Origin of the sequence: Pelagibacterium limicola (assembly GCF_015694405.1) — a bacterium.
GTDB classification, from domain to species: Bacteria; Pseudomonadota; Alphaproteobacteria; order Rhizobiales; family Devosiaceae; genus Pelagibacterium; species Pelagibacterium limicola.
The window spans coordinates 566,942-616,880 of the sequence record NZ_JADQDB010000001.1 but is presented as its reverse complement, the minus strand read 5'-3'; the positions used below and the strand labels follow the sequence as shown (position 1 = coordinate 616,880).

The 49,939-nt window shown below is 59.0% G+C and carries 44 protein-coding genes and 3 pseudogenes (1 of these 47 only partly in view); 26 read left to right on the top strand and 21 right to left on the bottom strand.

Going from position 1 to position 49,939, the window contains the following annotated elements; all coding sequences use genetic code 11:
- Positions 1-88, top strand: a pseudogene (locus tag I2G20_RS02970) (IS481 family transposase); the annotation flags it as partial.
- A gap of 144 nt (positions 89-232) precedes the next feature.
- Here the strand turns inward: I2G20_RS02970 and I2G20_RS02965 are convergent.
- The 9 genes from I2G20_RS02965 to I2G20_RS02925 all read right to left on the bottom strand — a co-directional run bounded on the left by I2G20_RS02965 (position 233) and on the right by I2G20_RS02925 (position 9,152).
- A complete protein-coding gene (locus tag I2G20_RS02965) occupies positions 233-1,375 on the bottom strand; it encodes an amidohydrolase family protein (RefSeq protein WP_246472771.1) in 1,143 nt (380 codons plus the stop codon).
- 515 nt (positions 1,376-1,890) lie between these two features.
- On the bottom strand, positions 1,891-3,231 hold the full coding sequence (locus tag I2G20_RS02960; RefSeq protein ID WP_196258170.1) for a sensor histidine kinase: 1,341 nt from the start codon (positions 3,229-3,231) through the stop codon (positions 1,891-1,893).
- Positions 3,228-3,896: a response regulator gene (locus I2G20_RS02955; protein ID WP_196258213.1), complete on the bottom strand. Its 669-nt coding sequence runs from the start codon at positions 3,894-3,896 to the stop codon at positions 3,228-3,230. Before I2G20_RS02955 ends, I2G20_RS02960 begins: the two co-directional genes overlap by 4 nt.
- Before the next feature lie 661 nt (positions 3,897-4,557).
- Positions 4,558-5,559, bottom strand: coding sequence for an NAD-dependent epimerase/dehydratase family protein (locus I2G20_RS02950; protein ID WP_196258169.1), 1,002 nt, complete (start codon positions 5,557-5,559; stop codon positions 4,558-4,560).
- On the bottom strand, positions 5,552-6,124 hold the full coding sequence (locus tag I2G20_RS02945; protein ID WP_196258168.1) for a TetR family transcriptional regulator: 573 nt from the start codon (positions 6,122-6,124) through the stop codon (positions 5,552-5,554). Before I2G20_RS02945 ends, I2G20_RS02950 begins: the two co-directional genes overlap by 8 nt.
- A gap of 218 nt (positions 6,125-6,342) precedes the next feature.
- Positions 6,343-6,690, bottom strand: coding sequence for an ethanolamine utilization protein (locus tag I2G20_RS02940; RefSeq protein WP_196258167.1), 348 nt, complete (start codon positions 6,688-6,690; stop codon positions 6,343-6,345).
- 511 nt (positions 6,691-7,201) lie between these two features.
- Positions 7,202-7,963, bottom strand: a complete 762-nt coding sequence (locus I2G20_RS02935) for a class I SAM-dependent methyltransferase (RefSeq protein ID WP_196258166.1) — start codon at positions 7,961-7,963, stop codon at positions 7,202-7,204.
- Positions 7,960-8,739: an ATP-binding cassette domain-containing protein gene (locus I2G20_RS02930; protein ID WP_196258165.1), complete on the bottom strand. Its 780-nt coding sequence runs from the start codon at positions 8,737-8,739 to the stop codon at positions 7,960-7,962. The genes I2G20_RS02935 and I2G20_RS02930 overlap by 4 nt, the downstream gene beginning before the upstream one ends.
- Positions 8,736-9,152, bottom strand: a complete 417-nt coding sequence (locus tag I2G20_RS02925; protein ID WP_196258164.1) for an ABC transporter substrate-binding protein — start codon at positions 9,150-9,152, stop codon at positions 8,736-8,738. Before I2G20_RS02925 ends, I2G20_RS02930 begins: the two co-directional genes overlap by 4 nt.
- A 111-nt stretch (positions 9,153-9,263) precedes the next feature.
- Here I2G20_RS02925 and I2G20_RS02920 point away from each other — a divergent pair, with 111 nt between their 5' ends.
- The 7 genes and pseudogenes from I2G20_RS02920 (at position 9,264) to I2G20_RS02885 (ending at position 15,552) form a co-directional block, all read left to right on the top strand.
- A complete protein-coding gene (locus I2G20_RS02920; RefSeq protein ID WP_196258217.1) occupies positions 9,264-9,659 on the top strand; it encodes a hypothetical protein in 396 nt (131 codons plus the stop codon).
- A pseudogene (locus I2G20_RS02915) lies at positions 9,655-9,853 on the top strand (integrase core domain-containing protein); the annotation flags it as partial. The gene I2G20_RS02920 and the pseudogene I2G20_RS02915, both read left to right, overlap by 5 nt.
- Positions 9,854-10,535: 682 nt before the next feature.
- Positions 10,536-11,414, top strand: coding sequence for a hypothetical protein (locus I2G20_RS02905; protein WP_246472769.1), 879 nt, complete (start codon positions 10,536-10,538; stop codon positions 11,412-11,414).
- Positions 11,411-12,283 carry a HesA/MoeB/ThiF family protein gene (locus tag I2G20_RS02900; protein ID WP_196258163.1) on the top strand — a complete coding sequence of 291 codons (873 nt, stop codon included), beginning with the start codon at positions 11,411-11,413 and terminating at the stop codon, positions 12,281-12,283. Before I2G20_RS02905 ends, I2G20_RS02900 begins: the two co-directional genes overlap by 4 nt.
- Positions 12,284-12,288: 5 nt before the next feature.
- A complete protein-coding gene (locus tag I2G20_RS02895; protein WP_196258162.1) occupies positions 12,289-13,485 on the top strand; it encodes a hypothetical protein in 1,197 nt (398 codons plus the stop codon).
- A complete protein-coding gene (locus I2G20_RS02890) occupies positions 13,472-14,584 on the top strand; it encodes a GNAT family N-acetyltransferase (RefSeq protein ID WP_207747505.1) in 1,113 nt (370 codons plus the stop codon). The genes I2G20_RS02895 and I2G20_RS02890 overlap by 14 nt, the downstream gene beginning before the upstream one ends.
- Entirely contained in the window at positions 14,581-15,552 is a 972-nt protein-coding gene (locus I2G20_RS02885) for a nitroreductase family protein (protein WP_196258160.1), read from the top strand. The genes I2G20_RS02890 and I2G20_RS02885 overlap by 4 nt, the downstream gene beginning before the upstream one ends.
- Here I2G20_RS02885 and I2G20_RS02880 read toward each other — a convergent pair.
- The 5 genes from I2G20_RS02880 to I2G20_RS02860 all read right to left on the bottom strand — a co-directional run bounded on the left by I2G20_RS02880 (position 15,539) and on the right by I2G20_RS02860 (position 22,457).
- Entirely contained in the window at positions 15,539-17,227 is a 1,689-nt protein-coding gene (locus I2G20_RS02880; RefSeq protein WP_196258159.1) for a c-type cytochrome, read from the bottom strand. The genes I2G20_RS02885 and I2G20_RS02880 overlap by 14 nt on opposite strands.
- A 66-nt stretch (positions 17,228-17,293) precedes the next feature.
- Complete coding sequence (locus I2G20_RS02875; protein WP_196258158.1) at positions 17,294-17,809, bottom strand: hypothetical protein; 516 nt, start codon at positions 17,807-17,809, stop codon at positions 17,294-17,296.
- A 12-nt stretch (positions 17,810-17,821) separates the two neighbouring features.
- Positions 17,822-18,655: a hypothetical protein gene (locus I2G20_RS02870; RefSeq protein ID WP_196258157.1), complete on the bottom strand. Its 834-nt coding sequence runs from the start codon at positions 18,653-18,655 to the stop codon at positions 17,822-17,824.
- 703 nt (positions 18,656-19,358) lie between these two features.
- A complete protein-coding gene (locus I2G20_RS02865) occupies positions 19,359-20,114 on the bottom strand; it encodes a hypothetical protein (protein ID WP_196258156.1) in 756 nt (251 codons plus the stop codon).
- Positions 20,115-20,654: 540 nt separating this feature from the next.
- Positions 20,655-22,457: a sulfatase family protein gene (locus I2G20_RS02860; protein ID WP_196258155.1), complete on the bottom strand. Its 1,803-nt coding sequence runs from the start codon at positions 22,455-22,457 to the stop codon at positions 20,655-20,657.
- Between the two features lie 274 nt (positions 22,458-22,731).
- Between I2G20_RS02860 and I2G20_RS02855 the strand changes: the two genes are divergently transcribed.
- Positions 22,732-24,237, top strand: coding sequence for an ABC transporter substrate-binding protein (locus tag I2G20_RS02855; RefSeq protein WP_196258154.1), 1,506 nt, complete (start codon positions 22,732-22,734; stop codon positions 24,235-24,237).
- Between the two features lie 80 nt (positions 24,238-24,317).
- Positions 24,318-25,241, top strand: a complete 924-nt coding sequence (locus tag I2G20_RS02850) for an alpha/beta hydrolase (protein WP_196258153.1) — start codon at positions 24,318-24,320, stop codon at positions 25,239-25,241.
- Here I2G20_RS02850 and I2G20_RS02845 read toward each other — a convergent pair.
- On the bottom strand, positions 25,233-26,159 hold the full coding sequence (locus I2G20_RS02845) for a LysR family transcriptional regulator (RefSeq protein WP_196258152.1): 927 nt from the start codon (positions 26,157-26,159) through the stop codon (positions 25,233-25,235). The genes I2G20_RS02850 and I2G20_RS02845 overlap by 9 nt on opposite strands.
- Positions 26,160-26,366: 207 nt before the next feature.
- Here I2G20_RS02845 and I2G20_RS02840 point away from each other — a divergent pair, with 207 nt between their 5' ends.
- The 13 genes and pseudogenes from I2G20_RS02840 (at position 26,367) to I2G20_RS02780 (ending at position 41,357) form a co-directional block, all read left to right on the top strand.
- On the top strand, positions 26,367-27,308 hold the full coding sequence (locus I2G20_RS02840; RefSeq protein ID WP_196258151.1) for an ABC transporter permease: 942 nt from the start codon (positions 26,367-26,369) through the stop codon (positions 27,306-27,308).
- Positions 27,305-29,071: a dipeptide/oligopeptide/nickel ABC transporter permease/ATP-binding protein gene (locus I2G20_RS02835; RefSeq protein ID WP_196258150.1), complete on the top strand. Its 1,767-nt coding sequence runs from the start codon at positions 27,305-27,307 to the stop codon at positions 29,069-29,071. Before I2G20_RS02840 ends, I2G20_RS02835 begins: the two co-directional genes overlap by 4 nt.
- On the top strand, positions 29,068-29,883 hold the full coding sequence (locus tag I2G20_RS02830) for an ATP-binding cassette domain-containing protein (protein ID WP_196258149.1): 816 nt from the start codon (positions 29,068-29,070) through the stop codon (positions 29,881-29,883). Before I2G20_RS02835 ends, I2G20_RS02830 begins: the two co-directional genes overlap by 4 nt.
- 3 nt (positions 29,884-29,886) lie before the next feature.
- The gene (locus I2G20_RS02825; RefSeq protein ID WP_196258148.1) at positions 29,887-31,446 is read left to right on the top strand and encodes a sulfatase; all 1,560 of its coding nucleotides are present in this window, start codon (positions 29,887-29,889) and stop codon (positions 31,444-31,446) included.
- 18 nt (positions 31,447-31,464) lie between these two features.
- Positions 31,465-33,012 carry a sulfatase family protein gene (locus I2G20_RS02820; protein ID WP_196258147.1) on the top strand — a complete coding sequence of 516 codons (1,548 nt, stop codon included), beginning with the start codon at positions 31,465-31,467 and terminating at the stop codon, positions 33,010-33,012.
- A gap of 29 nt (positions 33,013-33,041) precedes the next feature.
- The gene (locus I2G20_RS02815) at positions 33,042-34,010 is read left to right on the top strand and encodes a formylglycine-generating enzyme family protein (protein ID WP_246472767.1); all 969 of its coding nucleotides are present in this window, start codon (positions 33,042-33,044) and stop codon (positions 34,008-34,010) included.
- Positions 34,011-34,020: 10 nt separating this feature from the next.
- Complete coding sequence (locus I2G20_RS02810; protein WP_196258146.1) at positions 34,021-35,688, top strand: glycoside hydrolase family 3 protein; 1,668 nt, start codon at positions 34,021-34,023, stop codon at positions 35,686-35,688.
- A gap of 113 nt (positions 35,689-35,801) precedes the next feature.
- Entirely contained in the window at positions 35,802-36,737 is a 936-nt protein-coding gene (locus I2G20_RS02805) for a sulfite exporter TauE/SafE family protein (protein ID WP_196258145.1), read from the top strand.
- The gene (locus I2G20_RS02800; RefSeq protein ID WP_246472766.1) at positions 36,737-37,495 is read left to right on the top strand and encodes a TIGR02186 family protein; all 759 of its coding nucleotides are present in this window, start codon (positions 36,737-36,739) and stop codon (positions 37,493-37,495) included. Before I2G20_RS02805 ends, I2G20_RS02800 begins: the two co-directional genes overlap by 1 nt.
- A gap of 98 nt (positions 37,496-37,593) precedes the next feature.
- Positions 37,594-37,701: pseudogene (locus tag I2G20_RS02795) on the top strand (IS481 family transposase); the annotation flags it as partial.
- A gap of 668 nt (positions 37,702-38,369) precedes the next feature.
- On the top strand, positions 38,370-39,335 hold the full coding sequence (locus I2G20_RS02790; protein WP_196258144.1) for a Bug family tripartite tricarboxylate transporter substrate binding protein: 966 nt from the start codon (positions 38,370-38,372) through the stop codon (positions 39,333-39,335).
- 171 nt (positions 39,336-39,506) lie between these two features.
- Complete coding sequence (locus tag I2G20_RS02785) at positions 39,507-40,889, top strand: MmgE/PrpD family protein (RefSeq protein ID WP_196258143.1); 1,383 nt, start codon at positions 39,507-39,509, stop codon at positions 40,887-40,889.
- Positions 40,890-41,357 carry a MaoC family dehydratase gene (locus I2G20_RS02780; protein WP_196258142.1) on the top strand — a complete coding sequence of 156 codons (468 nt, stop codon included), beginning with the start codon at positions 40,890-40,892 and terminating at the stop codon, positions 41,355-41,357. It begins immediately after the preceding gene.
- On the opposite strand, the gene I2G20_RS02775 is transcribed toward I2G20_RS02780, so the two are convergent.
- The 5 genes from I2G20_RS02775 to I2G20_RS02755 form a co-directional block, all read right to left on the bottom strand.
- Positions 41,352-42,893 (bottom strand): class I adenylate-forming enzyme family protein, encoded by a 1,542-nt coding sequence (locus I2G20_RS02775; RefSeq protein ID WP_196258141.1) that lies wholly within the window; start codon positions 42,891-42,893, stop codon positions 41,352-41,354. The genes I2G20_RS02780 and I2G20_RS02775 overlap by 6 nt on opposite strands.
- Complete coding sequence (locus I2G20_RS02770; protein WP_196258140.1) at positions 42,890-43,375, bottom strand: MaoC family dehydratase; 486 nt, start codon at positions 43,373-43,375, stop codon at positions 42,890-42,892. Before I2G20_RS02770 ends, I2G20_RS02775 begins: the two co-directional genes overlap by 4 nt.
- Positions 43,368-44,867 (bottom strand): tripartite tricarboxylate transporter permease, encoded by a 1,500-nt coding sequence (locus I2G20_RS02765; RefSeq protein ID WP_196258139.1) that lies wholly within the window; start codon positions 44,865-44,867, stop codon positions 43,368-43,370. The genes I2G20_RS02770 and I2G20_RS02765 overlap by 8 nt, the downstream gene beginning before the upstream one ends.
- A 4-nt stretch (positions 44,868-44,871) precedes the next feature.
- Positions 44,872-45,324 carry a tripartite tricarboxylate transporter TctB family protein gene (locus tag I2G20_RS02760; protein ID WP_196258138.1) on the bottom strand — a complete coding sequence of 151 codons (453 nt, stop codon included), beginning with the start codon at positions 45,322-45,324 and terminating at the stop codon, positions 44,872-44,874.
- Positions 45,325-45,471: 147 nt separating this feature from the next.
- Positions 45,472-46,284, bottom strand: coding sequence for a helix-turn-helix domain-containing protein (locus tag I2G20_RS02755; protein WP_196258137.1), 813 nt, complete (start codon positions 46,282-46,284; stop codon positions 45,472-45,474).
- 111 nt (positions 46,285-46,395) lie between these two features.
- Between I2G20_RS02755 and I2G20_RS02750 the strand changes: the two genes are divergently transcribed.
- From I2G20_RS02750 to I2G20_RS02740, 3 genes are read left to right on the top strand one after another with little or no spacing between them, the layout of a single operon-like run.
- On the top strand, positions 46,396-47,340 hold the full coding sequence (locus tag I2G20_RS02750) for a DUF6282 family protein (protein WP_196258136.1): 945 nt from the start codon (positions 46,396-46,398) through the stop codon (positions 47,338-47,340).
- Positions 47,337-48,326 (top strand): fumarylacetoacetate hydrolase family protein, encoded by a 990-nt coding sequence (locus I2G20_RS02745; RefSeq protein ID WP_196258135.1) that lies wholly within the window; start codon positions 47,337-47,339, stop codon positions 48,324-48,326. The genes I2G20_RS02750 and I2G20_RS02745 overlap by 4 nt, the downstream gene beginning before the upstream one ends.
- 16 nt (positions 48,327-48,342) lie before the next feature.
- A complete protein-coding gene (locus I2G20_RS02740) occupies positions 48,343-49,317 on the top strand; it encodes an NAD(P)H-quinone oxidoreductase (protein WP_343070295.1) in 975 nt (324 codons plus the stop codon).
- A gap of 182 nt (positions 49,318-49,499) precedes the next feature.
- Here I2G20_RS02740 and I2G20_RS02735 read toward each other — a convergent pair whose 3' ends face one another.
- Positions 49,500-49,939: the 3' portion of an MFS transporter gene (locus tag I2G20_RS02735; RefSeq protein ID WP_196258133.1), read on the bottom strand. The gene runs 1,600 nt beyond the window's last position; only the last 440 of its 2,040 coding nucleotides appear in the window; its start codon lies off the right edge, out of view; its stop codon occupies positions 49,500-49,502.

The window sequence follows — 49,939 nt, the reverse complement described above, 5'->3', positions numbered from 1 at the left end:
TGAATGGGAACGCTTCTACAACTTCGCAAGGCCTCACGGCGCGTTCAACGGAAAAACCCCTTACGAGGTGCTGCGCGAAAAACTATAATCTCAAAAGAAGATGTCCCGAAAGCACCTGCAGCTTACATGCCAAACAGCTGCCGAGTTGCCTTCCCTGAGATTTTGCGATGCGGGTCGCAAAGAACATTGAAATCTGCGACCGGCCATCTGCGGCGCCGCGCGAGCAGATGCGTCAGACCTTTATGCCGAACAGGCGTTCCGCATTCCGGAACGCGATCTTTTCCTTGTCTTCGCGAGGTAGATCGACCGCCCGGAACCATTCGGTCTGCTGCTTCATGTCTGCAAAGGGATAGTCGGTGGCGAACATCACGCGATCCACGCTGATGTACCGCAGAAGCAGGTGAAGCAGTTCGTCCTGTGGGAAAGCGCTGGTGGTGTACCAGAAATTGTCGCTGAAGTACTGCATTATCGGCTTCTGCAAGGAACGCCCGGTCACCATGGTGAATTCTTCTTCGAAGCGCTTGTAGAAGAAGGGAAGCCCCTCGCCCATATGGCCGATGATGACCTGCAATCCTGGAAACCTGTCGAACGCTCCAGTCAGGATCATGCGGAGGCTTTGGGTGAGTACCTCCTGGTGCCACCCGTACCCTGATCCACTGAAAAGGTAGTCTTGAAACTCGGTATCCTCTCCATTGTGCGAGGTCCGATAGTAAATATCGAGCACTTCCTTGGGGGGATAGCCCGGATGAAGATATATAGGAGCGTTGAGCGCCTCAGCGCGTTCAAGGAGCGGTTCGAAGTCTGGGTGATCCAAGAATTTCGTGCCTATGAATCCATTGGTCATGGCTCCCACGAAGCCATCTTCGCGAACGGCGCGTTCCAGTTCGTCCGCTGATGCTTCAGGATCCTGCAGAGGCAGGGTCGCAAAGGCCTGGTAACGCCCGGGGTAGGTGGCGATCGGACCGGTTGCGATCATCTTGTTGAGACGATAGGCCAAGTCGATCCCTTGCTCCCTAGGAAGGTCCTGAACGCCTGGCGTATGTGCCGAGAGAATGGCGACGTTCAATCCTGCATCATCCATCGCAGCGAGGCGGCCAGGGCCTAAGTCGGCGAGACCGATTTCCTCGAGGAACTGCTTGTGCTCATCGTTGATCGCGTTCAACTTCATCAATTCCTCGGTGGAGTAGGTTTCCTCAGCGCCGATGAACTTTAGATTCTGGTCTCGCAAAGCGATGGCTGAAGGGTCAGCTGCGGCTGCGCGGGTGACAATGGCAGGCGCGGCGAACCCTGCGCCAACACCAAGTGCGGCCGCGCCACTCAGAAAGCTGCGGCGTCCCATCGCCTGGCGCTGTTGGGGTTTTTCGGTCGGTTCCATTTCAGTTCATACTCCGATGTTGCGTTGTGAAGTTGGGGCAGCTTTCGCTTCGCAAAGACTTCAATTCGGTCCACGGATGTCTTTGCCAGGGCACCACCGTTCTGCTGTTGATGCTGAAACGAACGTTGTCTGCAGCACCGACCTTTGAGCCCCAAGATTGCGGGAACGTTGTGCGTCGGCGGTGATCAGTGAGGAAATGGAGGGTCAACGGGAGCCTCACACCGCCGTTGTGCTAATCACGCAGAGACGTCCCCGGGGTTTTCGATTGAGATTTGGCGCTGACGAATTTTTGTGGGGTTATGATGGAAAGCACGGTTTGAGCTTTCGACAAGTCGCCAGCGGTCGGCGACTTGAGCCGCAATGGGCAAGGCCCTCGCGATCGTTTCGTCGGGGCCGCCGCCATGATCTTTAGTGATGATCGATATCGAGGGCTGGTCGACGAGGCCAGTTCTGGAAGTTTCTAGTGCTCGATCCAAAGGGACGAGCCGACGACGCTCCAGATCGTAAGAAACGCCCTATTCAGCGAGCAGAGGTAAGCAGACCTCAAAAAGGGCACCTCCACCAGAAGCGTCGCCCACTGTGACGCGCCCATTGTGTCGCTCTACAATATCGCGGACGAGCGCAAGCCCCAGCCCGACGCCCTGGTCGAGCGGGGTTACCCTCCCGAAGGGTTCAAATATCAGGTCGCGATACTCCTCCGGAATGCCCGGACCTGTATCGGCGACCCTCAACGTGGCGTCCGAGCTGACTGTGACGCTGATTGTCGAGCTTTCGCCCGCATGAACGACAGCGTTCTGGATGAGGTTCAGCAGAGCCCGAGATAGCGAGGGCGGATCGCAGAGGACCGGAACGTTCTCGGTCTCGGCGTGGAAGACAATCGTGCTGCCCGCCGCAATGACCACGGGCGCCATGTCAGCAGCAACCTCTGTCGCGAGATCGACGAGGTTTATGCTTTGAAACTGCGGAACTTCGGCCTCGAGGCGCTCGAGATCGAGCAACTGATTGGCGAGATTGCCGAGGCGCGCAACATCCAGCATAAGTTTCCCCTGTTGCTCGTTGCCCTGCATCAGCTCCAACCGTGCTTGCAGGATGGCAATAGGGGTACGCAACTCATGGGCGGCGCCGGCAATAAACCGATGGCGGCGTTCGATCCCGTCGTCGAGGCGCTGCAGGGCTGCATTCACCGCGCGAACCAGCGAATGGAGCTCGCCGGGCACCCGCTCCATCGACAGCCTGATCCCACGCCGCTGAAAATCGATCTTGTCGGCATCGAGTGCGACCTGATCGATGCCGCGCAGTTCCCCACGCACGATCCGCGGAATGATGAGAAACGAGACAAGGGTCAGGAGAACGAGAAGGCCGACGAATACCGGGTTGCCGAACGCGGAACGTATGCCGATCTCTGGACCATTCCCAACGACGATCCAGATTCGCCCCATCTCCCCGTCGTGGCGCCTTAGGAGTGCGACCCCATCCTCATTCGGACCCAGGCCAGAAATATTGGCCGAGCGTACGGTCTTGAGCGCCTCAACGATTGTCAGTAGCCGATCTGGGATTTCGCCAAACTGCACTGAATGGCCATTTGAATCGAGCGCGTAGAACCACAAATTGGGATAGTGGGTCGCGTCCTCTGCGAGGTCGCCCCCCATGACGAGTTGCCATGTGTCGTCCTCCCCCACCACGATGGCGTTGGCAATGTCATCGATAATATCGGTGTCGTAACGCAGGTCCTCGGTGAGAAAATTGTAGATTGGAACTGCGGCAATGGCAGTGAAGGCAATAAGCACCAGGGCCTGCATGATCACGACCCGCCAGGTGAGGCGAACGCGCAGGGAAATGGATCCCCAAAGGCTCATGGCGCCGCTTTCAAGAGATATCCGAGCCCACGTATCCCGTGAATCTCAACGCCCGCTGAGGCTAGCTTCTGCCGAAGCCTCGAGATGTGAGAATCAAGTGTGTTGGAGGCGATCTCGTCGTCATAGCCATACACTGCCTCCTCAATTGCGGAGCGAGGAACAGTCCGCCCGGCGCGCCGCACCAGAATTTCGAGTGCCAGCAATTCCCGCCGCGGAAGATCAAGGGGCACGCTGTCAATGTAGGCCTGCCGCTCAGTCAAGTTGAAAGACAACCTTGCAACATTGACCAGGCTGGCTTCCAGCTGAGCGGGCCGCCGCATGACAGCGCGAAGCCTTGCCAGGAGTTCAGCTACGGAAAATGGCTTAGCGAGATAGTCATCCGCCCCGTTATCAAGGCCAGCGATTCTCTGATCTGGGGAACCGAGAGCGGAGAGGACGACTACCGGTATGCCGGAGCGCTCCTTGCGCAGTAGTGGAATGAGCGCGAGCCCATCGCCATCGGGCAATCTGCGATCCAGCAGCACTGCGTCGTGAATGCCGCTTAGACAGGCTTCCTTCGCAAGTTCGAGGGTCCGTACGTGATCGACCAATATGTCCTGTCTGCCGAGCGCGACGGTCATCAGGTCTGCCATCTCCCGTTCGTCTTCGACCAACAAAATCCGCACGCAAAGCCCCTTCAGTTTTGCGACATCTCTATCAAGCAAACATTGCCGCAGGGTGGCAAGAAATTCAGACCGGGGCCTTTCACGAGAGGGGGTGGTACAGCTTCCTTGCGCCGACCGCCCGGCGAGTAAAGCTCCAACTCTCCATGCGTGGAACCGCTCGGCAATTCTAATGAAACCGGGAAACATGCTGCCACGCTTTCCTTCGGAGCTTCCGTAACGCTTCACGGCGCGCCGTCGATCGTTTTGCAACAGGAAGAAGGGACGTCTTCGCCGGTGTCGTCAGTGGCCTCGGCCTAGTCTATCCCGGGGTCGGACCAGAGATCGCGATGCTGCATGAGGAAGGCCGCCTAATGGTATAGACCATCTCCGACGAAACGGCGATCAGCACCTTCTTCCGTATTACAAAATCGGAAGGGATCCTCCCAGCGCTCGAAAGTTCCCATGCACTCGCCTCCGCGATCAAGCTGGCCGAGCGCCGCCCTTCCCCGGAAAGCGTCTTGGTGAACCTGTCCGGCCGGGGCGACAAGGACGTCGATTTCGAACTGAAGGAATTTCGGAACCCTACGATCTCGAAAGCTAGTCTGTCGCCGTCCATCCGGGATTCAATCCCGCCTCGGAGACGATAGTGGTCTTTCAGTAAGGCACTCCGAAACGTTTCCATTCAAGCCCAGGCCGGAACGTTGCCTCGGGGCGTCCCATCCCTTAGCTCATCCAGCCCTTCCTCCCAGCCAACAATCGGCAAATAGCCGATTTCCTGTTTGGCCTTGGAGATATCGAGCGTGATCTCAACAGCACTCGTCGCATATTCCTGAAAGCTCAGAGGTCCGTGCAGACGGCCTCCGGACAGACGATAAAGACGATCGCCAACTCGCGCCAGCAGGCGCAGAACGGGGCGCGGCACTGATTTGTCAGGGGGCGATATTCCCTGTGTCGCGAGCAGACCTGTCACAGTATCCCTAAATGACCGTGCCGGACCGTCGCAGATATGATAGATTTCACCGGCCCGCCCATTGGTGAGGGCCAGATCGACCGCATGGCACAGATTGCCTACATGCGTTGTGGAAGAAAGGTAATCTCCGCCGGAGATCCAGGCGAATTGCCCGCTTCGCACCATGTCCACGAGGGTGGGCAGGGCTGTGGTGTCATCGCGTCCCCATAGCATACGGGGTCGAAGGACGATCACGTCCATAGCGTCACTGTTCCCTTTCAGCGCGACTTTCTCCGCTTCGGCCTTGCCGGTGGAATAGGCTCCCGCATGACGTACTGGGACAGGATGGCTCTCGTGAACGTCACGCAGGGGATGGCCGTCCTGAAGCACCGAGTCCGAACTGATGTGCACCAGGCGTTGGATGCCCGCAATTGAGGCGGCGGCGATCACGGTTTCTGTACCACGGACGTTGTCTTCATAAGCGACGCGTCCAGGCCCGTGGTCGAGGTTGGCGGCCGCGTGAACCAGTTCTGTCGCCCCGACCAAGAGCGGTGAGAGGCTATCGCGCAGCATGTCACCTCGAACCGCGGTGGCTCCCAATTCTGTGACTATCGCCGCGCTTCGGTCGCTGCGCGCGAGCCCTGTCACGCGATGACCGGCATTCGTGAAATGGCGAATGAGGTTTCGCCCCACATAGCCGCTCGCGCCGGTGACAAAGATATGCCGTTCAGTCACTCGAATTCTCCCCGATGAGTGTGCCTGTTCGGGCAAACGTTGTTATATCGTTGAGGATTTCAGCGCGTTCGGTCTCGTTCCAGGCGACCAATTCCATGTGCTGCTGGAACTTGAATCCTTCCAGAGCAAGCCACGCCAGCCGTGTCGTGCGGGCATCGGCTGCGGCCTCAATCAGCCCTTCGCGCAATTTCTGCTGGTTTGCTCGAAATTCATTACGAAGCGCTTCATCCTGCATCAGTGCAGAGATCAGCCCAAGAACCGCGGCGTTGCCTCCATTGGCCCACGGCGTTCGCTTGGCAGCTTCGATCCTGCCGAGCAGCGGAGCATCCGCCTGCCCGGCAAACCCCGCTTCGCAACTCTCATTGAACGCGTTGTCAGCGTTGATCGTCCGTGCGACGAGGGCAGCCAGAAGATTCCGTTTGCTGGTATGCTCGTAAAGCACGGTCGCCTTGGAGACCCCGGCCTCTTTCGCAACAGCGCCAAGACTCAAGACTCCGTCGCGGGCAATCACTCGCTCCACGGCATCAAGAATATCTTCCTGATCATGCATTCGGGGTCGGGGCACGCAATCCTCCCTGTTTATTTCCGATCGGTTGGAAATAAACAGGGCATGTTAATCTGTCAAGAAGTTCCCCGCCATGCTCAGGGGCCTCAATCGCGGATAATCCGACTTCCGCACCTGCGGTGGCACTCAGGACTTTGGTTTGACGTTCACGCCGGGCGCCCAAGGCATCGGACCTCTCTTTTAGGGGCTGAGGCCGGCCGTGTTCGTTCCGCGATATCCTATTCCGCTTCTGACCAGTGAGGATACGTGACATAGGCTGTCAGCGCTCCTTCTGCGTGGGAGCGAAGGACCACAGCGTTCCCCTTCGGCATATAGATAATTTCGCCGGGACCCGCAGTCAGCGTCTCGCCGTCGGCTTCAACCGACACCCTTTCTTCCAGGACCACCATGACGTCATCGACGACGATATTGGTCTTCAGGACCTGGTTGGGGCCATACCTTCCATACCCGACCGTGACCGGACCCCCCTGCTGTTGATCCGCCAAGTTCGCGGCAAAGATGTCGGCGTCCTGTCCGGGCGAGCGTTCGAATCTGGCATCGGCTGGTTCAAATCTAAGGACTTTCATATCTTTTCCTTTCTGAGTTTCGGTGCAGTTACAGGTTCAACTCGTTCGAGATCGGTGCCGCCCGCGATGACGGCTGAGACGATCTCCATCGGCGGCGTCCGGGCACGCGTTGGAAACCGAAACCGACGTCGATCATCGCAACGTGTCCGGAGGCGAGCGTCAGACCGTGACACTACGTGCCGGCGAGCCAATCATCGAAGAGAGGTGTTGGGCACTCCTCGATCGCGCGCGGCTTGATGCCGGGCTTCCGCCGGTTCGTCGTGGGCGGCTGCTCCGATTGACCCTTCGCGTCAACGTGGCCGACGGCGCTTGGCATTTCCACTGGCTATCGCGGAGGACGGCCACGTCGCGGACGCGGCTTTGAATCCTCTGGGATTACCATGCTGCTGTCGCGCCAGGAACCCTTCCTCTCTATCCGACTGCAAAACCTCGCCCAACTGCTTCGGCGAATCCGGGCAAGACCCTGCCCGCCGCCAGCTGCAACAACAGACAGGGATTGGTGTTTACACGTCTACCGCACGGCATAGAGCACGTAGTCGTCGAAATATTGCCAGATTGTACCGGTTTCGCGAAAGCCAGCGCTACGCAGGGTGGTGAGATGATAGCCCAGGCTCACATGGGGCTGTGGGCCTTTGCCTTCCCAGACGATGTCACGTCGGGCGACTGCATCCTGATAGGCCGGATTGGCTTTTACCGCATCCCACCAGGCATCCCATGTATCGACCCCACTGTCGAAGGCAATCTTCTGGTTGTTCTTGTCGTCTTCTGCAGAAATCCTATGGAGGACGGGCTGGGTAACATCATCATATTTGAGATGATCGGCATTGAGAAAAATGCCGCCCTCCCTGACCTTGGATGAAAGGGTGAAGTAAAGCCGGGCAAGCGCATCGGGCGCCAGCCAGTGCAGTGCGGTCGACGAGACGACGGCATCGAACTGGCCGCCAATTGCCTCCAGCCAGGCGGTCTGGTCGAGATCTTCGTCGTGCACTTCGACGTTGTCACGGCCTGCAAAGCTTTCAGTGGCAATCGCTAGCAGGACTGGGTCCTTGTCGACCGCAACGATTTGTGCGCCTGGCAAGAGTTTGAGAAGAGCGGCGCTGGTCGAACTGGGGCCACAGGCAAGGTCGAGGATGCGCGGGCTGTCACCACAGTGACGAGCAATGGTCTCTGCCATAATCGCAAAGCGCTGATCGCGATGCTTGATATAGGCGGTCTGTTGGGCATCCCATCTGGCCAACAGGTCGTGTGCAGTGGGTAACGGCAGATCGTTCATGATGAAGTCTCCATGATAGGGGGTGTGTCGGCAAAAACCAGGTGCTGGCGCCCGGCTGGGGTTACGATACATGTTGTTGCAATTCCATAAGTCTTGGCCACGCGCTGGGGCGTGAGCACCGCTTCGGGTGCGCCGAGGGCCAGCAGACGGCCGGCTTCGATGAAGCCCACGCGGTCGCAATAGCGGGCGGCGAGGTTGAGATCGTGAATAACGATGAGCGTGGCGAGCCCGAAGCTTTTCACCAGCGCCAGAATCTCATGCTGGAAAGCGAGATCGAGATGATTTGTAGGTTCGTCGAGAAGAAGATGGTCGGCGCCCTGACACAGGGCGCGGGCGATCAGCGCGCGCTGAATTTCGCCGCCCGACAGGCATCGAACCGGTGCATTGGCCATGGTTGCTAGGCCAACCCGAGTGATCGCGTCAGTAATCGCATGCTCGTCCTCCCCCGGCCCGGAGCCAAACCAGGCCTGGCGTGGCAATCTCCCCAGCGCGACTACTTCATGGACGCTCTGGTCGGGGTCGAGCATCTGACTCTGGGACACGACGGCCACACGACGTGCAACCGCCCGGCGCGAGAGGGTTGAAAGGGGGGAGCCATCGAGGTGGATTGCACCGCCGTGAGAAACGGCACCATAAAGGCTGCGCAGCAGCGTGCTCTTGCCGGCCCCATTGGGGCCAACAATGCCCATGACCTGCCCGTTCTCGACGGCAAGGCTCACACTATCGAGCAGCAGCCGGCCATTGCGGGAGACCTTGATGGCCTCGGCAGTGATCACGGCAGATCGGCCAGTTGCGCAGCCAAAGCGCTTGCGCCCCTGAGCGAAAACGGCGACGGCGGATCGGTATATTCGAACGGCAGAGTCACCACCCGGCCGCTCTTGACCGCCTCGAAATTCTCGACGCCGGCCACTTTCTGGAAATCGGCAAGTACCGCGTCGGGGGTGCCATTGGAATAGAGCAGCACGATCACATCCGGGTTCTTGCCCAGAAGCTCTTCGGTGGCAGCCTCGAACACGCGCTCATCGGTCTCGCCATAGACATTGTGAAGGCCGGCCGCGGCGAAAACCGGCGTCACCATGGAGCGAGCGCCATAGGGGTAAAGTGTTTGTCCGCCGCCCCCTACATAAAGCGCAAAGCCGGTGCGAGGGTCGGCAGCGGTGTCTATCTCTGCAACATCGGCTCTGAGCACGGCGACGCGCTCGGCGTTTCCGTCGTCAAATGAAAAGCCCTAGCGCGCGAAGCGGATCGTTATTCCATCTTTCGGTAATGTAATAACATTATATGCGCAAGCGAATATCGGTTGGCCGCCGGCCTTCTTGCCAGGATGGGCCTGATTGGCAGCGCCACTCGCTACGTGACGAAGAAGTACCTATTTCTTGTTTCTGGCGCTGCTGCACAAACGCTGCGTTCAATATCCCACGTCTATCGGCCTGCGGATCGCTACGGCCCGCTTGCACATCTGCAAGCGATACGGAAGGCGTGCTGGGAGGACCAGGAGATCGAAACCGGCTATCGCGATCAAGCGGGCACCTTGAACTTCGGCTCAACCGCATCGGACCGAAGATACTTGCGAATGGCATTCCGGGACAGGCCGGTGCACCGTGAAATCACCCGGATTGAAAAACCGTCCAGGAAATGCCAGCGCCGGATAACGCTCAAAAACGCCATGTCCAATACTCCTCAAACTCCCGCCTAAAACGAGCAGCTTCATCGAAGCCTTCAATAGCAAGTTCCGGTCGGAATGCCTGAACCCACTGGTTCACGAGCCTTGACGACGCCCGCGTGAAAATGGAGGATTGGTGTAGAGACTACAATGAGGTTCGGCCTCACTCGGCGATCGGATACAACGACCCGATTGCCTTGCAGAATGCAGTCAGCCCGCCATCGTGACAGAAGCCGGAAAACTCCAGCCACCGGCGCTCCAAAGTTCGGGATCAGAGCAATCAAACCCCGGATTCTCCAATTGGCTGGAGGAAATACGGGGCTCCGGTCAGATTGACAAACTAGATCAAATGCTTTTCACCCATGACGTCGGCATATTGTTATCAGTTAGCAGACGACTGGTTGGCTCGTTCCCTGCCGGCCCCGACACATCAGAAACCGCTGCCGCTGCTACCTTACTCGATCATAGATCATGGCAAGTTTGCCCAGCTTACCTACGTTCTTACGCGCAAGCGTCCCCTGATCGCATCGGGCCGTCAACAAACAAGCGCTCGCGAGTCCCAGCAATCTCGGGGTCAATCTTCCGATAAAGCCGGTCGATCATGTCGACCGTGCGAAGCGACTTTATCATGCTCACGTTGCTGTTGATGAGAAAGAAGCCTTCGCCAAGCTGTTCCAGGTCGGCAATGACTTGTTCTGCTGGCAAGTTCAGAAAGCTTCCGTTTGGCCTTTGTTGTCGCAACCTTTTTTGGAGAAAAACCAATATCCACCTTTCGCACGTTGCCCTGGGGGATACTTTTGGTTGAACAAATACGCTATCCACCTCGGCACTGCATCCTATAAAAAATGGTTGGTCAGCTTGGATAGGCATTACCTCGATCTAACTCTTCCAGTCGGCCAGGGCCGTCGTATGCGCATCGTGGAGAGGCCCGGTCTCTGGATGGCGCCGGAACAGTTGGCGGCTTTGATCGGACAATTGCGGACGATTGCCTCGCGCACACTTGGCGCCAAGGATCTCCAATACGGCATATTTTCCGGGGATCGCGAGCGGCTCGAAGTGAGCTTCATCACGCTTGTCACCGACAAGAGAACCGGGGCACCCATCGCCTTCAACGCCTTGCCGGTGATCCCGCTCGAGTTGGATGGGCGATCGGTCGAACTGGTTCATCTAGGGCTCGTGATGGTCGATCCGGACCAGCGCAGCAAGGGGCTGTCCTGGGTGCTCTACGGGCTGACCTGCTTCCTGCTGTTTATCCGCAATCAGTGCCGCCCAATCTGGGTTTCGAACGTCACCCAGGTGCCAGCGATCGTCGGCATGGTCACCGAGACCTTTTCCGAGGTTTATCCCGACCCAGAAAGGAACACGCCCCGTAAATTCCGCCAGCTGGTGCTCGTGCGCCAGATCATGCGTGCCCATCGTCATGTCTTTGGGGTGGGCGAGGAGGCCGATTTCGATGAGCAGAACTTCATCATAACCAATTCCTATACCGGTGGCTCGGACAACCTGAAAAAGACTTTCGAGGCAGCGCAGAAGCATCGACGCGCCATCATCAACGACTATTGCCAGGCCAATCTCGATTACGACCGCGGTGATGATGTGATCCAGATCGGCAAGCTCGATCTGGCCGCCGCGCGCCGGTATCTCACCGAAATGGTGCCTAAAGGCGCGCTGGGCCTCGTGGGCATTGCCGTCACCATGGCGCTGTTGCAGCGCGCTGTCCTGCCGGTCATCCAATGGCTCGATGCGGATCGCGAATTTGGGCGTTTGCGTCCGAGGAGCAGGTCATGAGTTTTTCCTACGCCGAATTCACCAACCGCAATCTCGGCTTCGTCACTGCCGAAGAGCAGGAGAAGCTGCGTGAAGCGACGGTCTTTGTCTGCGGCACCGGCGGAATGGGCGGCGCCGCAGTGCTGGCCCTGGCGCGCGCAGGGATTGGCAAGCTCATCCTCGCCGATATCGACACATTCGAAATCGGCAATATGAACAGGCAGGTCTTCGCCTTCACCAATACCGTCGGTCAGCACAAGGCGGAGGCCACCGAGGCGCTGATCAGGACCATCAATCCCCAGATCGAAACGATCGTCTACAAGGACGAATGGCCAGGTCATGCCATTGCCAGTATCGAGGCCAGTTCAGTCACCATCAACGGCACCGACGATCTGGCGGCAAGCCTCTTGCTCTATCGCAGCGCCCGTGCAGCCCATAGGCCAGTGATCGACGCCTATGCCTCCTCTCTGCCTTCGGTCTATGTCACGCGACCCGGTGAACCTATGCCGGAAGAACGGCTCCACTATCCGACCATCGGCACTTCATGGGACGAACTCACCGTCGAGCAGCGGAACGAGGCCTTCATGCGCGAGATCGAGCATGTCATGGTGCATTCCTCGGCCCGCAAGTATATCGATCTCGCCATGGCCGGCGAAATGGCAGCGGGAAAGCGCAAGCGCATGTCTTTCGCCCCAATGGTTATTACAACCGGCATGCTGATGGCCTATGAGACCATCGCCCTGATCTTGGGCCAACAGACCAGGACAGACTGCCGCGGCTGGTTCTTCAACCCCTATGAGGGCAAGGTTGAACGACCTTTGCCATTCTGGCTATCGGCCGTTGTCACGCCGATTGCCCGGCGCCAAATCGCCAAGCTGGTGAAGACGTGATCGCAATGCATTCTTTGCTTGCCGATAGTGTCGTCTCCGCCGCGGCCCTTGCAGGGACACTCGCCGCCTTGGCGGTCGTCCGCATGCGCCCCGATCGTGACGGACTGGCAGGTCGCTTCATCTTTGTTCTCACCCTGGTGTCGCTGGTTCTGGCAATGCGGCTACTGTCCTGGAATATCCATCAGGGGATATTTGAAACTCTGACGCGGCTTTTCGCTGCCTGGATCCCCCTGAGCGCTCTGCTCGTTCTGGAAGGGCTGCAGCGTCGCCACGCGCCACGCTTGCTGAAACAGATGACCCTCGCCGGAGGCGGGTTGTTTTCTTTACTGGCCTTTTTCAGCGGCGATCTCGGCTTTCCGCTCTATGCCCTGTTGGCATTCCAGCTTGCCAGCTTCGCTGCAATCTACGTGTTGGCATTTACCAGCCGCAATATGGGCTTGACCGAGCATGAACAGCGGGTCATCGGGCGCATTCGCTTCGCACTGCCGGTACTCGTCATTTTCCTCGCCAGCGACTATGGCGTTTTTGAAGACGTCTTGCCTATTCGGGCCTCCGGTGTCGCCATACTGTTCTTTTGTTGGATGGCTATCAGTTCGGCTAATGGCACCACCGGGCGCAAGGATGCCGCCGTCGCCTTCGTCGTCACAGCTGTGCTAGGGGCGGTCGTCGGCATAAGCGCAACCGCAATGGCCCAGATGGGCTGGACCTTCGCAGTGCAGATATCGGCCATGGCCCTGTGCACCGGCATTCTCGCGCTGGTTCTCAATGAAACCGTAGGCGCTTTCGCCGTGACGCGACGTAATGACATCCTGATTGCTTTGGCCGCGGCCGATACCACTTCGGTAAGAGCCTTCATAACGTCGGTCACTGCGGCATCGGCACTCGGAGGCTCAACGTTGCTCGACGAAAAGGAATTGACGCAGTTCGACATGACAATCCTACGATCAGCCTTCGCAACCCATCCGGTACTGCGACGTCGTGATCTTGTCCTGCTGGAGGAGGAAGCCCGCCAGCAACTCGACAGTCTTTTCGCAACTCACGATGCTACGCATCTTCTGATGTTATCTGCCGACCCGCTGCTTCTTGTCGCTTCAGCTATGCCCTCGGTAGGGCGCAGTTCGGCCGTCGAAACCGAACTGGCGCTTGTACAGCGCATGGCGACGCTCGTCCCGAACCGGGAGATTGCCGATGGAACTGCGTGAAGGCGATTTCGCCGCATTCTTCGATACGCCCTTCGAAATCTATGGCGCGTCCTCGCTATATGTATCGCCGATGCGCTCTGACTTGCGACGCTTCTATAGTGTGGGCGACAATCCGCTGTTTCCTGTCGCTGGCAATTTTGCGCTTCTCACCGCACACCGCGACCGCAAGCCTGTCGGTCGTATCGGCGTCCATGTGCATCCGGCGTCCAACGCGGTGCACAAGACAAACACCGCCTATTTCGCCTATTTCGATTGCGCTGACGACGCGGAAGGAGCGCACCTGCTTTTGCAGGCAGCCGAGGGCTGGGCACGCCAGCGCGGGTTCGACACCCTTTCAGGTAACTTCAATCTGACTGCCATGCAACAGATCGGTGTCGTGACTGACGGTTTTGAAGCCGTCCCCTATGTCGATCAGGTCTATGGTCCTCCTCATGGTCCACGTCTGCTGAGGGAGAATGGCTACGAGCCCTATTTCCCAATGCGCACTTTCGAGGCGGAACTCGGATCTTTTGATCCCGATTCCATGCTTGGTCCGGCGCAACGTGAACTCCTGGCTTCGCCGGATTGGTCTTTTGCCCCCATGGGTCGCAAGGATATCCCGTCCCGTCTCGAAGAGGCCAGGCTGTTGCTCAATAGCGGCTTTGCCAACAACCCAATGTTCGTGCCGCTCACCAAAGAGGAGTTCGATTTCCAGGCCAGGGAATTGCGCTGGATAATCGACCCGCGCCTCACCTCGGTGCTCCATCATAAGGGTGAGCCAGCCGGGATCGTACTCGTTATTCCCGACCTCAATCCTTTCATCCGCGCCACGCGGTCACGCCTCTCCTGGACGACCCCCTGGCATTTTCTCGTCCATCGATTGCGGCGCGACCGGGCGCTCGTGGTCTATATGTCGGTCCGCAGTGACCTGCAGGGCAGGGGGGTAATGGGCGCCATGCTCGGCACTTTACTGCCCAGAATGCGGGACGCCGGCTACAAGAAGCTCGGCATTACCTGGATCTGGGACCATAACCACGGCAGCCTGCGACAGATGGAGCGTATCGGCGCCAAGCCCTTGCATCGCGTCCACCTCTTCCGCAAGTCGCTGACTACCTCATGACTCTGGATCTCGCCCTTCTCGCTGCGACCGCTAATCTTGCGCCGAGCGTCCACAATACACAACCGACGCGCTGGGCCCTCGGTGACGGGGCACTATGGCTCATGGCCGACCTTGCTCGTCAACTCCCGGTTGGCGATGCTTCGGGCCGAGACCTGCGCGTCTCTCTGGGAGCGGCCCTGGAAGGTACGATACTGGCCCTCGGCGAGCAGGGATTGTCCGCTCGCACCGTCGATTTGCCCGGCGATGGGGTTTCGGCGCGTCTAGAGCTTGGCGAGGGTGGCCCGAGGGACCTGCTCATTGAGCAGATGCCACAGCGCTGCACCTGGCGACGCGGCTTTGCAGCTTGCCCGGCCAGCCAGACCCAAGCCCTGGCTGAATGGGCACTTGTGCAAAGTGATATCACGCTGATCGGGAATCCGGCCGAAATCGAGGTTGTCTCCACGCTCAATGAGCGCACTAGCCTCGCCTTCTATCGTCAGGCGCCTTACCGCCGTGAGCTTGTCACCTGGATGCGGCTGGCCCCGACCGATGCCGGTTACGGCGCCGATGGGCTTTCGGCGGAGGCCATGGGCATGTCCCGCTTCGAGGCATTCGGCGCTGGCCTGGTGTTGGGTGACCCGGGTTTCTCTATACTCGACACGTTTGGACTTGTGGTCCCGTTGATATCGGAGAAGAGGCGGACTGCCAGTGCTGCTGCAGTTCTGTTATTTCATCGCCCTGAGGGAGAAAATCCAATCAACACAGGTCGCACGCTTTATCGGCGCCAGCTCGAGCTTTCAGCACTTGGCTTTCAGGTCTGGCCGATGTCCGTTCTGGCTGACGATCCGGAAAGCGCTGCCGAACTGAGTGCGCGCTATAGACTTCCCGCGAGCGATCGTCTGATCTCCGCTTGGCGGGTCGGCCCCGTGCCGGTGAGCGCCAAGTCCAGGCGCGAACGGCTGCCGGCAGAGGCGCTCATAACAACTTGAGGTATTCCAGCAGATCAGCCTTGTCTGGTTCGCTCATGGTGTCGAAGGGTTGTTTATGACCTTCTGCGCCCAATCCCGGCACCGTCGTGTCGATGCGTTCCGGCCGCGCCCAAGGCGTATAGCCTGAAGGGGTAGCCCAAACGTCTCCCTGTTGAACACCTGCAATACCGACCTTTTCGAGATCGAGCGCATGACCGCCGACATCAAATTCGATTGGGCGCTGGTTCGGACGCATCAGGTGCCAAAGCGTCGGCACACTGCCATTGTGCAGGTAGGGCGCGCTCGACCAAAGTCCGGTCAGCGGCTGCGCGACATAGTCAGGTGCCAAACGGCCCTGCAGCAAGCTATCGTAACCAAGTCCATTGACCATATCGACCGTCGCCTGGTCGAACATCTCGATATACGTCCTGTCGGTGCCCACGTCGCCTTGCCAGTTGGGGAAATTCACCAGCTCGGGACGCTCGATGTCGACGCTATAGCTTCCGTGGCAGGATGCGCAGGCCGCTGCATAAACCTGTCTGCCCCGTTCGGCTGCGTCGCGGTCGATCGGGCCCGGAAAGGGTTGCGGCCGATAGTTTTGGAGCCAGGCGAAAATGCGTTCCGCATCGTCTACATGCTGCGCGGCGGTCGCCGGACTAGTGCCCATGCTGGGTACGGTAAAGAATGCTGTCAGACCAGCCAACGCATTGATGTGCCCCTCGGTCAGGTCTTGGGCATGCATGTGCCGCTGTGGATCTTCCCCTGGTACGCCATAAGCGCCCGATGCCAGTAGCGACGAGCGCCAGATGCGGCCACCCAATTCCGGCACAGAGATTGGCGCGTTGACTTCGGCTAGGTGGTCATTGGCAAGAAGGCCGAACCGCGATTGCAGCGCCTGCAGCCCATTGGTTGCACCCATAGTGCTGACCTCAAACGGCAACAATCGTCCAATCTTGGCCTCCTGACTCGCGACGAGGCCGTCTACCCGTGGGAGGACCACACTGCGCAGCGCCAACCATTCGCGCCAATCGGTCTGAGGATAAAGCTTTTGCACAGCGGCCCAGATCAGGCCCTCATCCTCCGGTCTGTCACGTAGCGCTTTGTATAGTTCACTGACATAGCGTTCCAGATTGATCGAGCCATTGGGGGTGCCGAGCCAGACTGTCGACAGGTCGGGCTGCCCGCTTGCATCGTAGACTACGCTGGCATGGCAGGCTGCGCAGGACACATTGCTGATGGTTACCCCGATAGGCGGCAGCAGCCGGCTGGCAAATCCCAGATTCTGTCCGATTGGGGCATCCAGCTGCGGCACTGGCAAGCCATCGGGCCAATTGGCAATACGCGCCGGCGTGACAAATCCGTAGTCCTGAAAGATTCCGGCCACTGCTTCAGATGTAACCGTCTCAAGATCGCCGTTGCTGTGATAAAGCGCCAGCAGGGCGGTTGATAGTTTCCACGGCGCCGCAGAGACCTCGAGCGCTTCGGAACTCAACGCCGAAAAATCCCCGAAAGCAAAATAGATGGCCCCCCGTTGCTCGTCGCTCAGCCCCGCCTGATCGAACTCGGACAGGATGCCGGTCTGGGCCTGCAGCCTCCCCGAAAACATGCCGCTCGGGTCTCTATCAATCGCAATGCCGGCCCCGAAGCCCAGGATAGCCACGACGCAACCAGCATAAAGGAAAAATCGATGTTTCATTGCGCAAGCCTGTTCGATGTTACTTGGCCACAAAGGGCAGAGCCGGAACTCCGCCCTGGCGGCTGCTTATTGGCCATTTGCGCAAGCGGCTAGCCAGTCGCGATCCTCATCCGAAAGCGGGAGCCGGTCTGTGGATACGCGCGCCATTTGCTGATCATCCTGCGTGCCAGTGCAACCGGTGGGGGTGTCCGACAGGCCGCTCTCGCAGAGATGAACCGTCTGGTCGTAACTGCTCCAGCCGATTTTCTGGGCGCCTTCGGGAGCATGACCAGCACAAAAGGTATCGGTTTCGGAGCCCGGATCCCCGCAAATCCGGTCGAAGTGCACCCGGTTAGCGTTTACTGTCCCAATGAGGCGGTGAGTATAATACGCATTGGTGGCGAAGTCCTGCCGGATCGCACACACTCGCGCGACTCCTTGGGTCTCATTCTGGACCAGGGCGATCCAGGTGCAGACAGATGCACCACGATATGTTTCGCAGCGCTGCCAGCTCGCGGGAACCGGTTCGGGGGCAGTCCCTTCAGCCTGCGCCGCGGATGCCAGAATGAGCAACGCTGCGGAAAATCCGGTGACGACACGCACGCGGTAGATCCCCTAATACCCGTCGCAATCCACCGAGTATCGCACCACGCTCGGCCATTCGTCGTCCCCGGCGGTGATCACCGCGAGCAAGCCGGGAGTGCCTTCATAGAAGAATTGGCAGTAGCCAAAGCCCGTCCCCGAACAATCATCCACTTCGGTCAATCCTTGGCTGGCAAACGTGCTGGCACGGCCGTCGCTGTGTCCGCCCGGGTGTCGCGCAGGCGAGGGCTCCCATCCCGCTTCGCCCAGCACGGACCGCGCGCGATTGATCGGAAGGCCATAAATGTTCGGCACCTGCCCGAGACCGGTGCAGACGCTCTCGGATGCCGCCAGCTTCTCGATGCGGACCGACCCGTCGTCATCAAAACGCATGTCGGCAACAGGCTGGGTCAGGAAGTCGCCATCGAGGATGCGAATGTCGTCGGGTTCCAGAGCTTGGATATAGCCGATGGAAAGGCTCGCCCCCTGGGTCGCATAGGCGATCGCCTGCACATCCCCATCTCGGAACAGGGCAATATTGCCATCGCCGAGCAAGCAGGAGCCGCTGGTACCTTGCTCCATGCTTCCTGCAAAGCTCACCAGTCGATAGCCGCCGGCTTCGGCTTCGCCCGTGACCTGCCAGCCCTTCGCTTGCACCGACACCGCCTCGCGGGATTCGGGCATTGGGTCAAAGCAACGCTGTTCATCGTCGCGCCCCTTGAATGCCGGAACACTGCTGACGGCCGTGATCGCCAGCCCTTCTACCTGTGACTGGAAACGCGGTGCTGCATTCTCGGCAGCCAGGGAAACAGGGGCTACGGTGCCAATCAGGGCAACGCAAAGCAGGCGGAGAGACAGGGTTCGCATGAAGATGGACCTCTTTTCGTAGCCGCTTATGAGGCCATGTCGTAAAGGCGAGTTCAAGGCACCGTCCCCTGAAATTGTTGCGGAAACGTCCGGCTGGTCGTCAAGGACGCGCCTCGCCTCAAAGGCTGACGGTATGGTGGGTACAGTGGAATCACGACCTCAACTTCAAAAGTGTGCGGCCGCGAGAGAACAGGAGCAGGCCTGCTATCGCTATGAGAAGAGAGATGCTGACAGCCAACAGCGCGCTGTTTTGGCTGCGGCAGGTCAGCATGGGCTGAGAGTCGAATTGCTGACCATCGATCGCGGCGGGAACATTCCAGGGACGGACAGTGCCGGGAACGCAATCTCCGATCCTAAAAGCGGCATTACCTGCGGCTGTCGGCTCGACCACTGTCGCAGGATCGCTGAAATCCGCTGGCGTCCATCCCCGCAGATCAGGCGTCAGATAGAGGTACGCACAAAGCAAAATGAAGCCCGCCACTGCGGCACCAACCAAGTACCTCACCTCTTCTTGTCTCCCCGTCCATGCCTAGCGCCACGTGAATCGGCTTCAACATTCTCGTCGTGCTGAGCCGCCCTCTGAGCACTGATGGCATGAGCCTAAACCTGCTGTTCCCTGAAGAAAAGAGCGTTCGGCTTGAACCCTCCGGTTCAGGGTATGAGGTACATCAGCGCCGCAAGGAGGGAGTTCATGGTCGGCCCGTCAGTGGTCCCGGCACTGAGGCATGCGCGATGGCTCGACCGGATGGTAACTTCCGTCGGCATGCCGGACATAGCGTTCGTTGAAACTGCCTGTGCCCGAATAGCGGACCGTGAAGGACTGGCCCTCCCGCGCTCCAACAATATGACCGTTCAGCGTGACAACGTCCGCGCCATCCTCCGCCGCCCCCTCGTTGGAGTAATAGACAGGTATGCTGGCGATCTCGACCGGACCCGCCGGTGTTAGATGGGTCAGAGCCGCGTAGGAACAGGCATAACCCTGCCAGACCCCGCCGCCTTCCGTATAGAGAACCGGTGCATCGGCAATCGCGTCCGTCTGTCCCCAACGCAGGGCCGGATTGCCCACCGTCCCGGTTGCGCCAACATTGAGCCACTCGCCATCCACTTCATAGCGGGCGTGCTCGCGCCGCAGATAATGGACCGAATTGACACCGGAACAAGCTTGACCGGTACAGCTACTGCCGCCTGTGCTGACCAGCGCAGTCCTGCCATCAGGCAACGGGATCAATGCCAATGGAACGAAAGTTATTGTCTCTCCGTCGATTTCCCGGGCGGCTTGATACCAACGGGTATTTCCAGTCCGGGTATTCTCGCCAAAAGCCGCTTCGAAGGCCTCCGGCGTGCCTGCCGGAACCGCGTCCCAGTTGACATCGGCGATATCGATAAGCCCCGGGACGGCGGATTCGTGGCCAACGGCCGGAAGAAACGTGATCCAAAAAATAGCAAACGCAACAGCCACTTTTCTCACGACGTACAACCCACAATCTCGCTGCAAAGAAAGCTATTGATTCAGACTTCAGTCAAAAATGCAATCGCAACGCCCAACGTGGATACTTCGCCGATTCCTTGAGTTGTCTCGCGAAGGTCCGCTTTAAGGCAGGACCATAATGACGCTGAATGACCACCGGTATCAGGCGGTAGCTTTTGCAGCCTTGCCGATATGCCCGGTTCAGCGAATTCAATGCGATCGGTACCTAATACATCACTCGTCCGCCGAAAGAGTTCGGCACGGCGCCCTCCTCCAAGCCCTTGCCACGATGTTCATGAGATTGCCGTCGTTCGGTATAGGCGGATGGGCAAGCCCGAGAACGGCTGAGGGCGTCCTGTTTCCCGGCTGGGCTTGGTCCGGCCTTGCAGCGACAGCGATAGGCCTCATCGCTATGACAATGCGCCTAATCGGCTGGCCATTAGGTCAAAGTCCGCTTTGCGCGCGCATTGCCTTCCTGTTGGTCACTTCAGAAACGGTTGATAGGGATGGCGTGCCCATAGGCGCGCGTGATCAACCCATCATGGATCTGCCGTCGAGCCGTTCGAGATTGAAGATGCGATTACGCGGATGATAGGTGCCCCTGAGCTTCTCGGACAGATAGTCGGAAGCCTGCCTTAGATATGTGTCCTCGTCATCGTGAAGGGCCTCAATGACGGCGAGGGAGATGTCGGGAAACAAGGGCAACCAGGTCAATGCATCGAGTGACTGAAGTTTTACGCGGGGATCGGGAGCAGTTTTGACTATATCTGTCAGTACGCGGACCCAGCGTGCGGATTCTCCTGCGTGCCCCAGCGCTTCGGCAAGGGGAATGCGCGCATGGATATCGTGTTCATTCATACAGACATCGGCAAGCGTCTCCGGCAAAGCGTGGCCGTCGATCGCCAGCATCAGCAGCCCCTTGGCGGCCCAGTGGCGCATGATGGGGGAGTTGTGGTTCAGCGTTTCGACAATGCCTGGGAGATTGTCCGGATCACGTGTGATGGCGAGTGCGGCGAGCGCCATAACGTCTTTCAGCGGGTAGAGCGTTTCATCCTGACTTGCCTCCCAACTTTCAAGAGGGCTGTGCTCGGGTATGAAGCCGGTATCCCGGATATCGAGCATATATGCATCTAGCGCCGTGCGGTGTGCGGCAAGGGCTTCGGCGTGGGCGGGGTCATCGACAAGGTTCGACGTGGCAGATGGGTCGACCAGCATGTCGTAAAGCTCCTCGGCCGGCTTGGTCTGCCAGAAGCGTGTCTGCAGCGGATTGAGTGTGCCGGCGTCTTTTGCAAGCTCATAATCCTGATAGTGCTGGCCAATCCATTCATAGGCAACGTACTGACCCGTGATGCGGTGCGGCGCATAATTGCGGATGTAGCGATAGCGCCTTGAGCGTATGGTGCGGGTAAGATCGTATCGTTCTCCCATCCGGTCGCGGCCACCGAAAATGACGGGTCGTTCAATGCGATCGGAGCCAAGAAATGGTTGGCCATCGAACGGCACCGGCGGCTTGATCTCGGCTGCCGCGAGGATCGATGGCACGAGGTCGACGAGCGAGACCGGCGTATCCACGTGACTGCCGGGGGGATAGGGTAAAAGGTGCCGCCATTTTTCCGGCACCCTGACGATCAACGGAACCCGCAAGCCTTCGTCATAGAGGTATCGCTTGGAGCGTGGGAGCGCTGCGCCATGGTCGGAATAGTAAAAGACGATCGTGTCATCTGCCACGCCGCTCTCTTCAAGTTCAGCCAGCCGCGCGCCCAGTTCCGCGTCCATCAGTGCAATCGCATTGTAATGGCGCGCAAGACTTTCGCGCATGCCGGGCGTATCGGGCAGATAGGGTGGAAGTGTGACGTCCTCGGGGCCTACATCGCCGGGCTGTTCCTTGAAGGTGCAGGATTCATGCGTCGCCATGGAGTTGAAGACCGCATAAAAGGGTTGGGTGCCGGGGCGGTTCCGCCAATGCGCGGTCTTGCTCGACTCATCCCAGATTTCCGATGCCTTGACGTCGCAATTGTAGTGGGTCTTGAAGTTGTTTGTGCAGTAATAGCCTGCTGCGCGCATCATGTCGGGGCAGGTGCGAAATCCGGGGGGCAAGGGCGCGACTGTCTGCATGTGCTGGGCGCGCGGACAGCTTTCAGCGTGCCTGCCGGTAAGGATCGCAAAACGGGACGGCGCACAGACCGGAGATGTACTGTTGGCGTTCTCAAACACCACACCGGATTTCGCCAGGGCGTCGAGATTTGGACTGCGCGCGAGGTTGTCACCATACGCGCCAAGCCTTGGTGGGCAGTCCTCGCTCACGATGCAAAGGATATTCGGCCGAACCGTCATCTCGCTTTCTCTCCCGTGCGATCATTCAAGGTCGCTTGAAGACTGAGTATCATTGAGAGGATGTGGCGAGAATTGAGAATTGCCGCACGTGCGATAAGCTGAGCGTATCGCTGGGTCGAAAATTAGCGATAATTTTGAGTTATCGCTCAGGACTGAAATTGCATTTCTCATTGATAGCATCGAGTGATACGCCACCGTCCTGAAACGGTCGCTCGGATGAGGGATCGAATGCCGCGCCGGACCGGAAGACCGGCTTTGACGGGGAGGAGAGCCCATGAAAAAGTTTGCGCTTGCGGCGTTGGTTGCCGCATTGTCCATGTCCACCGCATTGCCAGTGTCGGCACAAGTCGCCAATGATGATCGGACGCTCGCGCTGGCGGCCCTTCTGGACAACAATAGTTTCGACCGCGCGCAGCTCATGATCGCGAACCAGATCCAGTTCTGGCAGCCGGTTTTCGATACGCTTCTGGTTATGGAGCCCGATGGTTCGCTCAAGCCGAACCTTGTCACGGAATGGGCCTATAACGACACCAACAGTGTGCTGGACCTCAAGCTGCGCGAGGGTGTGACTTTTACCGACGGCGTTGCGCTCGATGCCGAGGCCGTCAAGGCCAATCTGGAATATCTCAAGGTCGGTGGCGGGCAGAACAGCTACATGGCTGCATCCATAGCGCAGATCGAAGTTATTTCACCGACTGAGTTGAGGTTGCATCTGGGTGAACCTGATCCCGGTCTGCTCGAACATCTGTCGGTTGTTGGCGGCGCTATGGCGAGCCCGGCAACCTTCGGTGCCGAAAGTGCTGCAACGCACCCTATCGGATCCGGTCCCTACATCTATGATACAGACGCATCGGTAGCCGGGCGGCAATATGTCTATAACCGCAATCCTGACTATTGGAACCCGGAGGCCTATCCGTTCGAGCGCGTGACCATTACGCCGATCAATGACGCGGTTGCGCGGCTCAATGCGCTCAAGGCCGGTCAGGTGGATGCTGGCCTGGCTGAAGCGAGCATGGTGGCCGATGCCACCTCTCAGGGTCTGGTGCTCAATGCCAATGACGTGAACTGGATTGGTCTCACATTGGCGGACCGGGCCGGTCAGGTTGCGCCAGAACTGGCCGATGTGCGCGTACGTCAGGCGATCAATATGGCCTTTGACAAAACCTCTATCCTTCAGTTCTTCGATCTCGGATTTGGCCGGTTGGACGACCAGATTTTTCCGACCTACAGCGCCGCCTACGATCCTGAACTCGAAGCTCGCTATCCCTACGATCCTGAAGCGGCGCGCGCATTGCTGGCCGAAGCTGGCTATGGAGACGGCTTCACCCTGACAATGCCTGAACTGGCCAGCATGGCCAACCTCAATCCGATTGTCGAACAGCAGCTGGCCGATATTGGCATTACGGTCGATTGGGTCGCTATTGCGCCGAACATGACGGTGCCGGAGTTGCGGTCGGGCCGCTATCCGGCGTTCCTGTTCCAGTTCGGCTATCAGGGCGACTGGGCCGAACTTCGCAAGTTTGCATTTGCCAATTCGCCCTGGAACACGTCGGCCTATCAGGATGCTGAACTCGATGCACTTGTGCAGCAAGTGCAATACGCGTCAGGCGATGCTCAAGCGGCGCTGTATCAAGACATCAATCGGTATTTTGTCGAGAATGCCTTTTTTGCTCCGTGGTACAGGCGAGAAACGATCTATCTGACAAATGCCTCGGTCGAGGTTGGCATGCAGGCTGGCAACGCTGTTCCGTTCCTGCGCAATTACGCTCCTGCGAATTAGCCAGGGCCTTATTCCTCCCAAATGACTTCCGGGTGGCCACGAAAACGGCTACCCGGATTTTTTGTGCAGGGATGGTTTTCATGTCCAACAATGACCGACGCCGTGACGCGATCAGCAAGGAACTTGACGACTGCCTTGAGCGGGTGGAGACGACACCGGATGGGCGGCGGATTTGGCGCGAGCTCTATTATGCCCAACCTCTGGGGCATCGTGCCCTGACCATGAGTCTTTCGGTGCCGCCGGCACAGGAAGCGCCGCCGGTGGTGGTCTATATTCATGGCGGTGGCTGGATGTTCGGACACCACAATGTGCAGCATCCCAATCTTGTCCAGATGCGTCTTTTCGATAGTCTTGCTGCTGCTGGCTACGCCGTGGCGCGGATATCGTATCGGCTCAGTTCCGAAGGGCATTTCCCGACGCAATTGCACGATTGCAAGGCGGCCATCCGCTATCTTCGGCATTACGCCCGGCTGTTCGGGATCAACCCCGACCGTATCGCTGCGCTGGGCGAGAGCGCTGGCGGACACCTCGCCTTGCTGCTCGGTCTTGAAACGCCTCCCGCCTTTGAGGGCGAGGTAGGCATAACGGGGGCATCGAGCTCAGTGCAGGCCGTGGTCGACTGGTACGGGGTCACAAATCTGCTGACAATCGACAGCCAGGCGCTTCCCGACTCAAGGGTGACCCACGGGTCGGCGGAATCGTCTGCCGGCCGGCTGATCGGGGGTGCGATTACAGATCGCATGGACGCTGCCTGTGCCGCCTCACCTATAACCTGGGTGAGCGAGGGGGCTGCGCCGTGCCTTGTGCAGCACGGGACGGCCGATGCCGTCGTTCCACCCGATCAGGCTCGTGAGATTTGCAACGCTCTAACAGCTGCCGGTGTAAGGGCGGAACTCGAACTCATCGACGGCGCCGACCATTGCTTTTTGGGTGTCGATACGGCTGCCATCGTTCCGCGCGTGATCGGGTTCCTTGATTCCGCCCTCAAGGACCGATCAAGCTAAGTCCTGCGTGCCGAAGTGGGCACGACACAGATCGACCAGCGCGGCCATCGGTTCCCAGTCGGTCAGTTCGTCCCGGTAGATCATGCCGATGTCGGCCTTGCGCAGGTGGAGCGCGACCGGGATCGGAACAACTGGAGGCGACAGGGCGTCAATCGCCGCGAGGCTGGGTAGAACGCAAAGGCTGTCGCTTTGCTGGATCATTGTGAGCGCGGTCAGAAGGTTCTGGCAAATGAGGCGCACGTCGGGATCGCGGCCAAGGCGTTCATAGATCGCGTGCATCGTGGTTTCCCTGTAAATGGGAAGTTCGGTGTAAACGATCCAGGGATAAGCCAGCAGTTGATCGGATGGAATGGTGCCGTCCGCGGTCGCGGTCCTGAAGATTGGATGATCCTTGCGCGCCATGACCTGATTGGTCACTTCGGTCAATTTGTGACTGACCAGATTGGCGCTGTCGAAAGGTTCCGAGATGATGCCGCCATAGGCGACATCTATCTTGCCTTCACGCAAATCATCGAGCGCCTTGCCAAAGACCAGCGGAATCATCTCGACAACCAGAAACGGAAACCGGCGCTGCATTTCGACAAGTACGGGGGACAGGATGCCTGAGCGCCAGGCTGGACCCGCTCCGATCCGCAGGCGTATCTTCTCATTGCCTGCCGGAACCGTCAGTTCGTGCGTTGCAATATCCCAATAGCGTTCGATACGGTTCGACACCTTGAGAACGCGCGCTCCAAAGGGCGTCGCCTTGACGCCGCGCGCATGGCGCTCGACCAGAGGCTGCCCGAAATGGGCTTCAAGCTGGGCAAGTGAGCGCGATAGCGCGGGCTGGGTAAGCCCGAGACGCTCGGTCGCCCGGCGCAGGCTGCCCTCTTCAAGGATGATGCGCAGACGAAACAGGTGTGTGATCTGGTCCAGCATTCAGCGATAACCCCGCTTTATCACAGACGGGTTTTTTTTCATTATTCGCGCATCGGCGCAATTGGTATCAACAGCGAGGCAGTTGCGGGCAAGACTCATCAGTCGCCATGGAATTGCAAACCGGGAGGATAAATATGCTGATGGCCGTCTTGCGGCCGCTTGCTTCCGTAGTCGCGCCGTTCACCTTCGGCACGGGAGCCTAGCGCGATGTTTCTCTATCTGGCGAAACGAATTGGGTCGGGAATTATCCTCCTGGCGCTCGTGACGACAATCACGTTCGCGATGCTTTTCGGTGCAACCGAAAATGTGGCCCAGAACATTCTTGGTGAGAACGCCACGGCCCAGGACATTGCGGCACTTGAAACCCGGCTCGGTCTGGATCGTCCACTCCTCGTTCAGTATGGCGACTGGATGGCGCGCGCCGTCGCCGGCGATCTGGGGCAATCGTGGCTGATGGGCGAGCGGGTTTCGCGCATTCTGTCCACGCGCCTTCCTGTGACGCTTTCGATGGTGTCGCTTGCGATCGTCATAATTGCTGTTGTCTCTGCTCTCCTGGGGATATTGGCGGCAGTCCGAGGCGGTTGGGCTGACCGGTTTATCCAACTCATCAGTGTGGTCGGCTTCGCCATGCCAAATTTCTGGCTCGGCCTGATCCTTGTCGTCATCTTCGCGCTGAACCTGAAATGGCTGCCTGCAACGGGCTATGTTTCGTTCCTTGCCTCGCCGACCGGATGGATCGCCTCGCTTGCCCTGCCGGTCGCGGCAATCGTGCTGTCGGGGATCGCCTCCGCATCCCAGCAGGTGCGAGGCGCGATGATCGATGCTCTGCGGCAAGATTATGTGCGTACGCTTCGTGCCCGCGGCGTCAGTCAGACCTCAGTGCTGTTCAGGCACGCCTTGCGCAACGCGATGCCCGCCGCACTCACCGTTCTCTCGGTACAGTTCATTGCGCTGCTGGGCGGCGCCGCGATCATCGAGCGGGTTTTCGCAATTCCCGGCCTGGGTTCCCTTACGGTTCAGGCGTCGCTTTCAGGCGACATACCCGTTGTCATGGGGATTGTCGTTACGGCCATCGTGGTCGTGGTCATCGTCAATATCACCATCGACATCATCAATGCCTGGGTGAACCCGAAGGTGAGATTGTCATGACCGATCACGAAACCAGCCTCTCCAATGTGCGCCCGGTGCAGCGAGACAATCTGGCACTGGCCGTTCTTTCCAACCCCTTGGGCCTTGTCGCTTCGGTGTTGTTAGCCGTCGTTTTTCTGACGGCCATATTCGCGCCGCTGATAGCGCCGCATTCGCCCACGACGCTGCAGATATTCAAGATCAATGCCGCTCCCGGGGATGGCTATCTGCTCGGTGGGGACGGGTCGGGCCGGGACGTTCTCTCCCGCCTCATTTACGGCAGTCGCAGTACGCTGGCCGGCGCGGCCATCGCCGTGGTCGTTGCAGGCCTGTTGGGCATCGCCGCCGGGCTGGTTGCTGGCTATTATGGCGGCAGACGCGACATTGTCCTGAGCTGGGTTTCCGACGGCCTGATGGCGCTTCCGGCCCTCATCGTACTGCTCGCCTTTTACCAGACGCTCGGTTCCTCGATTTACCTGTCGATGGTCGTGTTCGGGATCATGCTGTCGCCGAGCTTTTTCCGGCTGACGCGAAACCTCGTCAATGGCGTCAAGAACGAGCTCTATATCGATGCGGCGCGGGTTTCTGGACTGTCCGACCTCAGGATCATCATACGGCACGTCCTGCTGGTGATCCGGGCGCCAATTGTGATCCAGACTTCGATTGTCGCGGGCATCGCGATCGTCATTCAGGCTGGTCTTGAATTTCTGGGCCTCGGTGATCCCGGCACCCCCACATGGGGCGGCATGCTGCAAAACGCGTTTTCCAACATGTATGTGGCGCCGCTCGCCATTCTGTGGCCGGGATTTGCCATTTCGATCACCGTTGCTTCCTTCGTGCTGCTTGCCAATGCCATTCGCGACCGCCTCCAGCAGGGTGATCGGGTCAAGCCAGGTCAGATTCCGCCACCGGAGGTGGCTGCGGTCCCGGTGCGGGCCGAAGCCCTGCCAGAGGATGTGTTGCTCGACGTACGCGATCTCAAGGTCGCCTATCCGGCCAAAGCTGGCTGGAAGGATGTGGTAAGCGGCGTTTCACTTACGTTGCGGCGCGGCGAGGTGCTCGGGCTTGTCGGTGAAAGCGGATCGGGTAAGACCCAGACGGCCTTCGCCATTCTAGGTCTGCTTTCGGAAGGTGGGCGGATCATAGCGGGTTCGATCCTGTTCGACGGCAAGGACATTGCCGGCCTTCCCGAGGCTGAAAAACATAAGCTGCGAGGCAAGCGGATCGCCTATGTGCCACAGGAGCCGATGTCCAACCTCGATCCGGCGTTTCGCATTGGCTACCAGCTCGTCGAGCCGATGGTCACGGTGCTTGGGATATCCAAGGCCGAGGCCAGGCGTCGTGCGCTCGATTTGCTTGCCCGCGTCGGCCTTCCCGACCCGGAACGCACATTCCGCTCCTATCCGCACCAGATTTCGGGCGGCATGGCACAGCGCGTCCTGATTGCCGGCGCCATCTCCTGCAACCCCGATCTGCTGATAGCTGACGAGCCGACCACCGCACTCGATGTCACAGTACAGGCAGAAGTGCTCGACCTGCTCCGCGACCTGCAATCGGAATTTGAGATGTCGGTGATCCTTGTGACCCACAATTTCGGCGTGGTGGCCGACATGTGCGACCGCGTGGCTGTGATGAAGGACGGCGCGATCGTCGAGACGCGGGATGTAACCGATCTCTTTGCTTCGCCAGAACACAGCTACACAAGGATGCTTCTCGGTTCCGTGCTCGATGATTCAAAGACCCGCACTTACGTTCAACCCTCCGTTGCGGAGGTGCCGGCATGAGCGACGCCATCCTGGTTGATTGCTGCAACGTCAATACGCGCTTTGGCGCCCATCATGTCCTCAAGGACGTTTCGCTGACCATCCGGCCTGGCGAAACTGTGGGACTGGTTGGCGAAAGCGGGTCGGGAAAGACGACACTTGGCCGGGCAATTCTCGGCATCGGTCCTGTGAGCGCTGGCGAAATTCTCTACGAAGGCACAAACATCGCAGGCGTTGCGCCGCGTGATCGGCGCGGCAACGCTGCTGCAATCCAGGCGGTGTTTCAGGATCCGTACAGTTCGCTCAACCCTTCCATGACGGTTGAGGATATTCTGATTGAGCCGATCGTTGCCCGTGGGCTTGCCTCGGCGAGTGAAGCTTCGGCAAAGGTCAACACGCTTCTTGATCAGGTTGCACTGCCGGCCGATGCGGCACAGCGTTATCCGCGGGAGTTTTCCGGCGGGCAGCGCCAGCGCGTCGCGATTGCCCGCGCGCTTGCACTCTCCCCCAGACTTATTGTTTGCGACGAGCCGGTTTCCGCCCTCGACCTTTCCACGCAGGCGCGGGTCCTCGATCTGTTCATCGATATCCAGCAGGCCACCGGAGTCGCCTATCTGTTTGTCTCGCACGACCTCACCGTTGTCAGGCACATCTCCCACCGCGTGGCCGTTATGCGGAATGGGGAGATTGTTGAATTTGACGAGTGCGATCAGGTCACCGCCAATCCGTCCCATGACTACACGAAACGATTGCTGCTCGCGGCGCCCGTTGCCGATCCGGCTCGTCAGGCCGAACGCAGGGCCGCGTTCCGTGCGCTTGCCGGGGAGCATTAAGCTATGCGGGCGATTGTCGTGATGTTCGACAGCCTCAATCGGCGCATGCTCCCGTCTTATGGCGCCGAGAATGTGCATGCGCCTAACTTCCAGCGTCTGGCCGAACGCACTGTGACGTTCGATACCGCTTATGCCGGGTCCATGCCGTGCATGCCGGCGCGCCGCGAAATGCACACGGGACGCTACAATTTACTGCACCGGTCCTGGGGTCCGATCGAGCCGTTCGATGATTCAATGCCGGAAATCCTCAAGTCAAACGGCGTCTATACCCACATCGCGACCGATCACCAGCACTATTGGGAAGATGGCGGTGCCACCTATCACAACCGCTATTCCAGCTACGAATTCCTGCGCGGGCAGGAAGGCGATCTGTGGAAGGGCGATGTCGCGGGGCTCGACCGGGACCGGCTGGGCAGCATCTTTTACCGGATGAAGACCCAGGACCAGGTCAACCGCAGGGCAATGGCAGACGAGAAGAACCATAGCCAGACGCTGACATTCGATGCCGGTCTTGAGTTCATGCGCACCAATGCCGATCAGGACCGCTGGATGCTCCAGATCGAGACCTTCGATCCCCATGAGCCATTCTTCAGTTACGAGCAATATCATGCGCTTTATCCCGACACGGGCGAGGACTTCGACTGGCCGCCTTATGGACGTGTGACCGAGGCACCTGAACGCGTCGAGCAGGTCCGAAACCGCTACCTCGCACTTCTCGCCATGTGCGACCACAATCTGGGGCGCGTGCTGGACCTGATGGACGAACAGGGCATGTGGGACGACACCATGCTCATCGTGTGCACCGATCATGGCTATATCCTCGGTGAGCGCGGGTGGTGGGGCAAATCCGTCATGCCCTGGTATGACGAGACGATCCACACACCGCTTTTCATCTGGGATCCACGCAGCAAGGTGGCCGGAGAGCGCCGCGAGCCGCTCGTCCAGACCATCGATATTGCGCCGACGCTGCTCGATTTTTTCGGGCTTGAGCCAACCGCGGATATGGAGGGGCGGCCGCTAGGGCCAGTCATCGTTGAGGGGGCTGCGGTGCGTGAGGCAGGACTGTTCGGAAATTATGGCGGGCATGTCTGCGTGACCGACGGTCGATACGTCTATATGCGTGGCTGCGCCGATGAGAGTAACCAACCGTTGCTCGAGCACACGTTGATGCCGACCCATATGCGGTCGCGTTTTGCACCGGAAGAATTTTCCCAGGCCGAACTGATGGAAGGGTTTTCCTTTACCAAGGGGGCGCCGGTCCTGCGGATGCCGGGATGGACAATTCGTGGGCCCTGGGAATTCGGTACGCTTCTCTATGATCTTCAAACCGATCCGGGCCAGACGACGCCGCTGCGCGACGATGCTCTGGAAACTCGCATGGCCGATCTGATGGTTGGACTCATGCGCACCAACGACGCGCCGCCGAGCCAGTTCGAGCGGCTGGGCCTGCCACTGGAGGGCCCTGTTGGGCCTGAGCACCTGCTGGTGGCGAGGCAATGGGATCAGATGCTCGCCGGGCAACGAGCGACCCCGCAGGTAACCGATTTTGGACCGACCAAGTAGAGCGGAATGGATAAAGCTATGCGCCCCAACATCATCTTCATCATGTCCGATGACCATGCGGCGCGGGCGATTTCAGCCTATGGCGCGGGTCTGAACAACACGCCGAACCTCGACCGGCTGGCCAATGAGGGCATGCGGCACGACGCGACCTATGTGACCAATTCGATATGCACCCCAAGCCGCGCGGCGATCCTTACCGGCACCTATAATCACGTCAATTGTGTCACGACGCTCTTCACCCATATCGACAGTCGGCTGCCCAACGTTGCCAAGCATTTGCGCAAAGGTGGCTATCGCACCGGCATGTTCGGCAAATGGCATATGGGTGAAGGTGAGGCCCATGAGCCGTCCGGTTTCGACGAATGGTGCGTGTTGCCCGGACAAGGGGACTATTTTGATCCCGCCTTTATCGACAGCAATGGCAGAAAGCGTGTTGCTGGCTACGCGACCGATATCATCACCGATATGAGCATCGATTTCATCGAGCGGTCAGGTGACCAGCCCTTCTTTGTCATGTGCCATCACAAGGCGCCGCACCGTGCTTTTGAGCCGCATCCAAAACATATGCACCTTTGGGAAGATGAAGACATTCCGCTTCCCGAGACCTTCAACGACGACTACTCAAACCGCGCCGCGGCCGCCGCTGCGGCCAAAATGCGTATACGTTCGGACATGACCTATGAAGACCTTGGTCTGGTGCAACCCAAGGGCGGTAAGGCCATGGCCGGCGAATTGATGTGGGATGCATTCGGAATCAACACCCGAAAGGTGCCAGAAATCCAATCGGGTCAGTCCATCACAGTCATCTGTGCCGATACGGGCAGGAATTTCACCTTCGACGATCCGCAGGCCTTTGCCGAGTTCAAGTACCAGCGATTCATGAAGCGCTATCTGCGCACCGTTCAATCGATCGATGACAATGTCGGTCGCTTGCTCGACTATCTCGATGAAAAGGGGCTCGCCGAGAACACCATCGTTATCTACACGTCGGATCAGGGGTTTTTCCTTGGCGAGCATGGGTGGTTCGACAAGCGGTTCATGTATGAGGAATCGTTGCAAATGCCGTTCCTTGTCCGGTATCCGGCAGGCATCAAGCCCGGTTCGGTCAGCAGGGCCATCACCTGCAATGTCGATTTCGCTCCGACCTTTCTCGACTACGCCGGACTGCCGATGCCCTCCTATATGCAGGGGCGCTCCATCCGTGCGGTGCTCGAAAATGCGGTCCCGGAGGACTGGGACAATCTCGCCTATCACCGCTACTGGATGCACAATGACGATATCCATGAGGCCTGGGCGCATTATGGGGTGCGCGATGAGCGCTACAAGCTGATCTACTGGTACAATGATGATCTGGGCCAGCTCGGCGCACGCCCGAACGGTGCTCCGCCGGAGTGGGAATTGTTCGATTGCCGGGAAGACCCATTCGAGCTGTTCAATCAGGCCGATAACCCGACATACAGGCAGGTATTCCTTGAGATGCTCGGCAAGCTTGATGCGAAAATGGAAGAGATCGGCGACATTCCAGAGCACGACAGCGAGACCTTGCGCAACAAGCTAGCTGCTTGAAAACAAAAGCGACCGGAAAGAACGGCAAATTGTCGACGTCCGAAGAGAAAACTGTCGAGGCTTCGTGTTGCGGATTGTCCCGCAAGGGCAATGAGGGTGGCCGTAAGGTAGAAATCGGGGGCTCCGTAGTCTCGGAGACAGGTGAAGCGGAACAAGCAATCCGCGTAAGCGGCGGACGAAGCTTTGTTGGCACAAACGCACAGGAAATTCCGGTCGACGGGGAAGGCCCCGAGCGCCCAGTTACGCTCAACGACTATCTGCTGGAGGCCACCACGGTTACCAATGCGCGGTTTGCCGCCTTTATCGAGGCGACCGGTTATGTGACGGAAGCCGAGCGGTTTGGGTGGTCAGCGGTGTTCCACGGCGACCAGGACCATCTCGAAGCGGCAACCCGGATCGGCTCGCAACTGCCCTGGTGGCACAAGATCGACAATGTCTCCTGGCAACAGCCGGAAGGTCCGGGCTCGACAATTGAAGACCGCATGGATCACCCCGTGGTGCAGGTGTCCTGGAACGATGCCAACGCCTTTGCCCGCTGGGTCGGTGGACGGCTGCCGACCGAGGCCGAGTGGGAGCATGCGGCACGGGGAGGGGCGGTCAGGAAAAGATATCCGTGGGGCGATGCCGAGCCTGACGATGAAAGCCACATTTTCTGCAACATCTGGCAGGGCCGGTTTCCTGTCCTGAACACGGCGCGTGACGGCTATGTGCGGACAGCGCCTGCCAAAAGTTTCGAGCCCAATGCGCTCGGCTTTTATTCCATGAGCGGCAATGTCTGGGAGTGGACGCAGGACGCATTTCGCGTACGCTCCGTTGCAAAATCCGCACGCCAACGCAACGCCCATGCACTCGAGCATTCCGAAAAGGTGCTCAAGGGCGGATCCTTTCTCTGCCATATCTCCTATTGCTACCGCTATCGTATTGCGGCACGCATGGCGATGACCCCCGACAGCGCCGGATCCAACACCGGGTTCCGCGTCGCCTACGACGTCAAATGAAGGTTCCGCGATGACACTGTCTGACACCGGGTGGCTGGCGCAAGCGCCCTTTTACCTCGACGCCGACGCTCGTGCATGGGTAGAGCATACGCGCGACGCGATGAGCCTTGACGACAAGGTGGCCCAGCTCTTTGTCCTGATTTCCCGGGGATATGAGGCCGAGGAGCAGGACTGGATCAAGCGGTTGCGCCCCGGCGGGATCACGCGCTTTTTTGGTCCTGACGGGGCGGACGAGCGCTCGCGTCTTGCCGCGATGCAGGCCGATGCAGCAATTCCCCTGCTGGTCAGCGCCGATCTTGAAGGCTCGCGGATGAGCCTGCCATTCGGCACGCAGGTGCCCAATCCGTTGGCACTCGCGGCAATCGATGATGAGGCAACGACGCGAGAAATCTCGCGGATCATGGTCGAAGAGGCGCGGGCGATAGGCGTCAACTGGTCGTTTACACCTGTAATCGACATCAATGCGGCGTTCCGCAGCGCAATCGTTGCGACGCGCGGTTTCGGCTCGGATGTTGAGGTCATAGAACGGCACGCACTGGCCCAGATCGACGAATTCCAGAAGCTCAATATTGCCGCCACCGTCAAGCATTGGCCCGGCGAAGGGTTCGATGACCGCGACCAGCATCTGGTTACAACGATCAATCCCCTTTCGATGGAGGATTGGGAAGCCCATTTCGGGCGGCTCTATCGCGCGGCGATAAAGTCCGGCGTCCTGAGCGTTATGTCCGCCCATATCGCACTGCCCGCATATGTGCGCAGCCTTGATCCCGATGCAGGTATTGAGGCCTTCCGCCCGGCCTCGGTCAGCAAGCGGCTCAATGTGGATCTGTTGCGCGGTGAATTGGGGTTCAACGGGCTGATCGTGTCAGACGCAACCGAGATGGCAGGGCTGGGCTCCTGGATGCCGCTGCGGCAGGGCAAGGTCGAGATTATCAAGAATGGTTGCGACATGATCCTCTTTTCGCGCACACCGGAAGAGGACATCGCCGCTGTAAAGGACGCTGTGGAGCGCGGCGAGATTACGCGCGAGCGCCTTGAAGATGCCATTACCCGCATTCTGGCGCTCAAGGCTGCGCTCGGCCTGCATATTTCTTGCGGGCCCGATGCGGCTTATCAACTGGCCGCGCCTGAGGCCAAAACGGTAGCCAATGCTGCCATCAAACGCGCGCCGACCCTTGTAAAGGATACCCAGAAACTCGTTCCAATTTCACCGGCAAAGCACAAGCGCGTGCTGTTGTTCAGTGGCGGAATCGTCAGTCCTCTTCACGGCGCACCTGCGCCAATGGCTCTGCCTGATCTTCTCAGGATGCGCGGCTTTGAAGTATCGATCTATGAGCCTGGCATGGCAGTAACGCGGGATGCGTTCGATCTTGTGCTTTACGTGTTCGGTGAGGAAACCCTTCTGACGCGAGGGCGCATATTTCTCGACTGGGCCAAGGTCGGTGGCGAGTTTGCCGCGTCAATGCAGCGGTATTGGCACGAAATCCCGACAGCGATCATTTCGTTCGGCTATCCCTATTACCTTTACGATGCACCACGGGTACCGACCTATATAAATGCCTATTGTACGCTGGACGAGATGCAGCTTGCTGTTGTCGACCTGCTGATGGGTGAGGGGATGTTCAATTCCAACAACCCGGTCGAACCGTTCTGTGGGCTGGAAGACGCGCGCTATTGAAAGCAAACGCCGGTCCAGTGCGGAACGTACGAACGCGAAGTCGGCGTTTGTTTTAGGCGCGGTCGATTTGATCGGTCGCGCAAGACCCTTTCTCTTGTTGTTCGATCGTCCACATGCCCATTTACCTGCCCATTGCCGAGTTGTCGGTCGATCTGTTCTTCCTCATCGGCATCGGTGCGGCGATCGGGTTCATCTCCGGTCTGTTCGGCGTGGGCGGCGGCTTCCTTCTCACGCCCTTGCTCCTTTTTTCAGGCGTGCCTGCGCCTGTCGCTGTCGGGTCCGTAACGGCTCAGGTGGTGGCTTCATCGACATCGGGTGCGCTGTCCTATATCCGGCGCGGCGCGATCGATCTTCATCTCGGCGGCTTCCTCGTAATGGGCGGCATTTTCGGATCATTCGCCGGAGTCTGGATTTTCGGGCTGCTACGCGCAGTTGGCCAACTCGATCTGTTCATATCGCTTGGCTACCTGATCTTTCTTGGGTCGGTCGGTGTGCTGATGATGATCGAGGCAGTCCGCTCCCTGCTCAAATCCCGCTTGTCCGGCCCGCGTGCGCCAAGGCGGTTGCCGGGTCAGCATTCCTGGGTGCAAATATTGCCTGGCAGGGTTCGCTTCAAGAAGTCCAGGCTCTACATTTCGATCATCCCGATCCTGATGATCGGGTTCGCCATCGGCATTGTCGGCGCGCTTCTGGGCATTGGAGGCGGTTTCATCCTTGTGCCTGCACTTGTCTATATTCTGCGTGTGCCGGGATCGGTGGTTGTGGGCACCTCGCTACTGCACCTTCTGGCGGTCATGGCTGTCACCTGTATTCTGCATGCGACCCAGAGCCAGTCGGTCGATATCTTGCTCGCCTTTTGCCTGATGGTTGGTAGCGTAGCCGGTGCGCAGTTCGGTGCTTCGGCCGGACAGCATCTCAGGGGCGACCAATTGCGGGCGCTGCTGGCGTTAATCGTACTCGGCGTTGCGCTGCGCTTTGCCTTGAGCCTGTTCATAGCGCCGGACGACCCCTTCTCCATGAGCGTTATTGGTTTCGGGGAGACGGCCTGATGAGCCTGCTCCGTCTGATTGGTGCACTGGTTGTGATCGTCGTGGCATCCGCAGCGCCGGCGCGCGCGCAGGGCGTCATTCTTGGCAACTCCGATCCCAATGTCACGATTCACTCGAACTTTACGGGTCGGGACATCACGCTGTTCGGCTCAATCGAGCCGGGTGCTGGCAGTGTGCCGGTGGTGGGTCCGTTTGACGTCGTTATCGTGGTCCGCGGCCCGTCCAATGACCGCGTGGTCCGCGTCAAGGACCGGGTATTCGGTATCGTGCTGAACGCAGGTCATGCCGTTTATCGCGCACTACCGGGATACTACGCTGTCCATTCGAGCGGCCCTCTCGAACAGATCATGGGCCCTGGGGCCATGGGCGATCCTCGTGTGAGCCTGCCGACCATTTCCGCGAGTGCACGGGTCTCGGCAGATAGTGAAAGGTTCGATGCCGAGCTTGTGCGATTGATGGAGGGCGCGGGTCTTTTTCACAGCGGGCAGCGGCGGCTCAGTTTTCTCTCGCCGACTACATTTGTGACCCGCATCAGGCTGCCGTCTTCAGCGCCAAACGGCGCATATCTTGCAATCGCCATGGTGCTTGTGGACGGAAATGTCGTCGGCACAAGCTCGACGACATTTTCGGTGTGGACCGAAGGATTTGAGCGGTTCCTGTCGCGGATGTCGCGGGAGCGGCCTTTCCTGTTCGGCATAGTCTCGGTGCTGATCGCGCTCGCGACGGGATGGCTTGGAGGTGTTCTCTTCAGGCGCTGAGCTGTCCTCTGCTGGTCGACGCGACCTTCCCCGTAGATATGTCGGCACTTACGGGACATCTCCTTTAAGCTCCCAATTCCCGGGCCTAGGAGGTGTTCATGAACAAAGATCAACGCGAGATTGCACGCGAGCTTCGTATTCTTCAGCACGCTGACGAGACCGGTCACGTGGCCAGGACATGTCGATATTTTGGCATCGGTCACGCACAATAGCGTGTTGCTTTCATGGAATGCCAGATCCTTATCTGCACTGATGATAGCAGCCCCATCTGCCCTGCCAGCTTGCGAACCTGGTCTGTTTCAACCCGTGAAAAAGTCAGGCTGCGGATATGAGCCCAAGCACCGCATTTTGAGGACAAGAATTACGCCTTGGTCGGGCATGCCGAGCCTCTTACAATGACATTGCTGTCGCCATTGACGAAAGCGTTTCGGTATCCGCTGGCCCCAGGACTTCAGAGCAGTTTTCTATTCTGGCCATGTCGAAGAGCATATCTCCCGGCCCATCCGTGCGCTTATGCATGCAAAGGGCGTCGTAGGGCGAGGGCTAAGAGCAATCCAACCAATTCTGAGTTTCCGGCTGTCGAGTAACAAGTTCTGCCGCAAGGAATGTGAGCGGGAGCCGGCCCAACCCGGATCACGCTTTCACGAAATCTGCTTAGGGGCAGAGCCACTTCCCGGTGAAAAAACAAGTCAGTTCTCAACGGCAATCAACGGGGTCCATGGTTCGAAGGTCTCACATCGCCGTGGGCGACCTCTCATACGTGTCAAGGAACACCATTTCGGCAGGCGAAATGAGTTGCCCCGACCGATGCGGCGCATACACTCGGCTGCCATTAATCCTCGAGGTTTTAGTAGTCACGCTTCGGGAGGAGCAAATGAACAGAATTATCGGGGCTTTCAGCGCAGTCTTTGCAACCGTCGGCATGTTCGCGTCGCCTGCATTGGCGCAGCAAGACTATCCGGTCGATACCGTCACTGTGATTGTTCCCTATGCTGCGGGCGGGGCCGGCGATCTTGTGGGCCGTATCGTGGCCAATGAGCTGTCCAGCCGATTTACTGCAAATTTCATTGTCGAGAATATCGGTGGCGCCAGCGGCACCATCGGTGCGGAGCGAGCAGCGCGCGCACCGGCGGACGGCTCAACACTGCTCCTGGCGGGGAACGCCATCATCACAACCGCTCCACATCTGGCCAGCGTGGGTTTCGATCCCCTGGCCGACCTTACCGCAGTTGCCAATGTGAGCGAGGCAGCCCGCATGCTTGCGGCTACAAAGACAATGCCCGCACTCACTGATTTCGAAGCCTTCGTTGCTTATGGCAAAGCGCATCCCGGAGAACTAAACTACGGATCGGTCGGCGTTGGTTCAACCGGTCACATCGCGACTGTCGACATGCTCAATTCGATCGGCGTCGAAGCCAATCACATCGCTTATTCGGGTGCTGCCGAGGTCGTTCAGGCGGTCCTTTCGGGTGATATCCACTTTATGCTTGACGCGGCGGCCATTGCACAGGTGCGACAGGATGCGATGACGCCACTGGCGGTGCCGGGTTCCGAGCGCATGGAAGAGTTTCCCGATGTACCGACACTGGCCGAGTTGGGACACCCTTCGATCCGCGGAGTTGGAATACAGATGGTCATGGCTCCCTCAGGTACCCCGCCCGAAATCCTCGTGGTGCTTGAGCGCGCGCTTCAGGATGCCAGCAACAGTTCCGAGTTCACCGAACGACTGATTCGCGCCGGTGTCTCCCCGCGTTTCATATCGGGTGCTGATCTCTCTATGGCGCTGGAACAGGAATATGATCACTATGAACAGCTCCTGACCTCAATGGGCCTCAAGTAACTTTATCCTTGCATTCTGGTTTCCGCCTGTCGGGAACTGGAGCCTCATTGGATTTTACAACACAATCCTCCAGCGGCCCGGCGGGCATATGCCAACACCCGTCTGGCCGTATTATTTGCCCGACCCGCATGTTAGCGGACCCAAGCCAAAGAGTTACGGGACCATTTGAAGATGACCGGTCTGAGTTTGACAATGGCCCAATGGGCAAACGGATTTCATCTCACCGATATGCCCGAACCGGTGATCGGGAACGCGAAGCTCCATATCCTCGACATTGTAGGGGTCATGATCGCCTCGTCCTGCCACGAGACTGTGGCCTCCGCACGATCGGCCCAAGCCGACGCTGATGGTGGTGGAAGCGGCGCCTATTCGCTGATGTCGGCAGTCCAACTCTCGCCTGCCGGCGCAGCCTTTGTCAACGGTGTTGCCTCTGCGGTCCTTGAGTTCGACGATACCCATACGGTCAGCAACATCCATCCTACCGGGGTCATCGTTTCGGCCACCCTGCCAATTGCGCAGGCACTTGGGCTGTCGGGGCGCGAATGGCTTGAAGCGGCGATTGTGGGCCTCGAACTTCTCTGCCGAATCGGACTGGTTTCCCCCGTTCGAATGCACGAAGTGGGCATGCACCCGACAAGCATTTATGGGGTATTCGGCGCGTCCTACGCGGTTGCGCGCTTGCGCGGGCTATCGGATGCGCAGACGGCTAATGCCGTTGGTACGGCGGCGAGCCTTTCGGCTGGTTCAATCGCCTCCTTCGAGGATGGCACCTCGACCAAAACGCTGCACGTAGGCTTCGCAGCAGCTTCAGCCATCCGGGCGGTGGCGCTGGCGGCACAGGGGCTTTCTGGCCCCGGCCGCGTGTTTGAGGGCAAGTTCGGCTGGTTCAAGAGCCATATCCAGTCCCAGCCCGATTTCCGCTATTCGCTCCTGACCGAAAATCTCGGGACGCATTGGGAAATGCTCAACATTGCACCCAAGCTTTTCCCTTGTGCCTATACGCTCATGCCGTTCATTTCGGCCGCGCTTACGTTGCGGAATGAACACGAGATCGATCTGGAGGCTGTTGATAAGATCCGTTGCGAGATCATGCCGCGCTCGTTCCAGACCGTCTGCGAACCCTTGAGCGAAAAACGGCGCCCCCTGTCCTCCTGGCATGGACGGATCAGCCTTCAGCACACGGTTGCCGAAGCTTTGGTTCTGGGGCGGTTCGACAAAAATGCCTATACGCCGGAAAGCCTGCGCGACCCCGTGATCAACGCGCTGGCCGACAGGGTCGTCCATGTTGCCGACCCCATCGCTGCGGCTGACATTTCCCGTTCGCGCGGCGTTGTCGCGATCCGCTTCAAGGATGGGCGCGAGATCAGCCATACTGTCGAGGACATGCTGGGCACGCGATCCAACCCCGCGAGCGAGGCTGACTATATCAAGAAATTCCGCGCCAATGTGGAAGGGGTGATCGCGCCGGACGAGGCCGAGCGGCTGATCGACGCCATTCTTCATCTCGAAACCGCCACGAGGGTCGATGATGTTTTTGCAGGTTTGAGGGTATAGATGACGGGCGCCCGCACCTTTGAGGATTTTATTGTCGGCGAAACTTGGACAAGCGCGTCGGTCGAATTGACCGAAGCCGAGATCATCGCCTTTGCGCGCGCCAACGATCCCCAGCCCATGCATACCGATCCGGAAGCGGCAAAGGATGGGCGGTTTGGCGGGTTGATCGCAAGCGGCTGGCAGATCGCCGCGCTTTCCATGCGGCTTTTCATCGACACGGGGGGCTATGGCGCAACCCCGGTCGTTGGCATGGGCATTGACGAACTGCGCTGGAAAAAGCCGGTGCGGCCCGGTGACCGGCTGCACGTGGTGCGGGAGGTGATCGACACCCAGCTTTCCCGCTCAAACCCGAAATACGGCGTGATCCGGACACGGGTGAGCGTCATCAATCAGGACGGCGAGACGGTAATGTCGCTGATTTCGATGGGCCAGGTACCGGTGCGCTCCGGGTCCCTCTGCTCTTTATGAGCGAGCGTTCCAATAGGGCCTTTTGAGATCCTGCTTGAGCAGTTTTCCGGTGGCCGAGCGCGGGAGCGCGTCGCGGATTTCAATTGCCGTGAGGCGCTGCATTTTGCTCAGACGCGCATTGGACCATTCGAGCACTTCCGCAGCGCTGCGCGTTGCACCGCTTCTTACTACGATGAGGCCGAGCGGTGTTTCGCCCCAGCTTTCGCTGGGGATGGCAATGACGGCTGCGTCATCCACATCGGGATGTTCGAGCAAGGTGTGCTCAAGATCGGAGGCATAGATGTTGAAACCGCCCGAGATGATGACGTCCTTCTTGCGATCGCGCAGCATCAGATACCCGTCGGCATCGAACTGTCCGATATCGCCGGTGCGATGAAACAGGGCGTCGGTTTCGTCGTGCCAGTAAAATGCCTCGGTCGCGTCCTTATTGTTCAAATAGCGCGACATCATCGTTTGTGATCGCCCGACGATCTCGCCGGTCTCCCCTTGCGGCAACTGGTTTCCCGTCTCGCCGATGATCCGTACATCATTGCCCGGCGCCGGTCTGCCGACCGTGTGCGTCTTGTCCGGTGCCTGGGCCACGTCGAGAATGCAGGTGCAGCCGCCCTCGGTGAGGCCGTAGACCTCGAGCAGCTTGCCCGGCCAACGCGCAATAGCGTCTTTCTTGATGGCTGGGGAAAGCGCCGCGCCGGTGGATTGCTTTACGACAAAGGCTGAGAGATCGCGCGTATCAAAAGACGGATCGGCTAGGATGCGCTGGTATTGCACGGGCACGAGCATTGTGTGGGTCGCGCCAAGACTTTCGGCGAGATCGAGATAGACGCCAACCGAAAATTTGCGCATCAGCACAACTTGGCCACCGTGGAAGAGCGTGGCAAGGAGCGGCATCAGCGTGGTGTTCGAATAAAGTGGGGTGGCCAGGAGCATGACGCTTTGCGGACTCAGTGCAAAACTGCCGCGCGCCGCCTGCCGGAAGCGCATGGCGTGGGAATGAACGATCCCCTTGGGCTGTGCCGTCGTGCCCGAGCTGTAGATGATATTGAAATCATCGCCCGGCGCCATCGCAGCGGGAGTGTCGAGCGGATGCGCCGATCGCGAGAAGTCATCAAACGGAACGACCCCGTCCGCAGCCAACCCGATACCAATGACGCGAGGGCCTGTCGATGGGATCAGTTTAGATCCCGTGGCATCGGCAAAAATCAGCGCGGGATTGCTGTCCGCAATCATGCCGGCAATCGTTTCGACAGTGGCCGAAACCGGCAGGGGAACGGCGCAGCGGCCCGCAGCGATGGTGGCAAGGTAGGCGATGACAACCTCGATACCATTGAGACCGAGCAGCGCGACCGGCCGTTTGTCGTTATCGCCCAGCGCACTGATCGCGCCGCCGAGATCGAGGATACGGGAAGCCAATTCTTCCCAATTGACGCTTGCGCCCTCGCACGTGAGCGCAGGGCTTTGGGGCTGCATGCGGGCATGCTCGACCAACACGTGGAGCAGGCGCCCCTCGCGTTGATCTTTGGCCGTTGTGACATTCATTTTTCCGGGTCTTTCACCAACACGATGTTGCGCGCAATAAGAGCGGGTTTGTCGCTACCTTCAAGTTCGAGCGTGGCGTCGGTTAAAATTCTCGTTCCAAGCTGGTGGGTTTCGGCTGCGATCAGCGCCAAATCGAGTCGTACACGGCTGCCGACCGGAACCTGGGAGATAAACCGCACCCGGTCATAGCCGTAATTAAGGCCCATACCGCGCCGCTCAATCCGGTAGATTTCCTGCAAGAGACCGGGAATAAGCGACAGCAACAGCAATCCGTGAGCAATCGTCTTGCCGCCCGGCATCTCCTGCGCGGCCCGATCGATGTCGACATGAATCCAGTGATTGTCGCCTGAGAGCGCGGCAAAGCCGTTAATCATGGATTGATCGATTGCGACCCAGCGGGATTGCCCAAGTGAGGTTCCCGCATGAACGGCAAGGCTCTGGGGCGTTTCAACGCTCAGCAATGGGATCGGAGCGTCAATCATCTGTCGCCTCCTCACGCCCGCGCCGTACAAAAGCGGTTGCGGTAAGAGCAACGACCAATAGTCCGAGCACCACGAAGGTCAGGCTGATCGGTCGCTCAATAAATGTCATCGCATTTCCCCGCGAAATCGAAAGCGCACGGCGGAAATTTTCTTCAAACATCGGGCCGAGGATGAAGCCAAGGATAAAGAGTGCGGGGCTGAGCCCGGCGGCCTTGAGCAAATATCCAAGGACCCCGAAGAATACGAGCGCGTAAAGCTGGAAGGAAGATGACCCCATGGTGAAGACGCCCACACAGGCAAATGCTAGAACAAAGACATAGAGCCAGTGATAAGGCACCTTGAGGAGTTTCACCCAAAGCCCGATCAGCGGCAGGTTGAGTATGACCAGAAACAGATTGCCGATCCACATTGAGGCGATAAGGCCCCAGAACAGCGGGGCGTGATCAGTCATCATGCGAGGGCCGGGCGCGACACCATGGATCATAAAAGCCCCGAGCATCAACGCCATCACGGGGCTGCCGGGTATTGCAAGCAGAAGGGTCGGGATAAAGCCGGTCTGAGAGGCGGCATTATTGGCTGATTCCGGAGCGGCAACACCTTCGATGGCACCAACGCCAAACCGCTCGGGCTCTTTGGATACGCTTTTTTCGACCATATAGGCCGAGAATGAACTCATGGCCAGGCCTGCGCCAGGCAATACGCCAAGCAGCGCGCCGATACCGGTGCCGCGCAGAACGGCGGGCCAGGCCCGGCGGAAATCATCGCGCGTTGGCCAGAGGCGGCCGATCTTGTTTGTCGACATGGTGCTTTGCGCGCTGCCCGCGAGGTTGCTGATGATCTCGGCAATGGCGAACAGGCCTACGGCCAACACCGCAAAATCGATACCGTCGCGCAGTTCGGGTATTCCAAAAGTGAACCGGAACGCGCCCGAGAGAACGTCCGATCCGGCGAGTCCGAACACGATGCCAAGAAGGGCCACACCGATGCCCTTTATAACCCCTCCACGGGTCATTGCTGCGACCATCAAAAGCGCTGCAAGGACAAGCGAGGCATATTCGGCTGCGCCAAACCGCATGGCGATGGCGGCAAGCGGAGGTCCAGCGAGAGCGATGAGGAGTGTGCCCACGGTTCCTGCGAAGAACGAGCCAAGAGCGGCCACAGCCAGCGCCGATCCGGCGCGGCCCTGTTTGGCCATCTGATGTCCATCGATGCAGGTTACCGCAGAGGAGGCTTCGCCAGGCAGATTGACAAGGATAGAGGTGGTTGAGCCGCCATACGCAGCTCCATAGTAGATTCCCGCGAGGAGAATGATCGACGCTTCAGTAGGAAGTCCGAAGGTGAGTGGAAGCAGCAGCGCGATGGTGATAATGGGCCCGACGCCGGGTAAAACACCGATCGCTGTGCCGAGCGTCACGCCCATCAGGCAATAGAGCAAATTCACCGGATCGAGCGCCACCTGCAGGCCCATTGCGAGCAGGGAAAGAAAATCCATGGTCCTAGAATCCCCAGGCAAAGAGCCGGATCGGGAGACCCAGGCCAAAATTGAAAATGGCGATCATCACAACAATTACGACGACCATCGCGCCGACCAGTTCCCGATGACGTCCGCCTTTTTCCGAAAACCATGCAATGGCAATCAATAGGGCCAGCGCTGGAACAAGACCAACAGGGAGGATGAGTGTCGCAAAAGCAAATACAGCGGAAAGAATGAAAACGAGCGGCCGGATTTCCGAGCGTGAAAAGGCAGCTGGAAAATTGCCGTTGGCTCTGAGAGCGCGCAGAAACTGGACTCCGCCGAGGATGCACAGCGCGCCGCCCACCAGTACCGGCATGGCGCCTGCGCCGAGCGCCCGGGGTGTCCCAAAGCCAAATCCGGCACCAAAAACAATCGCGGTAACGCCGAAAAACAGAAAGATGAGCGAGGCAAGTATTTCGGAATTGATCGTCATATTGCCAGCCCTTCGCGAGCGCAATCGAGCATGAGTTGGTCACTCCTTCCAAAGTGTTTGACCAATGTTAGACTGAAATCTTTAGGCAAAGCGCAAAGTGAACAATGCGAGCGTCCCTGCATTTCGCCTGACGAAATTTGCCAAGGCTTAAGGCGCCACTGCGCTTCGCTCGTGAGCTGCCTGCAGCCTGTCGACTTCAGCGCCAATACCGGCAGCTGCGTCCTTGAGGGCGCTGACGAAATTGCCGTGGGAACCGAACGAGTTCAGAGCGCTACGGAAATAGGTGAGCCCCAGACTTGCCTGCACGGCGCCACGCGCAAATATGGGCACCGCGATCGTGTCTGAGGTGCGAGGCTCGACACTGGGGTCGCGCATCGCATAGCCGCGATCTCGAACCGTGCGTACCATGCGAGACACGGCTGCCGGGTCGCGCGCTTCAGGGCTTTCGAGCTCATTGTCCTTTTTCATCTTCTCGATCAACGCCGCGATCTGTCCGTCGCTGCAGGCCGAAAGATAGGCCCGGCCGATGGCGCGGGTAAAAAGGCTCAGCCGCATGTTGATTGTGGCATGGAACGGCGAGACAGGGCTGTCGTGAACTGTCGAATAGCGCACCACCATCGCCTTGCGGCCATCGAACACGGCAATCGCGACCGGCCATTTGAATTGGGCGCTCAGCCCGATAGCCCAGGCGCGTCCTGCTTCTACCACCAGCGGATCGCCGTGAAATCCGTTGCTGAGAGAGGTGACGAGGGAGGTGATCTGGTACCCGGCCTGTCGACGGTCATTGCTGACAAAGCCATGGGCCTCGAGCGTTTTGAGCATGCGCACGAGCGTAGGTTTGGGCAGACCGGTCACTTCATGAAGCGATTGGATGGTGGAATATGGCTCGCGGTTCATGGCCTGCAAAACCGCTAGAATCCTGCTCGCCGCCCTGATGCCGCTGCTCTCTTCCTTGACCATTACGCCTCTCCGTTTCGCCTGACGAAATCGATCTAGCGGTCATTTGTCGGCTCCGCGCAAGGGTGGATATGTACTTGACCATTCAGCCAGTTGAAAAGCTTGAGGAGCGGCATGTCGTCCAAAGAAGAGAACAGGGCCGAGGTCAGAAAGATCATCGCGACCGTCGATGCCGGTGTGGTCGACGGCCTTCTGAAAGGTGCAATTGATCTGCACGTCCATTCCGGCCCTTCGGTCATGGCGCGGCAACTCGACCATTTCGAAGCGGTTGAACAGGCCGCTACAGCGGGGCTGCGCGGCATCCTGTTCAAGGACCACCATTATTCGGTGACCCCCTTCCTGCCTATTATGGAGCGCCTGCTCGGCCATCTCGGGGTCGCGATGTACAGTTGCCTCGTGCTCAACAATACCGCAGGGGGCTTTAATCCCGCGGCCGTCGACTATCATCTCAAGACCGGCGGCAAGATGGTCTTCATGCCTACAGCGCATGCGGCCAACCACATTCGGTCCAATCATCGCGGCGGAAAGCTCGCGGCCAATATCGCGCTGCGCAAGCCAAAACCGCTCACCGTCCTTGATGATAAGGGCGAGCTTCTCGACGCGGTAAAAGAAATCCTCGACATGATCGCCACCCATGACGCGATCCTCTCCTCGGGACACCTGCACGTTGCCGAGATATGGCCCTTGTTCGAGGAAGCGGGGAGGCGCGGGGTGACCCGGCTGGTGATCAACCATCCTATGTACGGGCTGCATTTCACGCCCGCCGATTCGGCCGAACTCGCGGCACTCGGCGCTATCGTCGAGCAATCGGCCTGCCTTTATGTCGACTCCCGTTTCAACACGTTTTCACCTGCCGAACTCAAAGCGCATATCGATGCGGCCGGCGTCGCCAATTCCTCGATCGGTTCGGATCTCGGTCAGGTCGACAACCCAAGCCCCGTCGAAGGCCTACGGCAGGCCGCGGCGCTCTGCCTGGGGCTAGGCTATTCGGAAACCGATGTCAGAACCATGCTGGTGCACAACCCCGCAAAACTCGTAAGCCTGGAGGCAAAAATATGAAATTGGGAACCGTCCTCATCGACGGACAGGAACAACTTGTCGTTGCGATCGGTCGCAACGCCGCGCGGCTGGATGCGCTCTATGACAAGGCTGGCCAGGGCGCGGTTCCTGAAAACCTCAATGCCTTTATCAGGCGCGGCGCGTCCGAGATCGAACGGGCAGGCAATGCCATCACCCATGCCGGCGACGCCGATCTCCTCGATCCCGACACGCTCGACTGGCTGCCGCCCCAGCCTGCGCCCAGCAAGATCATCGGCGTTGCCTTCAACAATATGGGCATCCGCAAATCGGCGCACAAAGACCCCGGCGTACCCAATTTCTTTTTCAAGGCGCCCTCAAGCCTCACAGGTCATCGCAAGGTGATCGTGATGAAAGAGCATTACGGGGAAACCATTCCCGAGCTCGAACTTGCCGGTATCGTGGGACGGCGTTGCAAGGATCTGACCGACGAGGAAGCCCGCACCGCACTGTTCGGCTATAGCATCATCAACGATGTCACCTCACATGGGATGAAGTTCGGCATGGATTCCATCGCCACAACCCGCGAGCCACATCTGATGCGCGACCATCATCTTGCCTGGCGCAACCGGCATAGCCCGGACGACAATGACGTCTATTTCGTTTATCACGCGCGCTCCAAAGCCACCGATACATTCGGACCAATGGGGCCGTGGATCACGACTGCCGACGAGGTCGACGATCCCAATGCGCTCAAGGTTGAGGGCTGGCTTGATGGGGAACCCTTTGCCGTCGACACTACGGCAAGCTACCGTTTCAGAATCGAACAGGTGATTGCCGAAGCTAGCCGATATTTCACGCTCGAGCCCGGCGATGTCATCTGCTTTGGCACCTCTGCCAAGGGCGTCGGCAAGTATCCCGACGGGCACAGGGGTGTTAACATGCACAAGCTCGATGGTGTCATGGATATCGAGATCGAAGGGCTTGGGCGGTTGACCAGCACCATTGTCCACGACTGGAAGGCATAGACCGACTTTGCGCGTTGTGACCATCACCCGCCCCGGCGGTCCCGAAGTCCTCGATATCGTCGAGCGGCCAGTTCCCGAGCCCGGCCCGGACGAAGTGCGAATTGCGGTTCACGCCGCGAGCGTCAACCGGCCCGATATTCAGCAGCGCAGGGGACTGTACCCGCCCCCGCCGGGCACCACCGACATCCCGGGGCTCGATGCTGCCGGGTATATTGATGCGATCGGAGAAGGGGTAGCCACATTTGCCATCGGTGATGCGGTCTGCGCGCTCACCAATGGCGGGGCCTATGCCGAATATGTGGTGGTCCCAGCGGTTCAGTGCATGCCCGTCCCCGCGGGGTTGAGTTTTATCGAGGCTGCATCCTTGCCCGAGGCATTCTTTACTGCGTGGAACAACATCGTCTGGCTCGGTGGGCTTGCCGAGGGTGAAACGCTGTTGATCCAGGGCGGCACGAGCGGCGTCGGTCTGGCGGGCATCCAGATAGCTCGGCAACTGCGCAAGGCGCGGGTCCTTGCAACAGCCGGAAGCCCGGACAAGCGCGACATCTGCACTATTGCGGGTGCCAATCAAGTCTTTGACTATCATGAGGATTGGGCCGCCGCGATCAGGTATACCATTGGCGAGATGGCGATCGATGTGGTGCTTGATGCGCAGGCTGGTCCCTATGTCCAGACCCATCTCGATCTGCTCGCGCCGGATGGCCGGCTGGTGCTCATCGCTAGCCATCTCGCGCCAGAAACCGAGGTCAATACCCGCGACCTTGTGCGGCGGCGGCTAACCCTTACGGGTTCCACCCTCCGCCCGCGGCCCCCCGCCTACAAGGGCCGCATCGCCGCAGCGCTTGTCGAACATGTCTGGCCGTTGCTCGCCGATGGGCGCATCAAGACCCGCATTCATGCCGTTTATCCGCTGGACGACGTGAGATCTGCCCACGCCGAACTCGACGCCAACAGGCAGATCGGCAAGGTTGTATTAACCTTGCAGAAATGACGGCTACGAGTTTCAACAAAGACTTACTTCCTGCCTATTGCTGCGCGCTGTGCCATCGACCAAGTGCATTTTAGAGCCGCAGTGCCGTGGTTATGCGTACCCGAAATACCCAGCACAGTTCTTGTCAGGTGGTGAATGGCAGGCGCTGCGTTGCCGCGGCGGCAACGCAGCTTCGGACGAACCTATTCGGCGGCGACTTGACTCATGCCGCTGCCGGACGGCAGATCGTACATGCCTTGGCTCAGGGTGTTGAGATGGGCGACAACCTCCTGGGACGGCAGGACATTGGCGTATTTGGCGTGCATGTCACACAGATTGATCGCGTGATTTGCCTGAGCACGGTCGAAACAACCATCTTCCACAACCGTGACCCGGTAGTTGAGCGAGAAGGCGTCCAGAACGGTTGCGCGCACGCAACCTGAAGTCGTCGTGCCGGTGACGATCACGCTGTCGCAGCCGAGCAACTGAAGGTATGAGGTCAGCGGCGTTCCGGCAAAGCCCGAGGGCTTCTGCTTGTGAATGACAATATCGCGTGGGCCGGGCGCGATTTCGGCCACGATCTCATTGCCGTCCAGTCCATCTGATGTCAGCAACGGCGCCGCGGCGGCTGCTTCCTGCTTGC

Bases quoted from the DNA above. Each gene is read 5' to 3' on its own strand.
- I2G20_RS02965 (WP_246472771.1), bottom strand. From the start codon at position 1,375: ATGGAACCGACCGAAAAACCCCAACAGCGCCAGGCGATGGGACGCCGC.
- I2G20_RS02810 (WP_196258146.1), top strand. From the start codon at position 34,021: ATGACACTGTCTGACACCGGGTGGCTGGCGCAAGCGCCCTTTTACCTC.
- I2G20_RS02855 (WP_196258154.1), top strand. From the start codon at position 22,732: ATGAAAAAGTTTGCGCTTGCGGCGTTGGTTGCCGCATTGTCCATGTCC.
- I2G20_RS02835 (WP_196258150.1), top strand. From the start codon at position 27,305: ATGACCGATCACGAAACCAGCCTCTCCAATGTGCGCCCGGTGCAGCGA.
- I2G20_RS02845 (WP_196258152.1), bottom strand. From the start codon at position 26,159: ATGCTGGACCAGATCACACACCTGTTTCGTCTGCGCATCATCCTTGAA.
- I2G20_RS02860 (WP_196258155.1), bottom strand. From the start codon at position 22,457: ATGACGGTTCGGCCGAATATCCTTTGCATCGTGAGCGAGGACTGCCCA.
- I2G20_RS02840 (WP_196258151.1), top strand. From the start codon at position 26,367: ATGTTTCTCTATCTGGCGAAACGAATTGGGTCGGGAATTATCCTCCTG.
- I2G20_RS02940 (WP_196258167.1), bottom strand. From the start codon at position 6,690: ATGAAAGTCCTTAGATTTGAACCAGCCGATGCCAGATTCGAACGCTCG.
- I2G20_RS02770 (WP_196258140.1), bottom strand. From the start codon at position 43,375: ATGATTGACGCTCCGATCCCATTGCTGAGCGTTGAAACGCCCCAGAGC.
- I2G20_RS02820 (WP_196258147.1), top strand. From the start codon at position 31,465: ATGCGCCCCAACATCATCTTCATCATGTCCGATGACCATGCGGCGCGG.
- I2G20_RS02890 (WP_207747505.1), top strand. From the start codon at position 13,472: ATGGAACTGCGTGAAGGCGATTTCGCCGCATTCTTCGATACGCCCTTC.
- I2G20_RS02755 (WP_196258137.1), bottom strand. From the start codon at position 46,284: ATGGTCAAGGAAGAGAGCAGCGGCATCAGGGCGGCGAGCAGGATTCTA.
- I2G20_RS02905 (WP_246472769.1), top strand. From the start codon at position 10,536: ATGCGCATCGTGGAGAGGCCCGGTCTCTGGATGGCGCCGGAACAGTTG.
- I2G20_RS02880 (WP_196258159.1), bottom strand. From the start codon at position 17,227: ATGAAACATCGATTTTTCCTTTATGCTGGTTGCGTCGTGGCTATCCTG.
- I2G20_RS02805 (WP_196258145.1), top strand. From the start codon at position 35,802: ATGCCCATTTACCTGCCCATTGCCGAGTTGTCGGTCGATCTGTTCTTC.
- I2G20_RS02830 (WP_196258149.1), top strand. From the start codon at position 29,068: ATGAGCGACGCCATCCTGGTTGATTGCTGCAACGTCAATACGCGCTTT.
- I2G20_RS02960 (WP_196258170.1), bottom strand. From the start codon at position 3,231: ATGAGCCTTTGGGGATCCATTTCCCTGCGCGTTCGCCTCACCTGGCGG.
- I2G20_RS02900 (WP_196258163.1), top strand. From the start codon at position 11,411: ATGAGTTTTTCCTACGCCGAATTCACCAACCGCAATCTCGGCTTCGTC.
- I2G20_RS02780 (WP_196258142.1), top strand. From the start codon at position 40,890: ATGACGGGCGCCCGCACCTTTGAGGATTTTATTGTCGGCGAAACTTGG.
- I2G20_RS02760 (WP_196258138.1), bottom strand. From the start codon at position 45,324: ATGACGATCAATTCCGAAATACTTGCCTCGCTCATCTTTCTGTTTTTC.
- I2G20_RS02790 (WP_196258144.1), top strand. From the start codon at position 38,370: ATGAACAGAATTATCGGGGCTTTCAGCGCAGTCTTTGCAACCGTCGGC.
- I2G20_RS02745 (WP_196258135.1), top strand. From the start codon at position 47,337: ATGAAATTGGGAACCGTCCTCATCGACGGACAGGAACAACTTGTCGTT.
- I2G20_RS02870 (WP_196258157.1), bottom strand. From the start codon at position 18,655: ATGCGAACCCTGTCTCTCCGCCTGCTTTGCGTTGCCCTGATTGGCACC.
- I2G20_RS02935 (WP_196258166.1), bottom strand. From the start codon at position 7,963: ATGAACGATCTGCCGTTACCCACTGCACACGACCTGTTGGCCAGATGG.
- I2G20_RS02775 (WP_196258141.1), bottom strand. From the start codon at position 42,893: ATGAATGTCACAACGGCCAAAGATCAACGCGAGGGGCGCCTGCTCCAC.
- I2G20_RS02895 (WP_196258162.1), top strand. From the start codon at position 12,289: ATGCATTCTTTGCTTGCCGATAGTGTCGTCTCCGCCGCGGCCCTTGCA.
- I2G20_RS02750 (WP_196258136.1), top strand. From the start codon at position 46,396: ATGTCGTCCAAAGAAGAGAACAGGGCCGAGGTCAGAAAGATCATCGCG.
- I2G20_RS02765 (WP_196258139.1), bottom strand. From the start codon at position 44,867: ATGGATTTTCTTTCCCTGCTCGCAATGGGCCTGCAGGTGGCGCTCGAT.
- I2G20_RS02800 (WP_246472766.1), top strand. From the start codon at position 36,737: ATGAGCCTGCTCCGTCTGATTGGTGCACTGGTTGTGATCGTCGTGGCA.
- I2G20_RS02825 (WP_196258148.1), top strand. From the start codon at position 29,887: ATGCGGGCGATTGTCGTGATGTTCGACAGCCTCAATCGGCGCATGCTC.
- I2G20_RS02885 (WP_196258160.1), top strand. From the start codon at position 14,581: ATGACTCTGGATCTCGCCCTTCTCGCTGCGACCGCTAATCTTGCGCCG.
- I2G20_RS02785 (WP_196258143.1), top strand. From the start codon at position 39,507: ATGACCGGTCTGAGTTTGACAATGGCCCAATGGGCAAACGGATTTCAT.
- I2G20_RS02850 (WP_196258153.1), top strand. From the start codon at position 24,318: ATGTCCAACAATGACCGACGCCGTGACGCGATCAGCAAGGAACTTGAC.